General features: G+C 32.4%; 44 protein-coding genes and 1 tRNA gene (1 of these 45 running past the window's edge). 39 read left to right on the top strand and 6 right to left on the bottom strand.

Features of this window, described 5'->3' with window-relative positions:
- The 9 genes from ABJD66_RS09000 to ABJD66_RS08960 form a co-directional block, all read left to right on the top strand.
- A protein-coding gene (locus ABJD66_RS09000) for a mandelate racemase/muconate lactonizing enzyme family protein (protein WP_348130629.1) crosses the window boundary here: on the top strand, positions 1-629 show its 3' portion. The gene continues 538 nt to the left of window position 1, outside the view; only the last 629 of its 1,167 coding nucleotides appear in the window; its start codon lies beyond the left edge, outside the window; its stop codon occupies positions 627-629.
- On the top strand, positions 604-2,052 hold the full coding sequence (locus ABJD66_RS08995; protein WP_348130626.1) for an aldehyde dehydrogenase family protein: 1,449 nt from the start codon (positions 604-606) through the stop codon (positions 2,050-2,052). Before ABJD66_RS09000 ends, ABJD66_RS08995 begins: the two co-directional genes overlap by 26 nt.
- On the top strand, positions 2,052-2,999 hold the full coding sequence (locus tag ABJD66_RS08990) for a 2-dehydro-3-deoxygalactonokinase (protein WP_348130624.1): 948 nt from the start codon (positions 2,052-2,054) through the stop codon (positions 2,997-2,999). The genes ABJD66_RS08995 and ABJD66_RS08990 overlap by 1 nt, the downstream gene beginning before the upstream one ends.
- Positions 2,989-3,633 (top strand): bifunctional 4-hydroxy-2-oxoglutarate aldolase/2-dehydro-3-deoxy-phosphogluconate aldolase, encoded by a 645-nt coding sequence (locus tag ABJD66_RS08985; RefSeq protein WP_348130621.1) that lies wholly within the window; start codon positions 2,989-2,991, stop codon positions 3,631-3,633. Before ABJD66_RS08990 ends, ABJD66_RS08985 begins: the two co-directional genes overlap by 11 nt.
- 23 nt (positions 3,634-3,656) lie before the next feature.
- Positions 3,657-5,714 carry a DUF5696 domain-containing protein gene (locus tag ABJD66_RS08980; RefSeq protein WP_348130618.1) on the top strand — a complete coding sequence of 686 codons (2,058 nt, stop codon included), beginning with the start codon at positions 3,657-3,659 and terminating at the stop codon, positions 5,712-5,714.
- A 25-nt stretch (positions 5,715-5,739) separates the two neighbouring features.
- A complete protein-coding gene (locus ABJD66_RS08975) occupies positions 5,740-8,970 on the top strand; it encodes a glycoside hydrolase family 2 TIM barrel-domain containing protein (protein WP_348130615.1) in 3,231 nt (1,076 codons plus the stop codon).
- Between the two features lie 16 nt (positions 8,971-8,986).
- Positions 8,987-9,307 carry a hypothetical protein gene (locus ABJD66_RS08970; RefSeq protein WP_348130612.1) on the top strand — a complete coding sequence of 107 codons (321 nt, stop codon included), beginning with the start codon at positions 8,987-8,989 and terminating at the stop codon, positions 9,305-9,307.
- A 152-nt stretch (positions 9,308-9,459) separates the two neighbouring features.
- Positions 9,460-10,914 carry a sulfatase gene (locus tag ABJD66_RS08965; protein WP_348130609.1) on the top strand — a complete coding sequence of 485 codons (1,455 nt, stop codon included), beginning with the start codon at positions 9,460-9,462 and terminating at the stop codon, positions 10,912-10,914.
- A gap of 28 nt (positions 10,915-10,942) precedes the next feature.
- Positions 10,943-13,048, top strand: a complete 2,106-nt coding sequence (locus ABJD66_RS08960; RefSeq protein ID WP_348130607.1) for a beta-L-arabinofuranosidase domain-containing protein — start codon at positions 10,943-10,945, stop codon at positions 13,046-13,048.
- Positions 13,049-13,128: 80 nt separating this feature from the next.
- On the opposite strand, the gene ABJD66_RS08955 is transcribed toward ABJD66_RS08960, so the two are convergent.
- Positions 13,129-15,309, bottom strand: a complete 2,181-nt coding sequence (locus ABJD66_RS08955) for a molybdopterin cofactor-binding domain-containing protein (RefSeq protein WP_348130604.1) — start codon at positions 15,307-15,309, stop codon at positions 13,129-13,131.
- A 2-nt stretch (positions 15,310-15,311) separates the two neighbouring features.
- Positions 15,312-15,770 carry a (2Fe-2S)-binding protein gene (locus ABJD66_RS08950; protein WP_100893960.1) on the bottom strand — a complete coding sequence of 153 codons (459 nt, stop codon included), beginning with the start codon at positions 15,768-15,770 and terminating at the stop codon, positions 15,312-15,314.
- 294 nt (positions 15,771-16,064) lie between these two features.
- Here ABJD66_RS08950 and ABJD66_RS08945 point away from each other — a divergent pair, with 294 nt between their 5' ends.
- The 4 genes from ABJD66_RS08945 to ABJD66_RS08930 all read left to right on the top strand — a co-directional run bounded on the left by ABJD66_RS08945 (position 16,065) and on the right by ABJD66_RS08930 (position 24,561).
- Entirely contained in the window at positions 16,065-17,717 is a 1,653-nt protein-coding gene (locus ABJD66_RS08945; RefSeq protein ID WP_348130601.1) for a sulfatase, read from the top strand.
- Between the two features lie 8 nt (positions 17,718-17,725).
- Positions 17,726-19,210, top strand: coding sequence for a sulfatase-like hydrolase/transferase (locus ABJD66_RS08940; protein WP_348130598.1), 1,485 nt, complete (start codon positions 17,726-17,728; stop codon positions 19,208-19,210).
- 429 nt (positions 19,211-19,639) lie between these two features.
- Positions 19,640-22,807 carry a TonB-dependent receptor gene (locus ABJD66_RS08935; RefSeq protein WP_348130595.1) on the top strand — a complete coding sequence of 1,056 codons (3,168 nt, stop codon included), beginning with the start codon at positions 19,640-19,642 and terminating at the stop codon, positions 22,805-22,807.
- A 17-nt stretch (positions 22,808-22,824) separates the two neighbouring features.
- The gene (locus ABJD66_RS08930; RefSeq protein WP_348130592.1) at positions 22,825-24,561 is read left to right on the top strand and encodes a RagB/SusD family nutrient uptake outer membrane protein; all 1,737 of its coding nucleotides are present in this window, start codon (positions 22,825-22,827) and stop codon (positions 24,559-24,561) included.
- Positions 24,562-24,659: 98 nt separating this feature from the next.
- Here the strand turns inward: ABJD66_RS08930 and ABJD66_RS08925 are convergent, their stop codons facing one another.
- Entirely contained in the window at positions 24,660-26,237 is a 1,578-nt protein-coding gene (locus tag ABJD66_RS08925; protein ID WP_348130589.1) for a tetratricopeptide repeat protein, read from the bottom strand.
- A gap of 172 nt (positions 26,238-26,409) precedes the next feature.
- Here ABJD66_RS08925 and ABJD66_RS08920 point away from each other — a divergent pair, with 172 nt between their 5' ends.
- From ABJD66_RS08920 to ABJD66_RS08820, 21 genes are all read left to right on the top strand, one after another.
- A complete protein-coding gene (locus tag ABJD66_RS08920; RefSeq protein ID WP_348130586.1) occupies positions 26,410-28,032 on the top strand; it encodes a sulfatase in 1,623 nt (540 codons plus the stop codon).
- Between the two features lie 32 nt (positions 28,033-28,064).
- On the top strand, positions 28,065-29,990 hold the full coding sequence (locus tag ABJD66_RS08915; RefSeq protein WP_348130584.1) for an FAD-dependent oxidoreductase: 1,926 nt from the start codon (positions 28,065-28,067) through the stop codon (positions 29,988-29,990).
- Between the two features lie 2 nt (positions 29,991-29,992).
- Complete coding sequence (locus ABJD66_RS08910) at positions 29,993-31,108, top strand: hypothetical protein (RefSeq protein ID WP_348130581.1); 1,116 nt, start codon at positions 29,993-29,995, stop codon at positions 31,106-31,108.
- Positions 31,109-31,503: 395 nt separating this feature from the next.
- Positions 31,504-32,118 carry a tetratricopeptide repeat protein gene (locus tag ABJD66_RS08905; RefSeq protein ID WP_198519395.1) on the top strand — a complete coding sequence of 205 codons (615 nt, stop codon included), beginning with the start codon at positions 31,504-31,506 and terminating at the stop codon, positions 32,116-32,118.
- Positions 32,119-32,253: 135 nt separating this feature from the next.
- The gene (locus ABJD66_RS08900) at positions 32,254-33,456 is read left to right on the top strand and encodes a GAF domain-containing sensor histidine kinase (RefSeq protein WP_348130578.1); all 1,203 of its coding nucleotides are present in this window, start codon (positions 32,254-32,256) and stop codon (positions 33,454-33,456) included.
- A 265-nt stretch (positions 33,457-33,721) separates the two neighbouring features.
- Positions 33,722-34,465 carry a hypothetical protein gene (locus ABJD66_RS08895; RefSeq protein WP_348130575.1) on the top strand — a complete coding sequence of 248 codons (744 nt, stop codon included), beginning with the start codon at positions 33,722-33,724 and terminating at the stop codon, positions 34,463-34,465.
- A gap of 222 nt (positions 34,466-34,687) precedes the next feature.
- Complete coding sequence (locus ABJD66_RS08890; RefSeq protein ID WP_211018186.1) at positions 34,688-35,161, top strand: hypothetical protein; 474 nt, start codon at positions 34,688-34,690, stop codon at positions 35,159-35,161.
- 24 nt (positions 35,162-35,185) lie between these two features.
- On the top strand, positions 35,186-36,178 hold the full coding sequence (locus ABJD66_RS08885; RefSeq protein WP_348130572.1) for an alpha/beta fold hydrolase: 993 nt from the start codon (positions 35,186-35,188) through the stop codon (positions 36,176-36,178).
- 41 nt (positions 36,179-36,219) lie between these two features.
- On the top strand, positions 36,220-36,756 hold the full coding sequence (locus tag ABJD66_RS08880; RefSeq protein ID WP_157811058.1) for a hypothetical protein: 537 nt from the start codon (positions 36,220-36,222) through the stop codon (positions 36,754-36,756).
- A gap of 339 nt (positions 36,757-37,095) precedes the next feature.
- Positions 37,096-38,082, top strand: coding sequence for an alpha/beta hydrolase-fold protein (locus ABJD66_RS08875; RefSeq protein WP_348130569.1), 987 nt, complete (start codon positions 37,096-37,098; stop codon positions 38,080-38,082).
- Between the two features lie 162 nt (positions 38,083-38,244).
- Complete coding sequence (locus tag ABJD66_RS08870) at positions 38,245-38,736, top strand: hypothetical protein (protein WP_348130566.1); 492 nt, start codon at positions 38,245-38,247, stop codon at positions 38,734-38,736.
- A gap of 233 nt (positions 38,737-38,969) precedes the next feature.
- The gene (locus ABJD66_RS08865) at positions 38,970-39,395 is read left to right on the top strand and encodes a hypothetical protein (protein ID WP_348130563.1); all 426 of its coding nucleotides are present in this window, start codon (positions 38,970-38,972) and stop codon (positions 39,393-39,395) included.
- Positions 39,396-39,415: 20 nt separating this feature from the next.
- Complete coding sequence (locus ABJD66_RS08860) at positions 39,416-39,574, top strand: hypothetical protein (RefSeq protein ID WP_303540451.1); 159 nt, start codon at positions 39,416-39,418, stop codon at positions 39,572-39,574.
- A gap of 87 nt (positions 39,575-39,661) precedes the next feature.
- Entirely contained in the window at positions 39,662-40,717 is a 1,056-nt protein-coding gene (locus ABJD66_RS08855; RefSeq protein WP_348130559.1) for an ATP-grasp domain-containing protein, read from the top strand.
- 161 nt (positions 40,718-40,878) lie between these two features.
- Positions 40,879-42,543 (top strand): DNA mismatch repair protein MutS, encoded by a 1,665-nt coding sequence (locus tag ABJD66_RS08850; RefSeq protein WP_348130556.1) that lies wholly within the window; start codon positions 40,879-40,881, stop codon positions 42,541-42,543.
- A gap of 150 nt (positions 42,544-42,693) precedes the next feature.
- Positions 42,694-43,413, top strand: coding sequence for a hypothetical protein (locus ABJD66_RS08845; RefSeq protein ID WP_348130553.1), 720 nt, complete (start codon positions 42,694-42,696; stop codon positions 43,411-43,413).
- A gap of 600 nt (positions 43,414-44,013) precedes the next feature.
- Positions 44,014-45,672 carry a DUF3137 domain-containing protein gene (locus ABJD66_RS08840; protein ID WP_348130550.1) on the top strand — a complete coding sequence of 553 codons (1,659 nt, stop codon included), beginning with the start codon at positions 44,014-44,016 and terminating at the stop codon, positions 45,670-45,672.
- Between the two features lies 1 nt (position 45,673).
- Positions 45,674-46,222: a LemA family protein gene (locus ABJD66_RS08835; protein ID WP_232732584.1), complete on the top strand. Its 549-nt coding sequence runs from the start codon at positions 45,674-45,676 to the stop codon at positions 46,220-46,222.
- 68 nt (positions 46,223-46,290) lie between these two features.
- On the top strand, positions 46,291-46,665 hold the full coding sequence (locus ABJD66_RS08830; RefSeq protein ID WP_100893982.1) for a cupin domain-containing protein: 375 nt from the start codon (positions 46,291-46,293) through the stop codon (positions 46,663-46,665).
- A 113-nt stretch (positions 46,666-46,778) separates the two neighbouring features.
- The gene (locus tag ABJD66_RS08825; protein WP_348130545.1) at positions 46,779-47,714 is read left to right on the top strand and encodes a hypothetical protein; all 936 of its coding nucleotides are present in this window, start codon (positions 46,779-46,781) and stop codon (positions 47,712-47,714) included.
- A 62-nt stretch (positions 47,715-47,776) separates the two neighbouring features.
- Entirely contained in the window at positions 47,777-48,262 is a 486-nt protein-coding gene (locus ABJD66_RS08820) for a hypothetical protein (protein ID WP_348130542.1), read from the top strand.
- A 49-nt stretch (positions 48,263-48,311) separates the two neighbouring features.
- Here ABJD66_RS08820 and ABJD66_RS08815 read toward each other — a convergent pair.
- Positions 48,312-48,391 (bottom strand) — tRNA-Leu (locus tag ABJD66_RS08815).
- A 163-nt stretch (positions 48,392-48,554) separates the two neighbouring features.
- Between ABJD66_RS08815 and ABJD66_RS08810 the strand changes: the two genes are divergently transcribed.
- The 3 genes from ABJD66_RS08810 (at position 48,555) to pth (ending at position 50,875) form a co-directional block, all read left to right on the top strand.
- Positions 48,555-49,496 (top strand): ribose-phosphate pyrophosphokinase, encoded by a 942-nt coding sequence (locus ABJD66_RS08810; RefSeq protein WP_100893984.1) that lies wholly within the window; start codon positions 48,555-48,557, stop codon positions 49,494-49,496.
- A 45-nt stretch (positions 49,497-49,541) separates the two neighbouring features.
- On the top strand, positions 49,542-50,153 hold the full coding sequence (locus tag ABJD66_RS08805; protein WP_303540392.1) for a 50S ribosomal protein L25/general stress protein Ctc: 612 nt from the start codon (positions 49,542-49,544) through the stop codon (positions 50,151-50,153).
- A gap of 86 nt (positions 50,154-50,239) precedes the next feature.
- Entirely contained in the window at positions 50,240-50,875 is a 636-nt protein-coding gene (gene pth, locus ABJD66_RS08800; protein WP_348130538.1) for an aminoacyl-tRNA hydrolase, read from the top strand.
- Here pth and ABJD66_RS08795 read toward each other — a convergent pair whose 3' ends face one another.
- On the bottom strand, positions 50,876-51,553 hold the full coding sequence (locus tag ABJD66_RS08795) for a hypothetical protein (protein WP_348130535.1): 678 nt from the start codon (positions 51,551-51,553) through the stop codon (positions 50,876-50,878).
- On the bottom strand, positions 51,550-55,323 hold the full coding sequence (locus ABJD66_RS08790) for a reprolysin-like metallopeptidase (RefSeq protein WP_348130532.1): 3,774 nt from the start codon (positions 55,321-55,323) through the stop codon (positions 51,550-51,552). The genes ABJD66_RS08795 and ABJD66_RS08790 overlap by 4 nt, the downstream gene beginning before the upstream one ends.
- Positions 55,324-55,371: 48 nt before the next feature.
- Between ABJD66_RS08790 and ABJD66_RS08785 the strand changes: the two genes are divergently transcribed.
- Positions 55,372-56,301 carry a bifunctional riboflavin kinase/FAD synthetase gene (locus ABJD66_RS08785; protein WP_348130529.1) on the top strand — a complete coding sequence of 310 codons (930 nt, stop codon included), beginning with the start codon at positions 55,372-55,374 and terminating at the stop codon, positions 56,299-56,301.
- Positions 56,298-57,608: an HTTM domain-containing protein gene (locus ABJD66_RS08780; protein WP_348130526.1), complete on the top strand. Its 1,311-nt coding sequence runs from the start codon at positions 56,298-56,300 to the stop codon at positions 57,606-57,608. The genes ABJD66_RS08785 and ABJD66_RS08780 overlap by 4 nt, the downstream gene beginning before the upstream one ends.
- Positions 57,609-57,671: the final 63 nt, after the last annotated feature.

Raw genomic sequence — 57,671 nt, 5'->3', positions numbered from 1 at the left:
CCATACGCAAAGCAATTGGCAATGATGTTAGATTAATGATTGACGCAAACCACGCATATAGTTACCAAGAAGCAATAGAACTTTGCCGAAGAGTAGAAAAATACAATATCTCATGGTTTGAAGAACCAGTTTCTCCTGAAGATTATGACGGCTACAGAAGATTAAGAGAAAACACTACAATACCAATTGCTGGTGGCGAGTGTGAGTACCTAAAATTTGGATTTAAAAGGCTACTAGAAAAAGAGTGTGTAGATATTGCACAACCAGACATTTGTGCCTCTGGAGGACTAACTGAAGCAAAAAGAATTGCAACCCTAGCCCAAGCATTTAACAAAGATATTGTACCACACTCTTGGGGAACTTGGATTGCCATTAGCGCTGCTGCACATTTTGTAGGCAATCTAGATAAAAATCCGGGAAGAATGTATAACGACCTACCAACTATGGAATTAGACAGGTCTGAAAATGCATTGAGAGACATAGTTACAAAGTGTGACCTTACCGTAAATAACGGACTATTGTGCGTTCCTAACACCCCTGGTTTAGGCGTAGATGTAAATATGGATGAATTAGAAAAATACCTTGATAAAGAAATACATCAAAATGAAAAAAGACTTAAAATTCGGTAATAAAAAAGTATATATAAATGGCGAATTAAAAGATGCTTCTAACGGAGCGTCTTTTGATGTAATATGTCCTGCCGATGAAAAACCAGTAGCTAATATTGCTTGGGCAAGTAAAGAAGACACAAAACTAGCGCTACAGACTGCAGAAGAAGGATTTAAACACTGGTCTAAACTACCATTAAAAGAACGTTTAAACTGGATAGATAAGCTAAGAAATAAAATACTAGAAAAAAGCAATTTACTACGCAGTAGTATTATGCATGAAATGGGGAAAACCTGGGAAGGAAGCGAGGAAGACCTTACAAGTATCACCAATTCTCTAGAATATTACTCTAAGGAAATTACTAAACGCCATGACATTAAAATAGAAGATAAAGAAGGTTCTCACGAACATAAAATTGTTTCACAACCTCTTGGTGTTGCTGTAGCCTTTTTGGCTTATAATTTTCCTTTACTAAATTTAGGTTTTAAACTAGGTCCTGCGTTAGCTGCCGGTTGCAGCATTATACTTAAACCATCTGAATTTTCACCTTTATCTGCATATATTATAGGAGAAATTTGTCACGAGATTAATTTTCCTAAAGGTGTTGTTACTGTTATTTGTGGTGATGTATCTGATGTTGGCATTCCGCTATGCGAAAGTAAAATTCCACGTTTAATAACAATGATTGGCTCTACAGAAACTGCACAAAAATTAATAGAGCAAAGCAGTAAAACTTCTATAAAAAGATACAGTATGGAGTGCGGTGGCAATGCTCCTTTTATTGTTTTTGACGATGCAGATTTAGACCTTGCAATAAATATTGGTGCCGCATTAAAAGTTGGCAATACAGGACAAATATGTGTTGCTCCAAACAGGTTTTACATTCACACTTCTGTTATCAAAAAATTTACAGAAGGCATTGTAAACAAATTTAAAAGTACAACCATTGGTTTTGGCAAAGAAAATAAACCACAAATGGGACCCTTAACCAACAAGCAATCTGTAAACAAAGTACAAGGCATAGTTACAGAAGCTGTTAACCAAGGGGGAGAAATACATTATGGCGGCAAAGCAATAGACCAACCCGGTTATTATTTTGAGCCTACAGTAATAACATTTAAAGACTCTAACCCAGAAATTTTACAACATGAAATTTTTGGTCCAGTAGCACTAATTGTTCCATTTACAACAAAAGAAGAAGTTATAGAATTAGCAAACAATACAGATGCTGGTTTGGCATCTTACGTGTTCTCTAAAAACGATGAAACTCTTGCTTATTTTTCTAGCAAATTAGAGTTTGGAGAGGTACAACTTAACGGTGTAAAATACGATATTTATTTACCTCACGGCGGTGTAAAAAACAGCGGAATTGGTGTAGACTGCTCTACATATGCTCTAGATGATTATCTAATTAAAAAAAGAGTTTCTAAAGCATTAAACTAATGGCAACACCAGATTATTTTATTAGTTGTGATTGGGGAACATCTAACTTTAGGTTACGTGTTGTAGAAACAGCTACGCTTATTATTGTTGCTGAACATAAAACAGACTGTGGAATAAAATCTCTCTATGAAAAATTCTTAAAACAAAGAGATAAAGAACAAACACAGTTTTTTGTAGACTACCTTAAAACACAAATTTTACTTTTACCCAAAAAGTATCAAAACTATATTATAATTGCGGCAGGTATGGCCTCCTCTAACATTGGTTTATTTGAGCTTAATTATGCCGACTTTCCTTTAAATACAAATGGCAAAAATTTAATTTGGAAACACCTAGTTTTTAACAACAACTCAGAGGTATTGTTAATCTCTGGAGCCAAAACAAATTTTGGGATGATGCGTGGTGAAGAAGTACAAGCAGTAGGATTAGAACAACAACTAAACCCTTATAAAAAAGGAATTCTGTTATTACCTGGTACGCATAGCAAACACCTAACATATGATAATGGAATTTATACGCATCTAAAAAATTATATGACAGGTGAGTTATTTGAAGTGCTCTCTAAAAAAAGCATCTTAGCAAACTCAGTTAATCTAAACTATTCAACTTTAATAATAACTTCTTTTTTAGAAGGTGTACAACTTGGGCTAAAAGGACAATTAAGCGCTAGTTTATTTTCAATTAGAGCAAAAGATTTACTTCAAACATCAACCAAAGAAGAAAACTTTTATTTTTTAAGCGGACTCCTTATTGGTGATGAAATTAGCTATCTAAAAAATAATGAAGAAAACATATTTTTAGTAGCACCCGATCCTGTTTTTAGTTTATATAAAATTGCGTTACAACAAATTATAACACAAGATCAATTAATTCTTTTTAATGATAAAACATTAGAAAATGCACTTTTAATTGGCCAAAAGAAAATACTACTTCAATATGAAAACTAAACATCCTTTTAATTGGAAATCACATAGTAAAGCACCAATTGTAGGTATTGTACGAGGATTACCCTTAGATACTGTTATTAGCATTGCAAACGCATATGTTTTGGCTGGTTTATCTACTATAGAAATTACTATGAACACCATTGGAGCTTCAGAAATAATTACAGAAATAAGAAACAAGTTCCCAAATTTAAATGTTGGTGCCGGTACAGTTTGCTCTGTAGAAGATTATAATAATGCTATTGCAGCAGGTGCGCAATTTATTGTAACCCCTGTAATTAATGAAGAAGTTATAAAAAAAGCTGTAGCAGATGACGTTCCTATTTTTCCGGGAGCTTATTCTCCATCAGAAATCTACAAAGCTTGGTCTCTGGGAGCTTCTGCCGTAAAGATTTTCCCAGCAACGCAGCTAGGTCCTACTTTTGTTAAAGATATACTAGCACCTTTAAATAATATAAAAGTAATACCTACTGGTGGTGTTACTAAAGAAAATATTGCTTCGTTTTTTGCCGCAGGTGCTACTGGTGTTGGTATGGGAAGCTCTTTATTAAACAAAGAACTTATTAAGCAAAACAATTTTAATGGTTTGGCAGAACATTTTAAAAACATTAAAGCAGAGATTAAAGCATATTTATAATTGAGAACTATAAAAACCAAACTATGAAAATTATTGAAAAAATACTCTTAAGCTGTGTTATCCTATTAGTACACTCCAGTTTTTTACACGCTCAAAAAGCAATAACACTAGAAGATAGCAATGTAAAAATTACCGTAGATGGTACTACAGGTAACTTTACTGTAATTGAAAAAACTTCTGGTCAAATATGGAATCCAGATCCTTGGGAAAATGCTGCTGGTTTACTAACACTTACAGATAGTAAAAAAACTAAGCAAACAGTAAATATATCTAACAGTAAAAAAATAGAACTTACCAAAAAAGATAAAAATACGGTTGTAATAACATTTAGCAATCCTACTTTTAAAGATGGTTCTATAGCTAAAGATGTAACACTACAAACTAAATTAAGTTTAGATCCTAAAACATCTAAACTAAGAGCAGAAATTATAAGCTACAAATCTAGCAATCATAAATTAATAAATCTAAGGTATCCATCTCGCTACTTTAGCTTAAAAACAGATAAAGATATAGGTGCCGCTGTGATACCACAAAAGCAAGGCATCATCTGTCCGTCTTATATTTTCCCTATGAATGGTGGTCGTTTTTGTAAATGGGATGATACCACATACAATAATAAATCTATAGGTACTTTAGAGCTTTTTAATAACGGCACAGGCTTATCTATGCCATGGTGGGGAACCTACAATAAAAAATCTGCAGTAGTTGGTATTATTGACAAAGACGTAAGACCAAAATTATTTTTTAACATTAATAATAACGGTCAGTACTTATTTAATGCAAAGGGTAAAATGTCTACCTACCAAAGAGTACAATTTTTAGATCCTGTATGGGACATATCAACACCTAACCAAACAATTGGAGGCATAACTTACTCTTTTATTCCTAAGGGAGATTATGTAGATATGGCTAAAGAATACAGAAAAGAAGCTAAAAAACGTGGCCATTTTGTTTCTCTAAAAGATAAACTAGCAAGAAATCCAGATGTAGATAAACTGCCAGGCTCTATCTACTTTGGTATTTATGGCGGCTACCCTCATTATGTAAATATGCCAGGTATGGCTTTTACTTTTGATGATTTAAAAAATATGATTACTACAATACACGACACTCTAAAAGTAGACAATGCTTTTATACACGCCTGGGGAACTTTCTCTAACTACGTACCTAACAACTGGCCAATAAGTGAAGAACTTGGTGGTGTTAAAAAACTTAAAAAAGCGGTAGATTTAACTAACAAATATGGTTACTTATACTCTTCATACCACTCCTACTCTGCTTTATTAGAGAACGATCCAGATTTTTCTACCGAATTTATGTGGAAAGATGCTAACGGTAAATTACAAGAAACCAATAGCAGATGGGCACGTGTAGATAGTAAATACCAATTAGGTTTGGCAAAAAAACACATCACTGAAGAAATAAAAGCATTAAACTTAAAAGCAGATATTACAGATATTACGTTTGCTGCATATAGAGAAAAAGGAAAAGAAGGGCGTATTGCTCTTGCCAAATACATAGACTCTTTAAACCTTGTAAACGGAACAGAACACGGCCAAGAAGCTTGGATTCCTTATTTTGATATGTTTGAAGGCTTAACTTATCTTGGCAATCCTCCACTTTCTACTATTTCTAAAAAGGCTCCACTTTTTAATCTTGTATACCATGATGCTATTGCTGTTTTTGGAAAAATACAAGATCCAGATAACGAGGTTACTAACAATGGTGATTTTAGAATAAAGTCATTACGCAGCATACTTTTTGGTAGAGGAACAACTATTTTCTTTGCTCCGTATGAGTTTGACGGTATGTCTAGCATGATTAAAATGGCTAACAAATTAGTAGCTCCAATACACAAAGAAACATTTTATGCCGAATTAGAAAGTCACGAATACTTAAGTAAAGATTTTAAAGTGCAACGTACAAAATTTTCTAATGGAACTACTGTAATTGTTAACGTAGGTAATGTAGACCAAAAAATAGAAAACGGACAAACAATTCCTGGTTATGGCTATTATGTTACCAGAGAAAACGGAGAAATTAACAAAGGAAGCTACCAAGTTAGTTTGTTAGAAAACTAATTACTAAAGCATTTTAAGCATTTTTATGAGACACGGATTAACACTTGTGCTTTTACTTTTTGTAGTTGCGCAAAGCGTAACAGCGCAAAATGATTGGGAAAACGAGCATATTTTTGAAATAAATAAATTGGAGGCTCGTGCTGCTAGCTATTCTTATAATAATGAAAATGATGCCTTAAAAGGTAACAGAGAAACAGCCAGAGTAAAATCTCTAAATGGTATCTGGAAATTTAAATACACAGCTAAATCTACAGATAGACCAACAGATTTTGTTACTACAAATTTTAAAGGTGATGACTTTGTAGATATCCCAGTTCCATCTAACTGGGAATTACAAGGATACGGGCAACCCATTTACACAAATATTACGTACCCTTTTACACCCAACATACAAGACCCTAACTTAAAGTATGATTGGAAAGGTCCACAACCTCCAAAGCCACCTAAGATTTATAGAGACAATCCTGTTGGTAGTTATTATAGAGATTTTGAGGTTCCTAAAGAGTGGAATAATCAGTCTATAATATTACACTTTGGTGGCGTTTCATCTGCATTTTATGTTTGGGTAAATGGTAAAAAAGTAGGCTACAGCCAAGGAAGCCGTTTAGCTGCCGAATTTGACATTACCAACTACATAAAAAAGGGAGTTAAAAATAGAGTTGCCGTACAAGTTTTTAGGTGGAGTGATGGTAGCTACTTAGAAGATCAAGATATGTGGCGACTAAGCGGCATACACCGTGAGGTTTTATTATTAGCACAACCAAAAATTGCTATTAATGATTTTTATATAAAAACCAAGTTTGATGCTAATATTGAAGATGCAAAATTACAAATTAGACCTAAAGTTTGGGTTAAAGAAAACCAAGATAATTTAAAAGGCTATACTGTTACAGCTATGCTATATAATGCAGATAATAAAAAAGTACTAAACAAAGACTTATCTGTAAACGTAGACAAAATTTACAACGAACGTTGGCCACCTAGAGACATCCCTAAATTTGCTTTGTTAGAGGCTAACATTAAAAGGCCTAACAAATGGTCTGCAGAAAACCCGTACTTGTACACCGTTGTTTTAACCGTTAAAGATCCTAGTGGAAATGTAGTAGAATCTAGAAGTCAAAAAATAGGATTTAGAACTGTAGATTTTAGTGCTAAAAATGAGTTATTAATTAACGGAAAGCCTGTAAAGATTATGGGTATAAATAGACATGATCACCATCCAAAAAATGGAAAAGCACTAAGCAGAGCAGATTTACGTAAAGACGTAGAGCTACTAAAACAGTTTAATTTTAATGCAGTACGCACATCCCACTACCCAAATGATCCTTATTTTCTAGAACTTTGTAATGAGTATGGCATTTACGTAATGGCAGAAGCCAATATAGAATGTCACCATTTAGGCAGTTTTATACCGTATTCACCTTCTTGGTCAGCTCCTATTTTAAGCAGAGTGTACCGTATGGTAGAGCGCGATAAAAACAACCCTAGCATTATTTCTTGGTCATTAGGTAATGAGTCTGGTACTGGTCCGGCTTTTGCAGCAGCAGCATCTTGGGTCAGAGATTATGATTCGTCTAGGTTTATTCATTATGAAGGTGCACAAGGAGACCCAAGTAATTCTGCCTATATAGAAGACGCTGGTTACAAATCTAACAACTGGCCATCAATGGCAAACCCAACAGACCCTGCATTTGTGGATGTCATTAGTAGAATGTACCCAGATCAATCTCAACTAGAAAACCTTGCAAACAGTGCATACATAAACAGACCTATAATCATGTGCGAGTATATGCACGCTATGGGAAATTCTATGGGCGGTTTAGGTGAGTTTTGGGATATTATTAGAGCTAAACCAAACTTAATTGGCGGTTTTATTTGGGATATGGTAGACCAAGGATTAGAGAAAAAAGATCCAAATGGCAATACCTTTTACGCTTATGGCGGCGATTACGGAGAAACTCCTAATGACCATAACTTTTGTATTAACGGTGTTTTTGCCTCAGACAGAACTCCAAATCCACACGCTTGGGAAGCAAAATATGTTTTTCAACCGGTTGCTTTTGAGGCTGTAGATTTACAAAATAAGCAAGTACGAATTATAAATCGTTTTGCCTTTACAAATTTAGACAAGTACGTTATTAAATGGACGTTATCAGAAAACGGAAAAGAGCTTCAATCTGGAGAACTTCCAAAACAAGACATTCCTGCATCGTCATCAGCAATAGTCACAATACCATTCAACAATAAAAAAACTAACCCTAATTCAGATTACTGGCTACGTATATCACTTCACGAAAAAGCAGATCGTTTATGGGTTAAAAAAGGGTATGAAATAGCTAAAGAACAACTGCTATTACAGGCTAAAAAATCTATTCAAAATTACACATCAACCTCTAACAAAAGTATCAACGCTTTAGAAAGCAACGATGCTTTTACTATTACTGGTTATAATTTTTCAGCAGTAATATCCAAAGACAAAGGGTTGTTAACATCGTACAAAATTAAAGGTATAGAACAAATAATTTCTCCTTTAAAACCTAATTTTTACAGACCACCAATAGATAATGACATAAGAGGAGCTAGCAATAAAGTTTTAAAAAAAGGGCGCCAATTTTGGAAAAACATAGCAGACAATATTAAAACTACAGAAACAAAAATCAGCTCTAAAAACAAAAAACACATTACAGTTACAGCCAATCAATTTGTGAGCAATAAACTTAGTTTTAACACCAATTATACATTTTATAGTGATGCAACAATAGCCGTGAATTTTAATGTAAAAGCAGACACAACTTTACCAGAACCAGTTAGAATTGGCTTAACAATGGGCGTTAACAAACAACTGAAGAAAATCGCTTATTATGGCAATGGCCCGTTTGAAAATTATAGTGATCGAAAACGAAATTCTGAAATAGGAGAATACCAATCTAAAACAGATGCTATGTTTACAAATTATGTTTTACCACAAGAAAACGGAAACAGAACAGAAACACGCTGGCTAAAACTAACTAACAACCAAAAAACAGGCTTAGAAATTACAGGAAATCCTGAATTTAGTTTTTCAATTTGGCCGTACTCTGCAAATAATATAGAGATAGCAAAACATCCATTTGAACTAAAAAAAGAAGATTTCTACACACTTAATATAGATTATAAGCAAACAGGATTAGGTGGCACTTTATCACATTTACTACCAGAATACAGGCTTAAATCTGGTGAATACAGTTTTCAGTTTTTAATTAAATCGATTAAATAACATTTATAAAAAAAATATGGAATACAAGTTTAGTCATATTGGAATACCAACTACAGAAGAAAAAGAATGGGACGGTTTTTACGAACCAGGAAAAATACACTACACAGAGTTTGATAAAGACGAGTACAATATAGAATGGGTAAAATTTGATGCTGATAGCCCAATGCCAAAGTTAATGCGCACCATACCACACGTTGCTTATTTTGTAGATAATATGGAAGATGCCTTAAAAGGTAAAGACATTTTAGTTGATACTTTTTCTCCTGGAGAAGGTGTACGCGTTGCTTTTATAAAACACAACGGAGCTCCTGTAGAATTTATGGAGGTAAAAAAATAACTCTCTACTCGTAAATAACTCCATTTTAATAAAAACCTATTACTATAGAGTTAAAATAATGTTACAACAAGGTAATTTGCTTTAATCATTTTACCTTTTTTTTCTTTTAATTTGTTGTAATTCACTCATTACTAATAGTGAAACACATACAAATGAAGAAAAGTATTATTTATCTATTATTAACTTTTATTGCTGTACACCTACAAGCGCAAAAACAACCAAACATTGTTTTCTTATTTTCTGATGATGCTGGTTATGCAGACTTTGGTTTTCAAGGCAGTAAAATAATGAAAACTCCAAACCTTGATAAACTAGCAAAATCTGGAGCTAAATTTACCCAAGGCTATGTTACAGATGCTACCTGCGGACCATCTAGAGCCGGCTTAATTACAGGTAAATACCAACAACGTTTTGGATACGAGGAAATTAACGTTCCTGGCTATATGAGTGCCAATTCTAAATTTTTGGCAGATGACATGGGCTTACCATTAGACCAGTTAACAATTGCAGATTACCTAAAAAAATTAGGGTACAAAACTGCTATGTATGGCAAATGGCATTTAGGCGATGCAGACCGTTACCACCCAACTAAGAGAGGTTTTGATGAGTTTTATGGTTTTAGAGGTGGTGCGCGTAGTTACTTTGGCTACAATGATGTTTCTAAAGCCAATTTAGACAACAGAATGGAAAGAGGTTTTGGCAACTACCAAGAGCCAACCAAATACGTAACCGATGCTTTGGCAAACGAAGCTGTTTCGTTTATTCAGAAAAACAAAGACAATCCTTTTTTTATATACTTAGCTTTTAATGCTGTACACACACCAATGCAAGCAACAGCAGAAGATTTAAAAAAGTTTCCTAATTTATATGGCAAACGAAAAGAGCTAGCTGCTATGACATTAGCACTTGACAGAGCTTGTGGCAAAGTAATAAACAAATTAAAAGAACTTGGTTTAGATAAAAACACAATTATAGTTTTCTCTAACGACAATGGCGGACCAACAGATAAAAATGCATCTTTAAACTTACCATTAAGTGGCACAAAATCTAACCATTTAGAAGGCGGAATAAGGGTGCCTTATTTAATAAGTTGGCCAAAACAAATAAAGTCTAAAACGGTATACAATTACCCAGTTAGCACTTTAGACCTACTACCTACTTTTTACGCAGCAGGAGGTGGAAAAACCGAAGATTTAAAAGACATAGATGGCGTAAATCTTTTGCCATATATAAATGGTGAAAATAATGCTAGACCGCATAATACCTTATTTTGGAAAAAAGAAGTAAGACTTGCCTACAGAGAAGGCGACTGGAAATTAATACGTTTTGCAGACAGACCAGCAGAGTTATATGATTTATCTACAGACACTGCAGAACTAAATAATATTGCTTTTAAACATCCAGAAAAAGTAAAATCTATGTTTAAAAAAATGTTTGATTGGGAGTCTACATTACAACGACCACTTTGGATGCTAAAAAGAAGTTTTGAAAATTACGACATTGACCGTATGGATAGGTACAGAACTCCCGAAAAAGTAAAAAGAGAGATGCAACAGTACACCTCTCCAATAAAAGAGAAGCGTCAATTTGAAAAAGACAACAAATAACAAACTAACTTATACTCAATTTTAAAATATGAAACAATTTACACTTATAGCCTTTAGCGCTCTGGTTCTTTCCTCTTGCGGACAGGATAAAAAAGCAAAGATTCCGGAAGCAACTGCAAATACAGAAAGTAAAGATCTAGTTCTAAACTTAGACCCTAACGCAGGTATTATAAATAATGCCAATAGTCCGCATGTTGCTTTTAAAAGTATAGATATGGGAGATTGCCAATGGACAGAAGGTTTTTGGGCAGATAAATTTAAAATTGCCGAAACAAAAATGGTTCCCTATATGCGAAGTTTACTAACTGGTGATACTGGCCACGCATTAAACAACTTTAAAATTGCTGCCGGCTTAAAAGAAGGTGAACACAAAGGCATGCATTGGCACGATGGTGACTTTTATAAGTTTATGGAAGCCACAATGTATGTTTACGCACAAAATAAAGATGAAGCCTTATTAAAAGAAATAGATAGTTATATTGACATCATTGGAAAAGCACAAGAAAAAGATGGCTACCTACAGACTCAAATTCAGTTAAAAGATGATCGTTCTAGGTATGAAAACCGAAAGTTTCATGAAATGTACAATTCTGGTCACTTACTAACTAGTGCTTGTATTCACTACAGAATTACGGGACAGACCAATTTTTTAGAAATTGCCGTTAAACACGCAGATTTGTTATACTCGTTATTTATGACAGATGATGAGCGTTATGGTCGTTTTGGTTTTAACCAAACACAAATTATGGGCTTAGTAGAATTGTACAGAACAACAAAAGACAAACGCTATTTAGAATTAGCAGAGAAATTTATTAACAACAGAGGATCTTATAAAGTTGCAGAAACACCAGAAACAAAAGGATATCCTATTGGAGATATGGTACAAGAGCGTACACCTTTACGTAAATCTGATGAAGCAGTTGGCCACGCAGTTTTAGCCTTGTATTATTATGCCGGAGCTGTAGATGTTTATGCAGAAACAGGAGAACAAGCCTTAATTGATGCTTTAGATAAATTATGGATGAATGTTGCACTTAAAAAAATGTACGTAACCGGTGCTGTTGGTCAAACTCACTACGGAGCATCAACTAATAGAGATAAGATTGAAGAAGGTTTTATAGACGAGTACATGATGCCAAATATGACTGCATATAATGAGACTTGTGCCAATGTGTGCAACTCTATGTTTAGCTATCGTATGCTTGGCGTACACGGTGAATCTAAATATGCAGATATTATGGAAACCGTATTATACAACAGTGCATTATCTGGTATTAATTTAGAAGGAGACAGGTATTACTACGCTAATCCACTTAGAGTAATTCACGGCTCTAGAGACTATGACAAAATGAACACAGAGTTCCCAACAAGACAAGCTTATTTAGACTGTTTTTGTTGTCCTCCAAACCTAGTTCGTACAATTGCAAAAGTATCTGGCTGGGCATATAGCAAATCTAAAAATGGTATTGCTGTAAACCTTTATGGTGGTAACATATTAAAAACAACACTTACTGATGGCTCTAAGTTAGAGTTGAAACAAGAAACAGCTTACCCTTGGAATGGAGATGTAAAAATAACAATGCAAGCCTGTAAAAGCACTCCTTTTGATGTGCTTGTTAGAATTCCGGATTGGGCAGAAAACACAAAAGTACTAGTAAATGGCAAAGAGATTAACGCTACTGTAAAAGCTGGTGAGTTTACTACTATTACCCGACAATGGAAAAAAGATGATGTAATACGTGTTGCAATGCCATTAGATATAAATTTTGTAGAAGGTCATGAACGTATTGAAGAAGTACGTAACCAAGTAGCCATAAAAAGAGGTCCTCTTGTATATTGTGTAGAATCTGCAGATTTACCTAAAGACACTAGTATTTTAGATGTATTTATTAAAGGTGATGCGTCTCAACTAAAATCTGAGTACAGGCCAGACTTTTTAGGTGGAGTATCTGCAATAACAGGAAACGTTTTACTACGTAAGGATGCTAGTAAGGCAGATAAAATGTATCACAAAGTAAAAAAACCAGAGTGGAACACTTACAATACAACCTTTGTTCCTTATTATGCTTGGTCTAACAGAAACAATGAAAAAGAAAGTGAAATGACTGTGTTTTTACCAGTTGTTTGGGAATAAATAACACGTTAGTTTTTATTAAAAAAGGGGATAAGTTGTACAACTTATCCCCTTTTTATATTTTAATTAAATATAGGTAATTACACTAACTTATGATCTTTTAATGGTAAACTTCTATACCTATCTCCCGTTGCTTTAAAAATTGCATTAACAATTGCTGGCGCAATAACAGGTACTCCTGGCTCACCAACACCCGTTGGTTTTTCATTATTTTCTACTATTTCTACATGAATTTTTGGTGCTTGTGGCATACGTAACATTTGATAATCACCAAAATTGTTTTGTTCTATGGCACCATCCTTAGCCGTTATTTTACCATAGAAAGCTAAAGACATACCAAAAATAGCAGCACCTTCCATTTGTGCAATAATTGTATTTTTATTTACAGCCAAGCCACAATCTATAACAGAATGTATGTTGTGCACTTTTACTTTATTATTTATAACAGACACCTCAACTACAGAAGCCACATAAGATAAAAAACTATAATGTACAGCAAGTCCCATTGCATGACCTTCTGGTAACTCTTTACCCCAATCTGCATTTTTAGCAGCCTGTTTTAGCACGTGTTTTAAACGAGCAGTATCATATTTATATTCATTTTTTGTATCTTCAATACGGTCACTACCAATTAAATTTAACCTAAACTCTAACGGATCTACTCCTGCCTCATTAGCTAATTCATCAGCAAAAACATTTATTGCAAAACCGTGAGGAATATTTATAACAGAACGCATCCAACCTATTCTAACGTGTGCTGGCGCTTCACCGGTTTCTACTTGCATATTAGGAATTTCAAAAGGTACATTAGTTGCACTTGAAGCTTCAAACGGAGCAGGATGCAAAATACCAGGAGAAAATGTAGAACCTATAGATGGTAATGCAAAACGATGCAACCAACCTGTTACTTTTCCGTCTTTATCTAAACCACCTTTCATATATTGTGCAGCTACGGTATGGTAATATCCGTGTTTTACATCATCTTCTCTTGTCCAAATAACCTGTACAGGAGCATTAATTGCCTTAGAAATAGCTGCTGCTTCTACCACATAGTCTGGTTTAGATTTTCTACCAAAACCACCACCTAAAAATGTCACATTTACGGTAACATTCTTTTCGTCTGTATTTAAATAAGCACTAACCTCTGTCCTTGTACGTTGTGGTTCCTGTGTTGGTGCCCAAATTTCACAATTATCACCTTGCACCCAAGCAACAGCATTAGGCACCTCCATTGGCGTATGTACCAAATGTGGCAGTTGGTAGGTACTTTCTATTGTTTTGGATGCTTTTTTAAACGCATCATCTACATTACCAACAGACTTAGCAACCTTACCTTTTTTATGTACGTTAGCTGTTAACTCTTCCATATAAGCATCTGAGTTATAACCTTTGTTATCACCCAAATCCCACTCTACTTTTAAAGCCTCTTTACCTTTAAAAGCCGCCCATGTATTTGTAGCAACAACAGCCACACCACCTAATGGACCAAAAGGTTTTTCTACTCTAGGAATTTCTACAACATCTATAACACCTGCAATTTTTAAGGCTTCAGTTTTGTCAAAAGACTTTACTGTACCAAAAGTAACAGGACAACGTTTTATTGCTGCAAATTTCATATTATCTAAACGCTTGTCTAAACCAAAAACAGCGCTTCCGTTAGATAAGTTTTCTACATCCTTACTTGGTAAATACTTACCAATATATTTAAAATCTTTAGGATCTTTTAAAACAACATCTTTGGGAACCTCTATAGTTTTTGCGATTTCTACAAGTTCTCCAAATCCTATTTTTTTACCACTATTACTTATAACAAAATGGTTTTCTGCTTTTAATTCTGATGCAGGAACTTCCCATTTTTTAGCAGCAGCAGCAATTAAAACTGCTTTTGTAGCAGCACCAATTTTACGCATTTCTTCATACAAAAGACGTACACTTTTAGAGCCATCTGTATTTTGATCGCCATATTTAGCATCACCTACAGCTTGTTTAATACTTACTCTATCCCAATCTGCCTCCATCTCATCTGCAATAACAGACGTTAGAGAAGTACGTACACCTTGTCCCATTTCTGATCTTGATGCTACTAAAATTAGGTTACCATCAGAATTAAGCTGAACAAATAAATTAGGATTAAACTCTATTATTTCTTTTGGCTCACAACCTGTAAAAAGCGTTGTACCAGAAGCTATTATTAAACCTCCTGAAGCCAAACCTAGACCTTTTAAAAAACTTCTACGACTCACATTTTTAACATCCTTCATAACTAGCCTTTGTTTTTTAATTCAACAGAATGGTTTATTGCCTTTTTTATACGCGGATATGTACCACATCTACATATGTTACGCACCATTGCATTATTAATATCTTCATCAGACGGGTTGCTATTACCATTTAACAAAGCAGTTGCAGTTATTAATTGTCCAGATTGGCAAAATCCACATTGTGGTACATTATGTTCTGCCCAAGACTTTTGTAATAACTGAAGGTTTTCTGTTTGCCCCTCTACTGTAATTAATTCATTTTCTCCCACCGCAGAAACAGGTAATTGACAAGAATTTACAGCATTGCCGTCCATTAAAACCATACAAGCACCACAAAAACCTTTACCGCAACCAAATTTGGTTCCAGTAAAACCTATAATATCTCTTATTGCCCACAACAAAGGCATATCCGGATCTACATCTATAGTATGTATTTCTCCATTAATTTTTAGCTTGGTCATAAATCTTAATATTTAGTTTTGTAAAGATGTCTATGTTTTAAATTTACACAAAAATAAGTAGAACAATGCAGCGTAAAGACTGTATTAACACTTTATTTTAACACAGATAAAAGATACTAATTTATAGCAACAAAGCTTTTATTACCTCTAAAAACTAAACATACACCCTAAAGCACTTACAAAGAACATAAAAAAGGTAAAATAGTGTATGCTATAGATAAATTATAAGCATATTAAATTGCTACTTTTAAGTTCTTTTGATAGTATCAAATATTAACTTTTCTGAAGCAAATAATGAAATACGCACCAATAATACTTCTACTTTTTATTATTAGTAGTTGTCAATCTCAAAAAGAAAACAAAAAGCAAGTAAAGCAAAAGCCCAACATTTTATTTATTGCTATTGATGATTTACGCCCAGAACTTGGTACGTATGGTTCTAAAATTGCACAAAGTCCAAACATAGATGCCTTGGCAAATACAGGCTTACAATTTAACAATGCCTATTGCCAAGAAGCTATTTGTAGTCCGTCTAGAGCTAGTTTAATGACAGGAGCCAGACCAGAAAGCATTAATGTAATAGAAAACTTTACCTATTTTAGAGATGCCAATCCAGATATAGTAACACTACCCCAACAATTATGGGCTAATGGATATGAGACAGTGCATACTGGTAAAATTTTTCACGGAAAATACAATGATCCTAAGTTATCATGGAGCAGAAAACCAGTACCGCATAGCGTATTGAGCGGTGAAAAAAAGCCGAAATTTGGCTTTAAATTGCCCGAAAATATAAAAATGCAAAAAGAAAATAGCGCAGCTATGATTGCTAAATATGGCAAAAATGCATTGCGTAATGGACTAGGAAAAGGTCCTGCTTATGAATTTGCAGACTACCCTGATAATACATATGAAGACGGTTATAACACAGACTTAGCAATTGCTACATTAAAAGATATGCTGCGTAAAAACCCAGACAAACCATTTTTTTTAGGTTTAGGAATGAAAAAGCCACATTTAGATTGGCAAGCTCCAAAAAAATATTGGGATTTATACAATGAAGAAGATATAAAGTTAGCTGCACAAAAAAATGCTCCAAAAGACGGTGCAACTATGGGTTTACACGCATCATTTGAATTAAGAGCAAGAGCCGATATTCCTAAAAAAGGTGGTATTAGTGACGAGCAAGCTATAAAATTAAAGCATGCATATTTGGCTTGCGTTAGTTACATAGACGCACAAATTGGACGTATGTTAAAAGCGTTAGATGAATCTGGACAAAGAGATAATACCATTATTATTTTATGGAGTGATCACGGTTGGCACTTAGGAGATATGGGCATTTGGGGAAAAGCAACTAATTATGAAATTGCCACTAGGGTACCTTTAATTATCTCTGCTCCTAGTATGTCTAAAAATATTAGAGGTACAAAAACAGATGCCCTAGTAGAACTTGTAGATATGTACCCTACTCTTTGTGACTTGGTAGATGTTGCAGTACCTAACACTGTAGAAGGACAGAGTTTTAAACCTCTTTTAACCAACCCTAAACAAGACTGGAAAACAGCCGTTTTTAGTCAGTTTCCTACGCCTGCATTAAGAGAATGGGCTGCAAACCCGCTGTCTAAAGGTATGAAAGAAACTTCTTTTGGTCCTTTAATAGAAGAAGTAGAGGCTAAAATAAAAAAACAGCAAGGAGATAAATGGAATAGAGACCTATTTGAAAATAAATTAATGGGCTACTCTATGCGTACAAAAAACTACAGATTTATAGTATGGAAAGATTATACTAATAAAAATGCTGAGCCTATTTTTATAGAACTATACGATCATATAAAAGATCCAACAGAAACTATAAATATTGCGAAAGAAAACCCTGAACTAGTAACTAAGTTATTAGCACAATTTAATAAAGGTTGGAAAGGAAACTTAGCACAACTTAACTAATCTTAATTATGATATTACTTAAAAACTCTAAAACTATTTTTTTTGCAGCATCATTGTTGGTATTAAGCTGTACTAATAAACCAAAAAAAGTAGCGCAAATAACTCCAAAAGTTGACACAAACACAAAGCAACCCAATATTTTACTTGTGCTTTGTGATGATTTAGGCTATTCTGATGTTGGTTTTAATGGCAGTACAGATATTAAAACTCCTGAGTTAGATAAATTAGCTAGTAATGGCACAATGTTTACCTCGGCTTATGTTGCACATCCGTTTTGTGGCCCAAGTAGAGCAGCATTGTTAACAGGTAGGTATCCGCATACAATTGGCTCACAGTTTAATTTACCTGCTAACGGAGAATCTTTGGGCAAAGGTATTTCTACTAACGAGCAATTTATAGCCAAAACACTACAAGAATCTGGCTATTACACAGGAGCTATTGGAAAATGGCATTTAGGAGCAACACAAGAGTTTCACCCTAACCAAAGAGGTTTTACAGATTTTTATGGTTTTTTAGGCGGAGGGCATAACTACTTTCCTGAAGAATACCGTCCTAAATATGAAAAACAAAAGAAGGCCAACAAAAAAATAATTAGAGATTACATACTGCCTTTAGAACACAATGGCAAAGAAGTTAAAGAAACAGAATATTTAACTGATGCCTTTTCTAGAGAAGCTTCTCGTTTTGTTAAAGAGGCATCTACTAAAGAGAAACCCTTCTTTTTATATTTAGCCTACAACGCACCACACGTACCGCTTGAAGCCAAAGAAGAAGATTTAAAAATATTTTTAGACATAAAAGACAAAGACAGAAAAACCTATGCGGCAATGGTCTACGCTGTAGACAGAGGAGTTGGCGCCATTGTAAACACATTAAAAGAAACAAATCAATTAGAAAATACTTTAATTATATTTTTAAGTGATAACGGCGGAAATACAGACCATGGCGCAACCAATTTTCCATTACACGGAAGAAAAGGAGATACTTGGGAAGGTGGTTACCGCGTACCAATGTTTATGTATTGGCCAAAACACATTGCCAAAGGAGAACAAAATAATTTCCCAATTAACAGTTTAGACCTCTACCCTACCTTGGCTCATTTAGCAAAAGCGAGGATTCCTAACAATAAAATTTTAGACGGAAAAAATGCTTGGGAATCTATATTAACTAATAAAGATCTGCATAAAAAAGAAACTTTATTTGCTATGCGCCACAGAGAAGGCTACACAGATGTATCTGCAAGAAAAGACGAATGGAAAGCACTAAAAGTTAGCAAACAACCTTGGAAGCTTTTTAAAATTACAGAAGACATTGGAGAAGAGAATGACTTAAGTACAAAACACCCAGACATATTAAACTCACTTGTTAGTGATGCAGAAAAATGGAGTAAAACACATACAGAACCACTTTGGTTTGACCCTACGTATTTGCAAGAAATGTGGAAAGACAGCACAATGGCTACTTTTAATAACACATTTCTTATTCCTAAATAACTAGCTATTAAAATTACAATACACTAAACTCCTTATTAAATACAGTAAGGAGTTTTTTTACACCTCATCTTATTACCTACTAACAAGCCATTTAGACCTTAAAACAACTACAGTCAAGGGTCATTTACCCCTATTTACATCTCCTTACCTTAAAACAAGCCCTTTTTAATCAAAAAGGTTAAAATAATGTTATCGAAAGGTAAAATTGATAAATAGACACCCTGTTTTTTACGTTTCTTTTGGGATATGAAACTAATTTTTATGATGTCCGCATTTTTTTCAATAACACTTTTTCTTTGTAAAAGAATAAATGCAATTCATCTTAAAGAAAATGAACTACAAAAACCACGTATTAATGTTCAAGTATTTAATGCTTAGCATACAAAACACTATGTAACTAAAAAACTCCTAACGTAACAACTCAGAATTATGAAAAAACCAAAAAATGAACAAAGTAGAAATTACTTTTCCTTATTTAATAAGTTGTTTTTATTGCAACTTATTTTATTTAGTTCATTAGCAATACCATTACAAGCTAGCGCTAATGACAATACAACTTTAAATACACAAGAAAAAACAATTACAGGTAGCGTATCTGATGATATGGGACCAATGCTTGGTGTTAGTATTGTTGTAAAAGGAACAACTAACGGAACAACAACAGATTTTGATGGTAATTACAGTATAACAGTAGATGGCAATGATACTGTTTTAGTATTTACATATATTGGCTACAAAACACAAGAAGTAACTGTAGGCAGTAAATCTACCATTAATTTAAAAATGGAAACAGATGCTGAAAACCTAGAAGAAGTAGTTGTTTTAGGATATACAACAAGAAAAAAAGGAGAAGTTACTGGCTCTGTTAGTGCTATTAAAAGTGAAGATATAGAAAAAACGTCTAATAAAGATTTAGCCAAATCTTTAGCAGGTAAAGTGTCTGGTTTAATTGTGAATGATAGAGGTGGTTATCCTGGATCTACAGGAGACGTATCTTTATTAATTAGAGGTAAATCTACCTTAAACAATAACTCACCCTTAATATTAATAGATGGTGTAGTATCAGGATCTTTTTCTCAATTAGCTCCACAAGATGTAGCATCTATTACAATACTTAAAGATGGTGCTGCAGCAATTTATGGTGCAAGAGCAGCAAACGGTGTAATTTTAGTAACTACTAAAAGAGGTAAATCTGGAAAACCAAGAATTAACATTTCATCATCATATAACTTATCATCATTTTCTGTAAGACCAGATCTTATGTCGTCTGAACAATATGCGATTTATGAAAATGAAATTACAGATAGGTTAGGACAAGCTCCTCGTTTTACACAAGAACAAATAGACAATTACGCAGCAGGAACAGATCCTATAAATTTTCCAAGTACAGATTGGAGCGATTTAACTTTTGCTAAAACATCTCCAGAGTCTAGAAACTCAATCTCTATTTCTGGTGGTAGTGAAAATGTAAAATATTTTGTTAGTGGTGACTTTATAAAGCAAGTAGGTTTATTTAAGTCTGGCGATTTAAAATTTAGACAAAACCAAGTACGCTCTAACTTAGATATTAAAATTACAGATGATATTAAATTAGGTGTAGATATTTCTGGAAGATTTGGAAACACCCAAGAACCTGGTGTAGATGCAGGTTTTATTTACAAGCATATTTATACTAATGAGCCTACAGAAGTTGGCATTTACCCAAATGGTTTACCTGGTTGGGGTGGCGAAAACGGAGCTAACCCATATGTAATGTCTAGTAACGAGTCTGGCTTTTTAAAAAGAATAGACAATACTTTACGTGGACGTTTTTCTTTAGATTGGGACTTAAAAAAAATAACTCCAGGATTAACGTTTAAAACCTTTGTTGGTATACGCAGACAAAATAACGATCAGAAATCATGGTACACACCATGGACTGTATACACTTACCAAGGAGATACAGGAGAATATGTACCATCTACTGGTAAATCTCAAAGAGGTGGAGAAAGAATACTTAGAGAAGGTTTTTGGAAATTTGATGAAGTACAAGCAAACGCAACATTATACTATAAGAAAAAGCTAGGAGAAAACCATTCTATAAGCACCTTTGTAGGTTATGAGCAAGCACAATCTGAACAAAGACAGTTTTGGGCTCAACGTCAAGGTTTTCCAACAAAAGAGCACACAGAATTATTTGCTGGTAGTGATGATGGGCAACAATCATATGGAACATCTCAAGAATGGGGAAGAGTTAATTACTTTGGATCTTTCTCTTACGATTACAAAAAGAAATATTTTGTAGACTTTACAATTCGCCATGACGGTTCTAGTAACTTTGGACCAGGCAAAAGATATGGTACCTTCCCTGGTGTTGCAGCATCATGGGCAATTAACAAAGAATCTTTTTTAGACAATGCAGATTGGTTAACAGATTTAAGACTAAGAGGATCTTGGGCAAAAATGGGTAACGATCGTATTGGAGCTTTTCAATACTTAACACGTTTTGATTATGGAGGACCAACTAACACTGCTAACCCAAATTTTTATGTATTTGGAGCTCCTGGTGTTAGCTACAATGGTTACACACCAGACAATGTACCAAACCCTAACATTACATGGGAAACAGCTTATATGAAAAATATTGGCTTGGCTTTCTCTATGTTTGACAGTAAGCTAACAGGTGATTTTAATTATTTCTATCAAAACAGAGAAGATATATTGGTTACAAGAGCAGCTGCTATACCAGATGCAGCAGGTTTAACTTTACCTGCAGAAAATATTGGTAAAGTAGATAACTTTGGATGGGAACTAGAACTTGGTTGGAGCCAGCAAGTAACAGATAACTTTAGCTATAATATTGGTGGTAATGTTACCAAAGCAAAAAATGAAGTTGTTTACTTAGCAGAAGCTGAAGACGTACCAGAATGGAGAAAAAGAGAAGGATACTCTATAGACTCTTATATTACATACCCAACTGCTGGTATTTTTAGAGACCAAGCACAAGTAGACGCTACAGATGTTAAACTTAATGGTACTGTAGAAGGTGAGCCTATTTATTTAGATACAGATGGCAACGGAAAAATAGACGCTAATGATAGAGTAAGAGATTTTAGCTCTAACATACCACAAATACAATATGGCGTATTTGGAGGATTTAAATACAAAAATTTTGACATGAGCTTCCTTTTTCAAGGGCAAGCAGAAGCTAAAATGTTAGTGTTTTTTGATCAGGCTGGAGCAAAACCAGAATATGTATTTAACCAAAGATGGACACCAACAAACAGAGACTCTAAATACCCAAGAGCTTTTGGACAAAGTGATAGTTTTAGCGGAAACCAAAGTGGTAATTCTGCTAATTTTCAAGGAGCAGATTTATACTTAGAAGATGCATCTTTCTTAAGACTTAAAGAAATAGAAGTTGGCTACACCATACCTAAAGACAAAATTAAATTTTGTGACATTAAAATATTTGCTAAAGGCTTAAACTTATTTACAATGTTTTCTGATGTTTACAAGCTTGGCTTAGATCCAGAGGCAGCCGGTTACAACAACTTTATAGGTAGTACATACCCATCTTTAAAAACATATACGTTAGGTGTAAACTTTAGTTTCTAATATAAAAAAATACAGATATGAAAAATTTAAAATTAATATACGCGTTATTGGCAATTGCCGTATTTAGCTTATCTAGTTGTAATGATGTATTAGATGTAGAAGCTAGAGATGCTTTTGCAGAAGATCTAATATACAATGATCCAGAACAGCTAGAAAGACTAGTATACACTGTTTACAACAGTACAGAAAGCTGGGGAGTAAACAAAAGACAATGGTGGGGACGTAGATTTAATTTAGAAGTAGGTTCTTATGAGGCTATTTTTAACTTTAAACTATTAGACCAGTTTAGACTAAGAGCAGGTATGACGCCTGGTACTGTTGGTATGCTAAACGGAAAATGGGATAATTATTGGGATTATGTGCGTTTAGCTAATGAGTTTTTAGACAAAGTAGATGATAGTGCTGCTATGGAAAAAGACCCAGAAACAGTAACTCTTTTAAAAGCCGAAATGCGTTTTTTACGTGCTAATATCTACAGTAAGTTAATTCGTTTTTATGGCGGAGTACCAATTTTAGAAAATGCTTTAGGTTTAGATGATGATTTTGCATTAACACGTAACAGTTATGAGGAGTGCGTAGATTTTATTGTAAGTGAACTAAATGATGTTGCAACAGTTTTACCTGAAACAAGACCTGGTGGAGAATTTGGTAGAGCTACCAAATTAGCAGCTTTAGCTGTAAAATCTAGAACATTATTATATGCAGCTAGTAAATTACATGACCCTGCATTTGCACCTAGTAACGATCCACTTTATGTTTACACAAAACCTAACAAATGGCAAGATGCTGCAGACGCTGCAAAAGCAATAATAGATATTGTTGGCGCTAGAGATTTAATTGCCGTAGCAAATGCAAAAGAATATCAGAACTTATTTTTATCACCAAATGAAGATATTCTATTTGCTAGACCATACAGTGCACTTTATTATGATTTTGGTACCGATACCAATTCGCTTCCAGACCAGACTTTTTCTCCTAGCGGATATAGCGGCTGGGCATTAGCCGCACCAACACATAACTTTGCTTTGCAATTTAATATGGCAGATGGTACCACAACTAATGATGCTGGTTTTGACCCTAATAATCCTAATGATGGTAGAGAAATGAGATACTATGCAGACCTTAATTACAACGGTGCAGAGTTTAGAGGTCGTAAAGTACAATATTTTTTATCTGAAGATGTAACTGCAAACCCTCATGGGTTAGATTCACCTGAAGGATTAGGAAACAAACAACACTCTTCTAAAACAGGATACAATATTAGAAAGTTTCAAGATGAAAGTGTTGGTACATTAAATGAAGAAGGTATGATTGATGGCTTAACTGGTATATCTCCAGAACGCCCATACATTTTATACAGACTAGCAGAGGTGTATTTAAACTATGCAGAGGCACAATACCATTTGGGTAATGAAGGTGTTGCTACAACTTATTTAAACAAAGTTTCTAGCAGGGCATTACAGCCAGCAATAACTGCAACAGGAAATGATTTATTAGAAGCCATAAAAAGAGAAAGACGTATAGAACTTTGTTTTGAAGGTCACAACTTTTTTGATGAAAGAAGATGGATGAATGAAGACCACTTAGGTTTTGATGTAAAAGGACTACAGTGGACAAAAGCAACAGACGGCACAGAAACAAGCCAAGAAGTAACAGTAGTAGAAAGACCATGGTTAACACAACATTATTACTTGCCACTACCAGCATCTGAAGTAGAAAAGGCACCAACAATGTCACAAAACTTTGGATATTAATATAAAAGTTAGTTTAGTTCTCAATTGTTTGAGTTAGTTTATTTGTAAACTATAAAGAGTCGTACATACAGTACGACTCTTTTGTTTTATACAGTAGTTTAAATAGAGTTTATATAATTAACCAAATTTATATCCCTGTCTATCTTCATTTTTTTACGTAACCTATGCCTTGCTACGTGTACACTACCAATAGAAATGCCTAGTAAATAAGCCATTTCTTTTCCACTAAAATTTAACTTAATTAAGGCACACACTTTTAAATCTGCAGAACTTAAATCTGGAACTTTATGTTTTAAACGCTCATAAAAGCCTTCATTCTGAGCTAAAAATCTATTATTAAAAGACTCCCAAAGTGTAACAGAACGTTTTCTTATCAATTTTAAAATTGCTGGTGTTTTAGTAGTTGTGTTTTCTTTTTCTATATAATCACTTAGTTCTTTTATTACTTTTTCACGTTCTATTAATTGTAGCGTATTAATCATTAACTCACTATTTTTAATTGCAATCTGCTCATTAGAGTCCTGCTGTTTTTTCTGGTGTTTTAAAAACCGTACCCTAGACCTAATTACTAATGCTACTATTATTAATAAAAACACAATTACAAAAAACAAGATTCTAAAACGCAATATTTCTTGTGTTTGGCTAGCCAACTCTAATTTTTGTTGGTTTAGTATTTTATTTTTTTCGTTTAGTTGAACATTGTAATGATCATGAATTGTTAAAAAACCCTGATTGCTATCGTTCCTAGGATTAAGATACTCATCATTAATATCGTTAGCATTACGTAAATTAATATATGAATTTTTATAATCTTTAAGTTTATATAATATACTTGCATATTTTGCATACACATAGCTCATATAAAAAGTTAATTCCCCTTCAATGTCTTTTATAACTAGTGCTTTTTCATAATACTGTTTTGCTAACTCTAGATTGTTTTTCTTTCTGTAAATTTTTCCTAATCTTGCGTAAAGCACAATTAAAAAACTCTTGTGTATAGATGCCGGACTTTCATCAATAATTTTTTCAGAGCTTATTAATAATTTTAAGGCTTCATTTAAGTTATTATTCTTTTCTAATATAGATGCTTTTTTCTCATTTAAATAAGCCTTATAAATTGGGTTTATTTTTGTCTTAACAGCAATCTCTTCACAATTAGCAATATATTTTTCTAGCATTTTTGTGTTAGATTTTCGCTGATAATACAAGGCTAAATTATAATTAGCACTATACATATCAGAAAGCTGAATTTTCTTTTTATCAAAAGAAATTCTATAAAAAGTATTTGCTTTTTTAAAGTTGTCTCCCGCTAAATCATCTTGCTTAAAAAGGTAATTTAAGTATCCTAATTCTTCATTTGATTTAGCCATTAAAAGAGTATCTTTTATTTCTTCTGCCATTAATAAAGCATCACCTCCGTACCTAAAAGCATCACTATAATTAAGATTAACACGCTCTAAAAAACATAAATTTAGCAACCTATTAATTGCCTTAGAAGAGTCTTTATTTTTTAAAGCAGCATCATACTCTTTTTTAATATCAGTTACACTACTGTTATAATAAACAGCACGCTTTTTAACATCTACCTTAAATGCATGAAATTGTTGCGCCTGTAAGGTGCTTATAAGCGACGCATTAAGTAATACAAAAAAAATAATAACAATATTTAAGCGCAATAACCCCCTGTAAAACATAAACTTAAACACATTTTAAATAATTAATAGCCTTTTTTAAAGTTAAGTAAAAAAAGACACTAAAATAGTAATGTTAAGTTTTTGTAAGGTGCTTTTTTAGTCCTTTTATAAGAGTTTGTTCTAGATTTGAGAAGACTCACCAACTCAATTTAGAATGAAAAAATTAATTAAAATAATCTGTTTTATTTTGATAACAATTAGCTGTTATTCTCAAAAAAAAACTAATATACTTTTTATTGCAATAGATGATTTAAGACCAGAATTGGGTTGTTACGGATCTAACATTGCCATTACTCCAAATATAGACAAACTAGCAAGCGAAGGTTTATTGTTTAACAATGCATATTGCCAACAAGCAATCTGCGGACCATCTAGAGCAAGTTTGCTTACAGGCATACGGCCAGAGACAAGTGGTGTTTATCATAACTACATAAAGTTTAGAGATGTAAATCCGGATGTAGTTACCCTACCACAGCAATTTAAAAATAACGGTTATGAAACTGTGTATTGTGGTAAAATTTTTCATCATGGAGATTTAGATGATGAATTGTCATGGAGCAGACAACCTGCAATAGATAGTATGTTTGTAAAAAACATTAAAAGACCTGGCGGTTTTGCTTTAGAAGAAAATAATAAAAATAGAAAAGAACAAAGAACTAAAATGATTGCCAAATATGGTGAAGTAGCCAAATACGGATTGGCAATGGGTCCGGCTTATGAAAACGCAGATGTAGAAGACAATGAATATTTAGATGGATACAATACTGAATTAGCCATTGCAACTATGAAAGAAATGAGCGCTAAAAGCAATACCCCATTTTTTCTTGGATTAGGATTTAACAAGCCACATTTAAACTGGACATCTCCAAAAAAATACTGGGACTTATATAGCCCAGACAAAATTAAATTAGCATTAGAAAAACAAGGACCAAAACAAGGTGCAGAAATGGGCTTACACGCTTCTTTTGAGTTAAGAACTAGAAGCGGCATACCAAAAAAAGAAGAAATTAGTAGCGAGCAAGCTCTTAAATTAAAGCACGCATATTTAGCTTGTGTAAGCTATGTAGATGCTCAAATAGGAAAAATAATAACCGAGCTAGAGAAAGAAGGTTTAAGAGAAAACACCATTATTATTCTTTGGAGTGATCATGGCTACCATTTAGGAGATATGGGAATTTGGGGCAAAGCCACAAATTATGAAATTGCAACTAGAGTTCCTTTAATTATTTGGACACCAGATATGCCTAGCAAAAATAAAGGTAAAAAAACCGATGCTTTAGTAGAGTTGGTAGACATTTACCCTACCCTATGCGACTACGCAAATATACCAGTGCCAAATTATGTAGAAGGGTATAGTTTTAAACCACTAATAAATAACCCTGCACAAAAATGGAAATCTGCTGCTTTTAGTCAGTTTCCTACTCCTGCATTAAGAGAATGGGGAGCATACCCATTAAGGCCCGCAATGAAAGAAACTTTTTTTGGACCGCTAATTAAAGATGTTGAGGACAGAATAATTAACCAACAAAAAGAAAATTGGGATAGAGACTTGTTTGAAAATAAACTTATGGGATATGCAATGCGCACAAAAAAGCATCGATTTATTGTATGGAAAGACAGAGACAACCCACAGAAACAACCTCTTTTTATAGAATTATATGATCATGATAATGATCCGTTAGAAACTACAAATATTGCCAATGTTAAACCAAAACTAGTAAAAAAACTAATGACAAAGTTTAATAAAGGATGGCAAGGAAATAGACCAAAAAAATAAACCAAGCTACTTATTATACAAAATACTGAATTATGGAAAGAAGAGATTTTTTTAAAAAAGGAACTAAAGCTGCTGTTGCTGCTAGTGTTATTCCTATGATAACAACAGCACACTCTGGCCCAGAAGATATTGTTTACAATAGAGATACTGACAAGTGGTATCATTTAGGAAGTGGCAAAACAGGTATGCCAAACAGAAAAAAAACAGCAACCTATGACGTAGTTGTTATTGGTGGTGGTGCAGCTGGTATTAGCGCTGCAGTTTCATCTGCTCGTAACGGATCTAAAACCGTACTTGTACAAGACAGAGCTGTATTAGGCGGAAATGCATCAAGCGAAATGCGAGTACATTTAAATGGTGTAAACAGATTAAAAAGTGGCAAAGCAGAAAGAGAAACGGGTATTATTGAAGAAATGTTGCTTTTAAACAGGTTTTATAATGAGCAAGAATCTTTTCCTGTTTTTGACCATGTTTTATACGAGTTTGTAACCCGCGAGCCAAACTTAACACTAATGCTAAATACACAAGCAATAGAAGCTGTTATGGATGGCAACAAAATTACGGCTGCAATGTGTTGGCAATCCTCTACAGAAATGCTGTACACACTTAATGCCTCTATTTTTATAGATTGTTCTGGAGATGGCTTACTTGCAGCAACCGCAGGAGCAGAATACAGAACAGGAAGAGAAGCAGCATCAGAATTTAATGAAACCTACGCGCCAAAAGTTGCAGATGGATGGCAAATGGGTGCCACATTATTAATGTCTTCTGTAGATATGGGAAAACCTATGAAATATAGTCCACCGTCATTTGCAATAAAGTATGATTTTGAAAAAGCACATCCTAAACGCAAATTTGCTGGTTTCCAAGACGGACTTTGGTGGGTAGAGCTTGGTAGTGATAATGATATTATTGCAGATTTTGAAAAAAACAGACATCGTTTAATGGGTTATTTGCACGGAGTATGGGATTTTATTAAAAATTCCGGGAAATTTCCTGAGGCAGAAAACTTAGCTTTAGACTGGGTTGGTTCTTTGCCTTGCCGTAGAGAATCTCGTCGTTTTATAGGAGATTATATTGTGTCTGAAAAAGATTTAACAGAGCACAAACATTACCCAGATGCAGTTGCTTTTGGTGGTTGGCCAATAGACGAACACATTCCTGGAGGCATAGATAATATCTCTGAACCACCAACTCATTTTCATTATCATTTTCATAATATTTATGAATTTCCGTTTAGAAGTTTATACTCTAAAAATATTTCTAATTTAATGTTTGCTGGTCGTAATGCTAGCCAAACCCACATAGCATTATCATCTAGCCGTATAATGGCAACTTGTGCACTAATGGGACAAGCTGTTGGTACCGCAGCCAGTATTTGTACTAAAAAGAAAATATTACCCAGAGAAGTGGGTAAAAACCATATAAACGATTTGCAAGAACAATTGCTTAGAGATGATGTTTACATACCTAAAAGACCTGCAAATGACCTTAAAGACTTAGCCAAAAAAGCAAGCTTAATTTTTGCTTCTACAACTTCTTCTGGCGATGCCAAACTACTTACCAACGGAATTTCTAGAGATATAGATGGTAAAATTAACCATTGGATGTCTAAAGGCTTACCTGCAGAATTACAATTAGAGTGGGATGCACCTACAGCATTGTGTGCCGTAGAAATAAAATGCGACACAAATGTAAACCGTAATATCATGATGCGTAAAGACAGTAGAAATGATGAGTTATTTACAAATGGTGTACCAAAAGAAATGGTAAAAGCTATTAAAATTGAAGGTAGGGTAAATGGTAAATGGACAGATTTAGGAGCTATTGACAATAACCAAACTAGGCTTATTAAATTTAAGTTTAACAGTAGCAAAGTAACCGCTGTTAAAATAAAAGTAACAGAAACCTACGGAGCTAATGATGTAAAACTGTTTGAGGTTCGTTGTTATAAATAATTATGCTAAATAAACTACACATACTTATTGTGATTTTCTTCTTGATTTTTTTTCAAAAAGAGAATCACAATAATCTTAACAACATAGAGCACAAGGTTACTATTCATCATCCTGGAGAAAAAACACCTGTTAATACGGTATTAACCCAAGTTAAAGATAAAGCCGGTTTTACTACAGGGTATTTTATGGATGTAGAATCTGTAATATGTTTAGAAAATGTGTGTAAAATAATTCCTGTACGTTTACATTGGGATGACATAGGTAATTACCAACGTTACGAGCTTGAAGAATTAGCTACCCTAGAAAAATACGAAGCAGATGTGTTTACTGCTAACGACTACAAAAAACTACACCGTATTCTTTTAAATAAAAACTCGCCATTTAAAGAGGTTTTTATAGACGATATATTAACCGTAGAAAATGAACTTAGCACTAATATAGACGCAATATCTGGTGCCACAGCTTTAGAACTAGACACCAAAGATACAGTGCCCGGAGCTGCACTTACCTGTTTTACTCTATGGCATTGGGCAAACGGAGATGTAGTTACTACCATACAACACTTAACCGCTAAAACTGCTTCTGCAAAACAATTAGCAGCTTACATAAAAACCAAAAAGCCTACGTATTACGCCTTGGCCTTAAAAGAACTAACCCAAAGAAAACTATATAAAAAAACGTATTTAGAAGCTATTTTTAAACATATTAATAATACAACAGCAATTGCAAAACCAACAATTACTTATTTTGAAAGCGCTACAAAAAACATCTATTTTAAAAACATAAAAAAGTTATTTGTTAATGGAAATTCTGAGCAAAAAATAGCGGCTTTAAAATCTATTGCAACAACAAGTAAACAAGCAACTCCCACGTATTTAGAAAGCATTAGCAGTTATGCAAATACATTACAAACTTACCAAGAAGTAGATGCTTTAATACATATGCTAGAAGAAAAACAATACTTCTCTAACCAAACGGCAAACAACCTAACTCCTTTGCTAAACGGAGATTTTTTAATTGCAAGGCGTGTATACTGGTTTTTATCAAACAAAAAGCTAAGCAACACACAAAACCAAGCAGTTATTAAGTTTAAAAAATTATACAAGAACAAAATATAAACTTCTTCCCTACCGTTTAAGCTATCCATTTTTAGAAAAAAAATACATACTTAAAGTTATGTACTAATTAAACTTTAGATACATTTATTAGGTTATAAAATGTGACTATATAACCAACATACTTAAAAAACTAGAAACAACTACTAAAACGTTATATGTTAATTAATTAGAAAGTTTTTTTAGATTTGAGAGAATAACCTTATTTTTGTGACCTAAATAACTTACCTTTAAGGTGATAAACACCCAGTTATTAACTAATAAAAGATTGTAAATGATATAAAATTAAATGTTCTTTTTAACCGTTCTTCTTTTCCCCAAAAGAGGTTTTATAATATTTGAACACTATTATAGGTAAAAAAGAAAATATACAAACCTAAGAACTTTAACCTATGAAAATGAAGAACTTACTACAGATTTCTGTATTTGTGCTTCTGTTAACTAGTTGCTCCCCATCTAATGAGTCATTAGCAGACAAGTACAAACAAAACGGAGAAACCGAAAAAGCCATAGAATACTACAAATTGGCTATTGAGGACGGCAGCACTAGGTCTATGAACAAGTTAGCCCTACTCTACGTTAATAACCACAACCTTAGCGAAGCTAAAAAATACTATAAGATGAGTTTTGAGCAAGGCAATAGTTCTGCTGCTCAGATATTAGCATCTTTGTGCGCCAGTAATGAAGATTATGAAGGCACTATAAAATATAGTAAAAAATTAGCAGATAACGGAAACTTAGATGTGGTATACAATTTAGGAAATGCTTATTTAAAATTAAAAAAGTACGACCAAGCTATAAAATACCTAGAGTTAGACTCTACATCTGTTTTTACCAAAAACCTATTAGGAGAAGCATATTACAAAAAAGGAGATTTAGCAAATGCCGAAAAAGTATGGAAATCTGCTGTAGACAACCATAAAAAAGGACGCGCAAATTCTCATCAAAAATTATTAAAACTATACCTAAAACTAGGCAAAACAGAGCAATACAATAAATACAAAAACATATAGTGTAATTGTAGTTGGCAAGCTATTGACTATTGTACAATATAATGTACAAAACATCGTTTAAAGGTATGTAAAGTCCTGTGAAATACGTTTTTTTCGTTTTTTACAACCTACTGTAAGTAAAAAAAGCTACTACCTATGATAGCACCAAAAGAACATATTAAAGAACGAGAAAGGTTAGATTCTCTACAATCTTACTCTATATTAGATTCCTTACCAGAGTCTGACTACGATAACATTACAGCTATAGCTGCAGAAATCTGCAATATGCCTATGGCCATGATAACGTTTATAGATAAAGATAGGCAGTGGTTTAAGTCTAGTTATGGTATAGATGTAGATGAAATGGACAGACAAATATCGTTCTGTGGGCACGCCATACACAAAAACAATCAGGTTTTTATGGTACCAAACACTAGTGAGGACGAACGTTTTCATGATAACCCATTGGTAACCGGAGACACTAGTGTAATGTTTTACGCAGGCGTACCATTTACTACAGAAGAAGGTTTGCCACTAGGCACATTATGTGTTGTAGACCAAAAACCAAACATACTTACAGAGCATCAGCAAAAATCTTTACAAGCACTATCTAAACAAGTAATGAACTTGCTTAGCCTTAGAAAAAGTAAAAGAAGATTAGAAGAAGAACTACAAAAGCAAGAAGAAAAAAATGTAGACCTAGAACGCTTTGCCTTTATTGCTGCACACGATTTAAAGTCTCCTTTAAACAACGTATCTAGTTTAACAAGTATGTTTTTAGACATATATGAAGCTAAAATAGATGATGAGGGCAAACAAATTTTAAAGATGATTATAGACTCATCAGACAAGTTAAAAGGCTTAATAGAAGGTTTGTTAGATTACAGCAGAAGCGAAAGTATTTTAGGCAAAAACAAAGTAGACGTAAAAGTAGAAACTGTTAAAAATACCATTTTTGGACTCTTTTCTTTTGAACAAAATATAGATTTTACCCTAAAAAATACAATTACAGACTTGTACCTTAATGAAACTGCATTAGACCAAATATTAATAAACTTGGTAACCAATGCCATTAAATATAATGATAAAGAACAAATAAAAATAGAGCTAGGTGTATCTGACTCTGATACTCATTACCATTTTTATGTATTAGATAATGGCCCAGGAATACCTACAGAAAAGCAAGAACAGATATTTAAAATATTTGAAGTTAATGCCAACCAAGACAAATACGGCGTACGTGGTAATGGTATAGGTTTGGCTACAGTAAAAAAAATAGTAGAAAAATCTGGTGGCAGCATTTATGTAACCTCTAAAGTTGGCGAAGGAGCAAAATTTAGTTTTAGCATAAAAAAATAAAAACTTTAATTATAAGTAAAGTTGTAGCCATACAACAAAGGCCTTGGTATTTTACCAAGGCTTTTTTTTACATACAAACTATACACGTATTAACACCAAAAAAGTAATAAAATGGCACAACCATACATTTTATTTTTTGCTATAAAAAAACATTTATAAATTGTAAGAAAAATAAACTAAAAACCAAAATGTGCGTTTACACAGCCATATTGAAGGAATAAACGCAATTAATTGCGTTTATTTATAGTTGTGTGGCATTTAAAAAATGAAATATCTATTAATTTTAATTATTCTATTATCCAACTTTTCGTGTAACGACGATAGCAAAAAAATACGCGCATCCGATTTAGCAGAGTTTTCTAATTTAAAAGTTGAATTTATTACTGGAGATGAGAGTATTATTAGTCATAGAATAGACATATTTAAAGAGTCAGGTAAGATTATAGCCATAAAGAAAAGACCTCTTTATTATTACGGGAGCAAAACTGACTCAATATGGACAACTGAAATAAATAAATCCGATTTAGATTTTATCAAAACATTCATTGCAAGAGCTAAAAAACAGAAAGACAGTTGCTCTTTACTATCATCTTCGATTGACTACTATGACATAGAAATTGGTGGCAATAAAAAAATAAAGATAATTGGAAACTGTGAATGGAACGGAATTGACTACGACAGTTTGGAACAAAGATTATTTTATAGAAAATTTAATGAGCTGAAAAATAAAAGGACACTGTTGACGGACTCCTTAGCAAATAGTTTTATTGGTATTTGGCGCGTTTCTGGATGGGAAAATGGTGCTTTGATAAATAAAAATGTAAATCTTACCCGACTTGCTAAAAACGAGCCAAAAAATAAAGAAAAGACTTATTGGACGATTGAGAATCCAACTGAATTAAAAAAACATATTTATATAATTAATGGACGATTTATCGAAATAAGAGGTTCCAATTATGAAATAAAAAAAATAAAATCTGACAGAATTGAACTAAGGTTTAGGTGGTAAAAAACGCCACACAATAAAACCTAAACGTAATGCGGACTTTAGGGCAAAACCGAAAGGTCTGTGTATATTTATGAAGTCGCTAAATCTTATGGATTTAGCTTTGGAACAAAAAAAGAAAAAGCAAAACAATAAGCTTTAGCTACGTCGGCAGACGGAAACGAAAAGTTTCCTTGCCTCCGCACTAAGCTTAGCCCAACCGTTGCCATTAATTTTAACCAACGAATGAATAAAACAATAATTTTTCTACTGCTGACTATTCTGACTTCTAGTTGCACGGACATAAATCAAACTGAAAATACGATTGCACGTATTGAAAGTCTGCAAGCGGAAAATGACAGCCTGAAAACAATTTTAGCGGACATAAATAACAAATACGTATTTGATAGTATCTCTTTAAGAGACATTCCGAATTATAAAAATACTTACAAGATGAATACGGATGTTCAAGGCGAAATTGTTTTTGTTGGTTATAATCGAAATAAAAAAACCAATGTGATTATAGTTGACAGTATTTCATACAATCCAAAAGTTCTATATAATCCAGACACTCTGAAAATGAAAAAAGGTGGATTTCAATACAAGAAGAAAATCGATGCCGACAGAGTTTATATGAAAATGCTAGTCGAAACTAAAAATGATTATGGAAAAGAATACGAAGGAATATCAAGTAGCGCAATTCAAGCGAAAAAAAACTAATGGCAACAATGTATAACCGCAATTATGAAAAAAACTTTTTTGCTTATTTTATTATTTTGTTTTTCAATCGTTAGTTCTCAGAATATTTATGATTATGAAAAAGAAATTAGTAATAAAGAATACTATGATTTTAAAGAAATTGACTTTGAAAATACAAATGATAATTTAAAACTTTCTGGAACCTTAATAACACCAAAAACTGTTTTTGAAAAAATAGTAATTATAGTACCTGGAAGTGGACGAGACACAAGACACTCTCATTTTGTGTTAGCAGAAGAATTTTTAAAAAACAATATTGCCGTGTACAGATTTGACGAGCGTGGAATTGGAAAATCTGAAGGAGATTATTCTGAGTTAGCGGGAGATTTGTCAACTGATTTAAGCTACGCATTAAAGGAATTACAAAAACAATTTCTCGATAAAAAAATTGGGATAATAGGACACAGCCTTGGTGGAATTGCAACTCTTAATGTTATTAACAATGATTTAGATTTCGTCATTTTAATTGAAACACCAATTATAAAAAATGGAGCTTTTCTAGTTAACCAATTTGAAAGGAATTATGAAAATAGTATTCCAGAAGTAATGCGCAAGGAAAAAAACAAAACAGAAATTACGTCATTTTTGAAAGGATATATAGACTTAATAAGTAAAAGCACACCTAATTCTTGTAAAAAGGAAATAAAGAAGTATATCAGAGAAAAAGGATTTAATAAAAGGTTTATAGTATTGTTAAAAGACACTTTTTTAGTAGAAATGGCTAGAACTAATTTAGAAGATACAGTTAAGGATCTTTCTATAAAAACTTTATATCTTACAGGAACAAAGGATAAAATTATTAATCACAAGCAAGAAGTTGATTTAGTAAAATCTTTTAGAAATCCTAATATTGAAATAAGAGAATTTGATAGTCTGAATCATTATTTAACCAATAGAAATGGTAAAGTTGGCTCATCACTTTACGAAATGGATAAAGAACCGCTAAATATGATTATTAATTGGATAATAGAAAAATAACTGTCTACAACATTTTACTAAAAATCAAAAACCCTCTTAAATTGACCATTAGAAAAAGAAATATTGGATTAAAAAAACAGAACGCAGATGGACTTTTCATTCAAACACAACTGTTACGCAGATGGACTTTTGCCTTAATACTTTTCATTTCACTAATTTCTTGTAAAAATGTAAAAACAGAATCGAGTTGCGGATTTGAGTTCTTTGAAAAAACAAGCGGATTTAAGTTTCCAAAAAATATTTTAATAATTGACTGTTACGATAGTTTAGAAGGAATGATATGGGTGCATCTAGAATTTGACCCGAAAACCGCATCAGAGTTCATTATACAAAACGAAATGCATCAATATTCTGATAAGATAGAAAACGAACTCTTTAAACTACATGGCTCAGAGGATGACCAAATGATTAAAAGTTTAACAACTTTTATGAATGACAGTATTCAACCGATTACTAAAAATCAACATACATACTTAAAGACAATTAAAAGAGAGCATCAGTATGTAATTTATATTATTAATAAAAATAGCGGATATTTTTGGGGACTAATACAATATCCTGATTGGGGCGGAGAATAAAAACGTTGGAAAAAAAAGTCTACACGTAATGCAGGTTTTAGTACTTAACTCAAAGTTTAGTGTATTTTTATAAAGTCTACCAAATCTTTTGTTTTGGCTTTTAATAATGAAAAGATAAAAACAAACAAAAACATTTGGCTAATCACTTAAACGGAAACAAAAGTGCCTTTTTATTCCCTTACTAATCATAGCCAAAGCCGTTAGGGGCAATTCCACTCATTTCCAAAAAGAATCGGTTATTTTGAGGAAACGTTTTACAAGAATTAAAAAATTTACAATAATCAAATTAACAAAAAGTTACTCAAGATTTGAAAAACCAATTAAAAAATTAAACACAAAATGAAATTAATAGTATCAATTTTTTTATTATTCTTAACAACAAATTCTTTTTGTCAATCTCACTCATTTTATTCTAAGCCAGATACCTTAATCATAAAATCTAAAATATTTGATACAGAACGAAAAATAACGGTTAGTTTACCATTAGATTATGAAAAAATAAAAGAACCAAAAAACCTTATTGTTTATGTAGATGGCGATAATGAGGAAATTACTGGAACAATTTTACAAGCAACGAATAATTTATATCTATACGATGATATTCCTCAAAGTATTTTAGTAGGTATTTTTCACCAAGACAGAAATGAAGAATTGGTAGAAAAAAAGAAACTTTTTAAGTTTTTAGATAGTGATGTCATTCCAATGATAGCCAATAAGTACAATATCAAAAAGAAAATTACTATTGTGGGACATTCCTTTGGTGGTTATTTTTCAACTTACTGTTTCTTGAAAAATAATACAGTTTTTAATAATTGCATATCTATAAGTCCAGCGTATTGGCCAAATGATTCCGACATTTATGACATTGTAAAAAAAGAACTTGAAAAAGAATCAAAACTAACTGGTAATCTCTATCTAGCAATTGGCGACAAAAGATGGGATGACATTTCATTACGTGAAGATTTTTTCAAATTCACAACCATTTTAGAGAAAGGAGACAATAATATCAACTTTCAATACAATGATTTGGTTGGTTTTAATCATAATTCTTCACCGACTGTTGGCTTTGGTTTAGGTTTAAATTTTTGTTTTGATCAACTAGAATGGAATAGCGTTATTATTGACCAAAATAATCGAATAAAGTCATTTCCCGATTTCTGGCAACATTACGAACTAAAAGCTGACGCACTAAAACACCTCGAAAAATATAAAGAAGCAAACGAAACCTATAAAGTAGCTTTAAACAAACTAAAATTAGATAAAGAAGTTTCAGTTTCCGACAAAGAAAAAATTGAAAATAGATTACAAAAGAAAATGAAAAAATAGCAGAAAACTACCTCTAACACCGAATATAATTTATTGCTAGTTCTAGCCTACTTACGAAAATCCTCACAGATTTTCTATTCGGTTTCTATTTGCTAAATTAGGTGCTCAAACCACGCAACTAATCTTATATAAACACATTGGCATTCATTTAAAAACAACTATATGGAAAAAATATTTATTACTCAAGACGGAATATGTCAGATTTATCCCGACAAGATAGTATTGTCTAAAAAAGGTATTTTCGGGAATATGAATAAAGCAAGTCTAACCTTAAATAGAGTTAAGACCCTATTAGTTTATGGAATATTTAGCATAATAGCTTTAAATATAACCATTAAAACCTATACTACTGGAAGCACATCTTATGCTATAGGTTTAGGATTATTAGGTTTAGTACTTATATATATTATGATAAGCAAACTGCGAAACTCAGACAAAACCGTAATAGAAAGAAAGTACGTGAAAGGCATCACTTTCAAGGAAGAAAAAAAAGGAATAACTCTACCTCAATTTAAGATTAAATTTGAAAATAAAAATGGAAATCTTGATTTAATTTCTATTCCCTTGACAAGTTCATTTTTATCTTCAGATGGACAAGACAATATTGAAAAAGCCATTAAAATAATGACCGAAGCAGAATTATTGAGCAGTTAAAAAAACAAATACCAACAATGGCTATACTCAATGCGGGTTTTAGTACTTAACTCAAAGTTTAGTGTATTTTTATAAAGTCTACCAAATCTTTTAATTTGGCTTTAAAATAACAAAAAATTAAAACAAAATAAAAAGTTTTACTAAATGTTTAACAGGAAATTCATTACTTTTAATTTCCGTACTAACCATAGCCGAGACGTTGTGTGTAATTTAACAAAACCTATAGAAAACTAATGAGCGAAATAACTTTACCATATCACTTAATAATTCCAAGCCTGATTTCAATAATAGCTTTGGGAGTAATATTTCTTAAAAGAAAAAAGTTATTCGCGAATGGGAAATGGAAATGGTTTTGGATAAGCACAACTGTATTTTTAGGAATTTATCTTCTGATTGTTGGAGGAGCGACTTATTCTGACTTTACATCTGAACTGACTCTACAAAAATTTGACTTAAATAAAGACGGATTTTTTAGCGGAAATGAAATTACGCCTGAACAGCAAGAAGCAATGAGAAATATGACAAGTGATACTGGAAGAAATTTTTCATTTATAACTGGATTAATTTTTTCTGGAATTATTGCGCTCTTTGTTTTTGGAATTGGAAAAATAACTGAATTAGTAAAAAAGAAAAAAATGATGGAATCTGAATTCAACTAAATAATGATAGCGGTAAAGAATTGAATCTACTTTTTATAAAAACGGATAATAAATTAGTATACAAACTTAAAGTAATTGGTGAATTTCCGCATAACTATATTGGTGCTAGAGTAACTGATTATTTCACTTTTAAAGAAGACAAATTTGAATTTGAAGATTGTGGTTACTTTGAAGGGTAAAACGTTTTATAAAAATGATTATAAAACATAAAGCGGTTTAAATTTAATTGCCTAAAACCTATACAAACAACCGCTAAACAAAAATAAATGAACAGAATAGCAATACTATACCAAGCTCAAATTACGCCTGTAAAAGATGGAATTCAAAAACCTATGAAACCAGGAGGTTATTCTGATAGCGGAGCTGATATTGCCTTTGAATTAATAAAAAACAATATTAATGTAATTACACCTGTGGAAAATCCAAATCAAAACAATGATAAAGATTGGGTTTTTCCTGATACAAAAATTGGGATTAAAGCGGCATTACAAAAGGGTGCAAAAATCTTTTGGCTAAATACCGTTTTATATAAACACCATAACATAGAAAATTACTTTAACAAAGGGTTAGAATTTGTAGGACAAACAACTAAATTAGTTGATGTTTATGATGATAAAATGTTTACTAATAGTTTATTAAAATCCAATAATATTCCTATTCCTAAAAATGAATTAATAACTATAGAAAACTACAATAATTTATTACTAGAATTGGAGTTTCCGGTTGTTCTTAAACCTATTAGAGGAAGAGGTAGCCAAGGCGTTACTAAGATTGAAAACAGTAAAGAACTCACAAACAATCTTAACAAGATATTTAAAAAAAGTAGTTACGGAAATGCTGCCTATGTAGAACAATATTTAAATGGACAAGAAATTACAATTACTGTAATGCCTAAGGGGAATTATGTAATCAACAACAAAAAAGAATATTTTAATAGGCCTTGGTGTTTGCCTGCTGTTAAACGATTTAATCACAATAATGGAATTGCACCTTACAACGGAACCGTAGCTGTGATGGAAAACAGTGAAGTTTTGAGCGATAAGGAGTTGCAAACAACTGAAATCCAAGAAGTATATGAGCATTGTATTAAGTCGGCCCAACTAATTGAAATAAAGGCACCAATTAGAATAGATTGTAGAGCTAACGATGAAGGAAAATATTTTTTATTTGACCTAAATATGAAACCGAATATGACTGGACCATCTAGACCTCATAGAAAAAAACAAGACAGCCTAACTCTACTTTCTGCAAGAAAAATAGGATGGAATTACTTTGATTTATTAAGTAATATCTTGAATCAAAAATGGAAATTCAACAGCTAACAAAGTTCAAATATAATAGCTAGTTGTAGGCTTCTTACAAATCCCGAAACGTAGGGATTAGCAGATTTTTTATTTGGTTTGTATTTGCTAAATTGGTTTCTGAAACACGCAATAAACCATATACAAACACGTAAACAATTAAAAAACTAACCTTACAGAATATGAATTGGATTTTAGGAGTTATTATCATTTTAATTTTACTCTATCTTTTAAGTAATTACCGAAAGAAAAAAAGAAGAAAAAAAACTCTAAATAATTTAGTAAACAATTGGAGTAAACAAAAAAGCAAAGATGAATTTCATTTTGTATCAATAGAAAAATATTTTAATAATAACAACGAAAAAAAAGATACCTTTCATACCATATCTGATAGATGCGCAACTGATTTAGACATTAATGAAACTTTTAAAATAATTGACAGAACTTCTTCAAAAATTGGACAACAATATCTGTATTACAAATTAAGGTCAATTAAAAACAAAGATAAATTAAAGGGTTTTAGTAATTTAACACTTCTATTTGAAGAAAATGAAGATTTAAGATTAAAAGCTCAATTAAATTTAACGAGTTTAAACTCTAATGATTCCTACTCACTTGAAAGTTTAGTTACATCACAACCAATTGAAAAACCAAAAATTATTTGGTTAATTTATACATTATCTATTTTATCAATATCTTTTATTTTTTTAGGTTTTTTCTTTCCTATATTTTTCATTTTCCTTATTCCTATACTTGCAACAAATATGGTATTTCATTATAAGAATAAGTGGGAAGTTTCAAATTATATTGATGGTGTAAGCCAACTTTCTAAAGCACTTGTTGTTTCGAAAAACCTTGTCAGTTATCCAAAAATTAAAAATCACTTTAACAACACTTCATTTATAAAAGAAATTGAAGCAATTAGTTTAAAAACAGCTTTTATAAGTTTTGAGAAAAAAGTTGATAATGAATTTGCAATTGCTTTTTGGATAGTAACAGAATTTATAAAAGTTCTTTTAAATTTTGAGTATATTATTTTTTATAGTTTTATTGATTCAATTACAAAAAGGAAAGAAGACCTTAAAAATATGTTTCATTTTATAGGCGAAATTGATTCTGCTATATCGACAGCTTCATTAAAAGCAAGTGAATATGAATTGTGTGAACCGAAATTTATAGAAGAAAAGGAATTAGTTGTAAAAGATATTTATCATCCATTGATTAAAAACTGTATAGTCAACAGTTTAGATTTATTAAATAAAAGCTTATTACTAACTGGTTCAAATATGTCTGGGAAAACAACATTTATTAGAAGTGTATCAATAAACAGTGTTTTAGCACAAACAATCAATATTTGTTTTGCAAAAGAATATGTTGCTCCATTTTTTAAATTGTATTCTTCAATAAGAATTACTGATGACATATTAGAAAACACAAGTTATTACCTTGAGGAAGTTTTAACTATTAAAGAATTAATAGATGCCTCTAACAGTAAAAATCCTTGTCTTTTTGTATTAGATGAAATTTTTAAAGGAACTAATACAATAGAGAGAATTTCGGGAGGAAAAGCTATATTATCATATCTTAATAAAGGAAATAACGTTGTTTTAGTTTCGACACACGACATTGAATTAACCAATATTTTAAATAAAGAGAATTTTGAATTATTTCATTTTAGTGAGTTAATAGAAAACAATGAGCTCACTTTTGACCATAAACTAAAAGAAGGAAAATTAAAAACTAGAAACGCAATTAAGATATTAGAATTATACAATTTTCCGAAGGAAATAATAGGAGACGCAAGAGAAACTGAAAAAATAACATTTGCCAATACCATATGTAATTAATTGCCTGTCTAGTGGCTACTTACAAATCCCGAAGCCTTGGCACTCTCGGAATATTCTATTCGGTTTTTATTTGCTAAATTAGGTACTTAAACTAGTAACTACCCAAAGCCTAACTGTTAGTAAATATTAAAATAAAACAATCTTATCCAAATGAAATATAGAAGTATAATTACATTCTGTTTGCTAATACTTTTGCTCCTGTTTGCATCAATGACTAACTCAACAGGCCCTTCCTATGTTCATGCAGAAATTAAACCTATTTCAATTAATAAAAAAGGTGAGATACTTTGCAAAACTCGTTTTACAAAAAACGAAATGGGCGCTTATAGTCCTATGAAAATAGAATATGGATTTTGCGTTATTACTAAAGATACAATTATAGAATTTAAAACAAAAACAATTAACCCTAGTCCTGAGGCTTCTTATTATGACCAAACAAAGTATTGGTATGATAAATTTGAATCTGAAACAAACCAAAAACAATTAGACGAAATAAAAAAAAGTATTCTTAAAAACGAATATGATTTCTCTTTAAATCAAATTGACTCTTTTAAAATAGATAAAGTAATGTCAATTTCAGATTTTGAAAAAACTAAAAAAATATCTCTAAAAAATAATAAACAAAAAGCATTACATAACGCTTACAGCAAAGAATATTATAGTGATAAAAAGGTTCATTTAATGTATGATTTTGGAGATATTCTAATTTTTAACAATAATAATGATATTGATAATAATAAATTAGAACTAGAACTGGGAGCTGAATTTAACTACTATAATTCTTCTAATAGTTTAATTAATGATAAGGGTGAAAATATAAACTTAGGGTTTGAAATTAATAAAGTGACAGGTATATTAATAGTCAAATAAAGAGTATAAAAAAACATCATATATAGCAATGGCTAACCTTTAAATGTTGCTTTAAACAACAATCTATATTGCTCTAATAATTAAAGTAGCAATTATAACATTATCTTTAGTTCTGTGTATTTCTTCTTGTAAAAAGAAACATAAAAACACAGAAAAAAGTGTTACATCTGCTGCCAGTCTGGAGATAGAAAAAAAGAATTTAAGGCTATTATTGATTCTTTTAATGTTAAAGGAGCAATATTAATTTATGACTTAAAACAAGACACCTACTTTTTTGCAACCAATTTAGAGCCAAATAAAGATTTTGAATTAAATACTTTTATAAAAAAAAGAATGAATTTAACTCTTATGGCTTTAAAAAAGTTAAACGTTCTAAAATAAATATATCTATAGCTTAAGCCATTTTTTATGGTTTTTTTTAAGCCTTATAATACATATAATTTACTCTTAGTAAAAAATTTAAGAATTAAATTCGGTATTCTATTTTCTCATTAATAAAAACAATACTAAATTGCCCTACATAAATATCACCCAAAAATAAAGTATTTACGCACTAAGTATTTAATAAAAACCAACGTTTATTAGGCCAATTAAAGAATTATGACAACTACACAATTAAAACAACAACTGTTAAGCGCACACCAAAGAGATAAAAAACTTTCATTATTAGGTTTCATATTAATAATAGTTGCCATAGCAATTGTTGCAAGTTTAGTATACGTATATGCTTATGACGCTGTTGCCAGCTATATACAAAATATGCTAAAAGGAATTACAGACACTGCAAATAGTGACGAAACCCCTTTTTACTACAAATTAATTGTGCCTGCTATACTAGTTTCTATGTTAGCTGCACCAGTATTAAAGCTTATTGCCTTAACAAAAAGGCCTAAATTAATAGATGAACTTATTCTTAAAATTGATAATGGTACTATAGCATCTAACATAGACCAAAGAACTGTATATAAAATTATAATACCGCTTTTAAAAATTAACATAAGGCTAGCTCCTGTAGAATATGTTACCATAGTACTAGACCAAGATACCAAATACAAACCTTACGACTTACCTATTGAACCCTATGACATTCCAGATTTAAAGCTAATATTAAGTGGTGTAAACACAGAACAAATAAATAAAGCTTGGGATGAATTATACAGTACCAGTGAAAATAAAAACGAAGAAATAGAGTATCCACTAAAGCCTAAGGATGAATTTAAAAAATTTATAGATACTACATTATTTAATGAGATTAACCAGTTAGAGCAAGATAGAAACAAAGACAAAAAGAAGTACATAAAATACCTTATATTTTCTGTCATAATTGTTCTTATTTTCGGGGGCGGATATGCTTATCTACAGTTATCAAACACTCCATTTAAATCAGAATATATCATTTATGCTTTCTTTATAGCATTTGGACTTTCATACGCCTATATAATTGCTCTTAGCACTAGTAAAGTTAAACCAGGTACAGTTACAGTTGCTAATTCTAGTAATAGTTTTAAAACTAAAATTTTAAAACCGATGATTGACTTTATTAACCCCAATTTTCATTTTGTATTACACGGACATATTACCTTACCAGAGTTACTAGAAACGGGCCTATTGCAAAACAAACAATATATTATAGATGGTAATGATCAAATATTGGGAGCGCATAAAGGAGTACCTTTTCAAATGAGTGATCTTGATGTAGCATACCAAGAAAACTTTTCTAGTGAAAAAAGTGGTCCAGACCAAGTTTTTTATGGTCAGGCTTTTATTGCTAAATTCAACAAAAAATTTAGCTCAGAGTTGTATTTAGTTCCAAAGAAAACTTCTAAAAAGAAGGTTATAGATTCTGTTTCTGAAACCTTAACACTAGGAATGGCAGGTACAAGAACCACAGATATAGATATGTATACTAGTTATGATTTTGGCTCTAAAGTAATGCTAGAAGACCCAGAGTTTTCTAAATTATTTAATGTGTATTGTAATGACCAAACTGAAGCTAGGTACATTTTAACTCCGGCTTTAATGGACAAAATAAAATCAATAGCCAATAGAACCAAAGGAGATTTATTTATCTCTTTTAAAAATAATAGAATATCAATCTTAAATAATAGCGGTTTAAATAATTTTGAACCTGGAAGATTTAAATCTTTAAGTAAAAATGACAATGAACTCTTACTAGAGTTTTATTCTAATTTACACAACCAATTATCAATTATAGACGATTTAAAATTAAACATTAACATCTGGAATAAAAACAATTAAAATGGGAGCAGGAATAATAGTAACATTAGTAGTACTTGCAGTTATAGTCATTACAATCATTTCAATTTTTAATAAAATGACAAGGGCCAAAAACCAAATTGAAAACTCAATTTCATCATTAGACGCATCCTATATAAAACGAAGCGACCTTATACCCAATTTGGTTGAAACAGTAAAGCAATATATGACTTATGAAAAAGGTACATTAGAAAAAATTACTGCGCTAAGATCATCAAAATCTAACTCAGACCCAGCAATAGAGAAAGAAGGAAGTCAGGCTTTAAAAAATTTAATGATACAAGTAGAAAATTATCCAGAACTTAAAGCAAACTCACAATTTACCAACTTACAGTATAGTTGGAACGAGTCTGAAGAGCAAATTGCAGCTGGCAGAAGATACATTAGTTCCTCTATTACACATTATAACAATTCTATTAGCACATTTCCAGCAAATACTGTTGCTAAGCTATTTGGATTTAAAAGCTACCAATGGCAATACGCAACTAAAGAGCAACAAGAAAATATAAATGCTAATGAATTGTTTAATTAAACAAAGTATTACCAATATTTATACTTAAAAATAAATTATATTGCTACAATCATTAAAAAGTATAAAAAATGGAACGATTTAGTAAAAAATTTATTACCACAAAGGATTTAGAATGGGAAGAACTTGGCGGAGGAGTGTCAAGAAAATTCTTAGGTTATGACAACCAAATTATGATGGTAAAAGTAAAGTTTAACAAAGGTGCACTAGGTGCTCCACACCAACACTTTCATACACAAGCTACCTACTGTGTATCTGGTAAGTTTGAATTTGAAATTAATGGTGAAAAGAAAATTGTTGAAGCAGGAGATGGTGTTTACATAGAACCTAATCTACTGCACAGCGCTGTTTGCCTAGAAGAAGGTATGCTTATAGACACGTTTAGTCCTGTTAGAGAAGATTTCTTAAGCGGTGACGGTGTTTCTTATTTTGGAGATAAGAAATAACACTTAAAAAATGCTGTTATAAAAACAAACAGTACCTTATTATTAAAATTTCCGAAGCTTTGTTGCACGCGTTCCTGAGCTTCGGATTTTTTTTGGCTTATATTTAAAAAACTATGAAACAAATTATACTGTTATTAGCTTTAATTTTATTTTCAAACTTATTAAGTGGCCAATCTGAAAATGACATTACTACGTTTAGCAAAAAACTAGATCAATTTTATAATGTGCGCGATTTTTGCATTTCTAAAAACGGTAATGAAGCTTATTTTACAATACAGAGTCCTTCTGCAGAAATTTCTAAAATAGTAACACTAAAAAAAGAAGGCAATCAATGGTTAGAACCCAAACTACTACCCTTTTGTGATGAGTTTATGTATCTAGAACCTTTTTTATATCCAGATCAAAATAGGCTATTTTTTGTATCAGACAGGCCTTTGGATGATACTACCAAACAAAAAAAAGATTTTGATATTTGGTATGTAGATAAAGATACCAAAAACAATAGTTGGTCTAAACCAAAAAACTTAGGCAAGCCTGTAAATTCTAGTTTAGATGAGTTTTACCCTACAGTAAGTAGCAACAACAATTTGTACTTTACAATGGCATCACCAGATGGCTTAGGTAAAGACGATATTTATTTTTGTGAGTGGAAATTAGGCGCATACCAACCTCCTGTTATATTAAATGAAAATATAAATAGTGATGGTTATGAGTTTAATGCCTTTGTATCTAAAAATGAAGACTTTTTGTTATTTACAAAATATAACACTGCAGACGGTCAAGGAAGTGGCGATTTATACATTTCTAAAAAAGACAAAAATAACAATTGGGCTAAAGCCACAAACTTAGGTCTTCCTATAAACACAAAATATATGGAGTATTGTCCGTTTTATGATGAAGAAAACCAAAAACTATACTTCACCAGTAAAAGAAAAAATTTAAAACCACAAGAGTTTAAAACAGTTTTAGATTTTACAAACTATGTAAAAGAGAGTAAAAACGGTTTAAGTAAAATATACGTTACCACTTTAAAAATATTAAAAAATTAAACTAAAAAAACATAAGTGGTACAATAATTGGTTAAGACACACAGAACCAAAAATCTTATTTTATGAATAACTCTAAACTATTACTATTATCATTATTTATTTTAATAACTACAGCCTCTTGTAGTAGTGATGACGACGCCAGTCAAGAACTATACACACAAGAAGACTTAAGCATTATGCACAACAATAGCTCTAAAACCTGGCAATTAGAAGCATATTACAGTGATTATAATTACAAGCAAAAAAGTAAACAAAATGATTGTCTTGTAGATGATATTTACACTTTTAAACCAGACGGAATTATAGAAGTAGTAGCGGGATTAGAAAATTGTTACTATGGAGATAACGAAATTGCTGAAGCGGAATATCGTTTTTATGAAGATGAAGGGCTCTTATACATAACTATAATAAGAGGCGAAGTAACTGAAGATCTTGTCAAAACTACTTCTTTTTCCTTACATCTTATAGAGCTAACAGAAAACAGAATGGTGTTTGCTAGTGGAGACAAAGACAACTATAAAATATCTTTAATTTTTATAACAGAATAAGTCTAAAAACTTAAAAAGCCTTGATATCACTATCAAGGCTTTTTTATTGTACTCGAGGTGGGAATCGAACCCACACTCCGAAGAACTGGATTTTGAATCCAGCGCGTCTACCAGTTCCGCCACTCGAGCAATTGTAACGGACTGCAAAAATAAAAATAATTTCTTGTTTTTTTGCAAAAAATAAGAACAATTATCCTTTAGCTTAACAAATAAATTTTTAAATTTGCACCTCGTTAAAAAAAGGGCATTTAAGCCCTTGATTACGACCAACATAGAAATCAACAACACAACAATGTCATACTCGGTCCCAGAACCTAAAATTTTTGCTTGTACACAAAGCACAGCTTTAGCTGAAAAAATAGCCAAATCATTTGGATCAGACTTAGGAAAAGTAAAATTTTCAAGATATAGCGACGGCGAATTTCAGCCTTCTTTTGAAGAGTCTGTTCGTGGCGCAAGAGTCTTTATTATTGGATCTACAAATCCAAGTTCAGAAAACTTAATGGAAATGTTACTTATGTTAGATGCTGCTAAAAGAGCATCTGCTAGGCATATTACTGCTGTTTTACCATATTTTGGTTGGGCAAGACAAGACCGTAAAGACAAACCTAGAGTGCCAATTGCAGCAAAACTAGTAGCAAAAATGCTAGAATCTGCAGGTGCAACAAGGATTATTACAATGGACTTGCACGCAGATCAAATTCAAGGTTTCTTTGAAAAACCAGTAGATCATTTATTTGCTTCTACTTTATTTTTACCATACTTAAAAAGTTTAAAGTTAGATAACCTTACAATTGCTTCTCCAGATATGGGTGGTTCTAAAAGAGCGTACGCATACTCTAAAGCATTAGAGAGTGATGTTGTTATCTGCTACAAACAAAGAGAAAAAGCCAATATTATTTCTCATATGGAACTTATTGGTAATGTAGAAGGTAAAAATGTTGTTCTTGTAGACGACATGGTAGATACCGCAGGTACATTAACAAAAGCAGCAGACCTTATGATGGAAAGAGGTGCGCTTAGCGTAAGAGCTATTACAACGCACGCCTTACTTTCTGGTGACGCTTACGAAAAAATTGAAAAATCTAAACTTTCAGAACTTATAGTAACAGATTCAATTCCGTTAAAAAAGCAAAGTCCTAAAGTTAAAGTTGTAGAATCTGCTGAGTTATTTGCAGATGTTATGACTAGAGTTCACAACAATACATCTATTAGTTCAAAATTTTTAATGTAAAACCGAACTAATACACTAATTTTGCACATTAATTAAATATATATAATGAAGTCAATTACAATTACAGGATCAAAAAGAGAAAGCGTAGGCAAAAAAGCAACAAAAGCCTTACGTAATGCTGGAATGGTTCCTTGCGTAGTATACGGAGGAAAACAACCACTACATTTTTCAGCACCAGAATTAGCTTTTAAAAATTTAGTGTACACTCCAAACGCGCACACAGTTGTAGTAGAGATGGAAAACGGAGAAAAAGTGAACGCTGTTGTTCAGGATATCCAATTTCACCCAGTATCTGACAGAATTATCCACGTAGATTTTTACCAATTATTTGATGATAAAGCGGTAACTATGGATATTCCTGTTCGTTTAGTAGGTAACTCTCCAGGTGTTAAAAACGGTGGTAGATTATTATTTAGAAAAAGAAAGCTTACTATTAAAGCTTTACCTGGTAAATTACCAGATTTCTTTGATATCGATATAAACAAATTAAAAATTGGCGGTAACATAGCAGTTGCTTCATTATTAAATGATGATTTTGCTATTTTACACCCAGATAATACAGTTGTAGTACAAGTTAAATCATCTCGTAACGTTGTTGCTTCTGATGATGATGAAGAAGAAGGTGAAGCTGCGGCTGAAGCTCCTGCTGCTGAATAAATTACTGCACAAACAAAATAAAGCATCCTGCCTTGGAATTTACCAAGTTTCAGGATGCTTTTGTATTTTTAATACTTTTATATAGTATGATAGTACAATTTTTTAAATCAATTTTTAGAACAAAACCCTTGTTCCAATTAGAAGAAAAAGATCCTATGAAAAAGTTTTTAGTTGTTGGCCTTGGTAATATTGGCTCAGAATACACAGAAACAAGACATAATATTGGCTTTAAAATACTTGATGCTTTTGCAAAAAAAGAATCATTAACATTTGAGTCTCAAAAATTAGGAGCCGTTACCACATATAAAATAAAAGGGCGTACTATTCTTTTTTTAAAACCATCTACCTATATGAATCTAAGCGGTAAAGCCATTAGATATTGGTTAGAAAAAGAAAAAATACCACAAGAAAATCTATTAGTTATTACAGACGACATTAATTTATCTTTTGGAACTATTAGAGTTAAAACAAAGGGTAGCGACGGTGGTCATAACGGACTAAAAGACACACAAAACGTGTTACAGACAACAACCTATAACAGGTATAGGTTTGGTGTTGGCGCAGATTTTGGCAAAGGCAGACAAGTAGACTACGTTTTAGGCGAATGGAACCAAGAAGAGCAAGATAAAATGCCAGAACGTTTAGAGCGTTCTATAGAGCTTATTAAATCTTTTGTATTGGCTGGTGTTAAAACTACCATGAACCATTTTAACAACTCTTAATTAACGTGCTTTAAACTGGTAAACTCCAGAGTCAGACGCATTGCCTTCTGCATCTGTAGTAACTACTTTCCAATAATACACTGTATTTATTACCACACCTACTTTAACAGTAGTATTATTAGGCGCATTTGTTGCTAGCAAACCACTTGGCGGTGTAGTTGTTCCAAAGTAAACTTTATAATTTGCTATGTCATTATCTACATCTTCAGCAAGCCACTCTAAAGTAACATCATTATTTGTATCTTTAAATACAGTTTGCCCAGATTTAGGAGAAATTATTTCTGCTGCAAAAGGCGGATATGTAGTTTGTGATCCTGCGTTGTAAAACTTCCAAATTTCACTAGCAGTAGTCTCAGAAACCTCATCGTTTTTAGCAGTTACAAACCAAGAATAAGCAACACCTTTATCTAATACTACTTTTTGCTTTGTAGTTGTGGTACTTAGTGTCTGCGTTAAATTAGTATTTAAGTTAGTTATTTTAACCTCATACAAATCTGTTCTTGCAGAAGCATTCCACGCCAACTCTACTTCACTTGTATTTGTTGTACCTAAAGTAACACCTGTAGTACACTCGGAGCTCTTTAACGGAAAAAGTAGCTCTGGCGTAGTTGGTGGTTTGGGTGAACTTTTAGAACATGACAGTGCCAATAAACACACAAGTATTAATATTTTTCTCATTTCTTAATTAATTTTGTTTCTCCATTAACCTCAGCTCCATTAAACTTTACCACATACACACCTTTTGCTAAACCAGATACGTCTAATGTAACCGTACCATTATTTATAGTATGCTTCTTTTGCTGTAATACCTGTCCGCCTAACGTATAAATAGCAACTGTAACCTTTCCAGTCAAAGTTTCTAAATAAGCTATTGCTTCCCCTGCGGTAGGGTTTGGAGAAATTACCGGATTAGCTGCAATATAAATTTGCTTTTTATACACCCCTTGACACTCTAAACCTGTAGATACTTTTATTGTATTTAAACCGTTTTTAAGTGCTAGACTTTTTGTTTTATCTGTAGTTTGCACTACTACACCATTTAACTCTACATTGTACAATTTTGCTCCACTGAGCTCTAATTTAAGTGTTCGGTTTGTTACGGCAGATAGTACAGAAAGTACATCTGGTTCTTTAATTACAACAGTAACACAATAATCTTCGTATACTTTTACACCATCTGTTCCTGTAAAGCACAACACATAAATACCTGCATTTAAATTATCTAACGTAAGTGTGTTGGTAAATTCCTGTGTAATATTAACTCCCGCACCTGTTATTGTAACACTATAATTTATTTCCTCTATTGCATCAATAAAAATTTCTCCATCATTACTAGTAGTACATGCTTCACTAGCTACAGAAATAGCAAAATTATCTGGCATAAACCTGTAAACAGCACAACCATTAACATCTACCTCTACCCCATTTGGTGTTCCCAAACACGCATCATCACCATCATCAAAAACTCCATCATTATCTGCATCTGGACGCAACATTCCCTCTACACAAATCTCTAAATTAAAATCTTTTATTTCTCCTCCGTCAGATGATGCTCCGTCTTTTACTTCTAAAATCCACTCCCCTAAAATAGACTCTCCATTTAAAGATGCCAATGAACCCAAAGGCCTAACCGTACCACCAATTGCCGCTCCTGCTCCACTACCACATACAAAACTGGCACTGTCATCATCAAAAACGGCATTTATATCTTGAAAATCGCCACAAGAGTTAGATGTTAAAACTACTCTTGTACCTTGCGGAGATATTAGACTTACTGTTAAATCACTTAAAAAGCTATGGGTAATATCTACAGTTACATTTACATCTGTAATTGGTAAATCATCTAAAAAAGTAATTTTAGATTGTAGTACAGATGTACCTACTGTTGGTATTGTTTTAGGTAAATCATCTGCTTCTTTTATTGCACAACTAACCAAGGCTGTTGTAAAACTGTAAGCGGGCCCAAAAGTACCTTCCGCACACAAACTTTTTGGTTTAACACGCCAGTAATAAGTTGTTTCTGCCTGTAAACTAGTAGGCTTGTAATATGTAAACGGAGTAGATTTTGTTTCTATAATATTAGTAAAAGCAGCATCTGTTGCAATTTCTAAGTCATAAGATGAGTAAGCAACATTATCCTCCCAAGAAAGTGTCTGATTCATATTTACACTCATAGCTCCGTTTCCTGGAGAAATTAAACCTACATCTGCAAAAGTGGTATTTCCAATAACCAGAGTTAAAACAACCCCAGTTGAATTGGATGTTGAGTTAGACAATACTGTTACCTCATAAGTGCCCGGAGCAACATTTGCAGTATTGGAAAAAGTTAAGTCTACATTGGTATTATTTGTATCTGCAGTAGGTACAGAAAAGTTAACTGCTAAATTTGCTGGAGCACCAAAAACGCTAAACATAGAGGTTTCATCAAAACCATTATTTACAGTATATTTAAAAGGAACTAATACATCGTTAGGCTGGCAAACATTATAGGTTAACGCCTCAAACTCTAGGTTAACATCTGACGTATTTATAGTAAAGTTTGTTGTATTTATAGCATAATACACATTGTTAGTAGGCATCACTTTTATCCTTGCTGTTGTGGTAACTACGTTTGGTATTTGCACAATGTGCGACCCGTCATTAACCACATTCTCTGCTAATAAAGTAGGAAAAGACAAACCTGAATCTATAGACAAATATATATTTACAGTTTCTGTATTTATAGGCGCAGCGCTAGTACCTGCCACATCCCAAGTTACTTGCTGTACAGAACCAGACTGGTACACCTGGTTAGTTGATTGAGATGTTACCGCAAAAGGACCGGCTGAATTTATAACACGCACATTCATAGTTTCAGACACAACTTGTCCGCCTCCAACAACATTATCTCTTACTGTTAATGCAAAATTTAAATCTCTCTCTACATCAGAAATAGTTTCCCAAGAAGCTCCTTCAGACGGGTTAGTTTGTGTTAAGTTACCCTGAATTACACGTTCTATTTTTGGAAAATAACGTTCTTTTTTTGTTGTTGGTTTTAATGACCTAAAATTTGCTCCACTTGGGTTCTCTGGTCCAAAGTTACTACGTGTTACAACACCATTATCTATTTGTTCCCAGGTATAAGTTAACACATCTGCTGTATCAGGATCTGTAGCATCACCCGTTAACACAAAAGGGGTTGATTTAGGAATTATATAGTTTGATAAAGGACTTATTACTGGCGGATTGTTAGTTATTGAAGTACTGACACCACAACTTAAACTACTAACATATTCTGCTATCTGAAAAATACTGTAATAATGAAAATAATCGTCACCATTGGCTTGCACATTATTGCCATCTGCAATACCTGCATACCCCATAATTGTAGATCCGCTAGCTGGTTCTGCTTGCACTAAAGTACCTTCAGAATCAAAAGACCACGTATGGTTAGCCCCAAACTGATGCCCTATTTCATGTGCAACAAAATCAACATCAAACAAATCTCCTTCTGGTGTACTACGAGAAGAGTATGCTCTACCTTTCCAGTTGTCATCACATACAGAACCTACAGTACCAGCATTACCTCCGTTTGGTCCTTGATGAAAAAGATGTCCCACATCATAATTAGCAGAACCAATTACGGTAGAAAATGTATTTTGAGCTTGTGTATTTAAACTACCAGAGTACGGATCTGTAGATGCATCTGTGTAAATTACTTGATCTGTATTGGCAATTAACTCTAAATGTATTCCTAAATCAGTTTCAAAAACCTCATTAACTCTTGTTAACGTAGCATTTATTGCTGCCAAGGCGTCTACTACCGTACCTCCGTGGTATGTTGTATACTCTCCTGAAGCCGAAATTGCTATTCTATACGTTCTAAGCGTTTGGTCATTTATTTGCTTAGCTGCAGAAGCTTTTTTGTTGGCTGCAAGTACTGCTTTTGTATCACAAACAAATTCATCTTTATGCTGGTGCGCATCTGCTCCGTAAACAATATATTGTCCATCTTTTATTTTAGATGGTTGCATATAAATAGCCTCTTCTCTATCTCCATGTACAATCATACTCTGCACACCTTTGTGAGACACACTAAAACGCACACGCTCTTTAGAGTTTTTTACACCGTAACCAACGTAAGACTTTATATTTGGATATTTTAAAGCTAATTCTGGAGCAAAAACAGCGTGCTCTTCTACATAAAAAGCTTCTAACTCTCCATCATTATGAGGAAAGTAAACTACATTTTTTCCTTTAGCACTAGAATTTGACTCTTCTAGTTTAGATAAAAAAGCAGATTCATCTAAATAAAACGTTTTTGCTTTATTTGCATCTATATTTTGCATAGATTTAGCCACTGAATTTTGTTCCAAAACACCAGTTTTCCAGTAATTCTGTTGCGCAATACCGTAAAAGCTACCAAATAATATGGTTATTGAAAAAACAAGGCGTAGTTTTGTAATCATTCAAAGCAGTTTAATATTCAAAAATAGTCTTTTTATTATTTTAGTCTCGTGATAACAATTAAAAGCATTTCAAAATTCGACAAAGCACACGCTACAGTTATTACTATTGGTACTTTTGATGGTGTGCACATTGGTCATAAAAAGATACTAGAAAGACTCATAAATAGTGCCAAACTATTAGAAATAGAAAGTACAGTACTTACTTTTTTTCCGCACCCTAGAATGGTTTTGCAACAAGATAGCAATATTAAACTACTTAACACTATTGAAGAGAAAGAAATGATACTAAGCAACTTAGGCTTAGATTTTTTAATTATTCATCCTTTTTCTAAAGAGTTTTCTAGATTAAGCGCCATAGAATTTGTTCGCGACCTCCTAGTTAATAAACTCAATACTAAAAAAATTATTATAGGTTATGACCATAGATTTGGACGTAACCGTAATGCAGACATTAACGATTTAAGAAACTACGGCACTACGTTTGATTTTAATGTTGAGGAAATTACCGCACAAGAAATTGACGATGTCTCTGTTAGCTCTACTAAAATAAGAAAAGCACTTGCAGAAGGTGATGTAAGTAAAGCAAATAGTTATTTGGGCTACAATTATATGCTAACAGGTATAGTTACTAAAGGCAAAGGCTTAGGCAGACAATTAAATTACCCCACAGCAAATATTTATATTAAAGAAGAATACAAACTAATTCCTAAAAACGGAGTATATGCTGTTAAAGCAAAACTAAACAACTCTACAGTTTTTGGAATGATGAATATAGGGTACAACCCAACTGTAAACGGCACAGAAAAAACCATAGAAGTTAATTTCTTTAATTTTGATGATGATCTTTACGGCAAAAAAATACAAGTAGATATCTTAGACCGTATTAGAGATGAAGTAAAATTTAACTCTCTAGACGATTTAAAAAAGCAACTTGCAAAAGACCAAGAAACTGCCACTAGTTTAATTGCTAAACTATGAACTCCTTTCTTTTTAAAAAAATAGACAACGCGGGCCTAATTCTCTTTAGGACTTTTTTTGGTATTTTAATTAGTTTAGAGTCTTTTGGCGCTATACTTACTGGCTGGGTAAGAACAAATCTTGTAGAACCTACTTTTAATTTTAGTTTTATAGGTTTTGAGTGGCTAACAGTGTTTACAGGTCCAGGTATGTACGCCTACTTTGTTTTAATGGGTGTTACTGGTATTTTTATTTCTATAGGGTACAAGTATAAATATAGTATGCTTGCCTTTGCAGTACTATGGAGTGGCGTGTATTTAATGCAAAAAACATCGTACAACAACCATTACTACCTTTTAATGCTAATTTCGTGGATAATGGTATTTTTTCCGGCAAACGCAGACAATTCTGTAGATGCTAGAAAAAATCCCGAATTGCGCACTAATAAAATGTATGCTTACTACAAGTACATTATTGTGCTACAATTAATTATAGTTTACACGTATGCCTCTGTAGCAAAATTATATGCAGACTGGCTAGATTTTGGTTTTATAAAAGTATTGATGCAAAATAAAGCAGATTACTTTTTAATTGGAGACTTTTTACAACTTGCTTGGGTACACAAAATTGTAGCTGTTTTTGGTATTTTGTTTGATTTACTAATTATTCCGGCACTGTTGTGGAAACCAAGTAGAAAAATTGCATTTATACTCGCTATATTTTTTCATTTGTTTAACTCTATTGTTTTTCAAATTGGTATTTTCCCTTACTTAGCTTTAGCTTTTACTGTTTTCTTTTTTGAATCACAAAAGCTTAGAAATATCTTTTTCTTAAAAGAAAAAAAACATAAAGAATACTCATTAGCAATTCCAAAACACAAAACTATTATTATTGGTGTTTGGGTAATTTATTTTTTGTTTCAATTAGGTTTACCAATTAGACATCACTTTTTTAAAGATGATGTACTTTGGAATGAAGAAGGCCACAGGCTTAGTTGGCGTATGATGTTGCGCTCGCGTAGCGGAAGTGTTAGTTTTACTACTATAGACAAAATCACAAATAAAAAAACACGCATTAATCTAAACAATTATCTTACAAAAAAACAACGTAGAAAAATTGGCGCCTACCCAGATTTTATTTGGCAATTTGCACAACACTTAAAACAAGAAGCCAAGGAAGACGGTAAGGATATTGCTGTTTACGTAAAATCTAGAGTAAGCATTAACGGTAAACCATACCAACCATTTATAGACCCAACTGTAGATTTAGCACAAGAGAAATGGCATCATTTTAAACACAATAATTTTATTTTACCAAGTCCTAAGTAAAGTATACAGCCACAAAGTCTTCAACTTTTACGCATTCTCTTTTGCGCAATCCCTTTTTACCAT

Source organism: Cellulophaga sp., from assembly GCF_039943695.1.
Lineage (GTDB): Bacteria > Bacteroidota > Bacteroidia > Flavobacteriales > Flavobacteriaceae > Cellulophaga.
This window is presented reverse-complemented; position numbering and strand designations above follow the sequence as displayed.

Excerpts from the sequence above, each read along its gene's own strand:
- ABJD66_RS08995 (WP_348130626.1), top strand. The coding sequence starts at position 604 with ATGAAAAAAGACTTAAAATTCGGTAATAAAAAAGTATATATAAATGGC.
- ABJD66_RS08990 (WP_348130624.1), top strand. The coding sequence starts at position 2,052 with ATGGCAACACCAGATTATTTTATTAGTTGTGATTGGGGAACATCTAAC.
- ABJD66_RS08985 (WP_348130621.1), top strand. The coding sequence starts at position 2,989 with ATGAAAACTAAACATCCTTTTAATTGGAAATCACATAGTAAAGCACCA.
- ABJD66_RS08980 (WP_348130618.1), top strand. The coding sequence starts at position 3,657 with ATGAAAATTATTGAAAAAATACTCTTAAGCTGTGTTATCCTATTAGTA.
- ABJD66_RS08975 (WP_348130615.1), top strand. The coding sequence starts at position 5,740 with ATGAGACACGGATTAACACTTGTGCTTTTACTTTTTGTAGTTGCGCAA.
- ABJD66_RS08970 (WP_348130612.1), top strand. The coding sequence starts at position 8,987 with ATGGAATACAAGTTTAGTCATATTGGAATACCAACTACAGAAGAAAAA.
- ABJD66_RS08965 (WP_348130609.1), top strand. The coding sequence starts at position 9,460 with ATGAAGAAAAGTATTATTTATCTATTATTAACTTTTATTGCTGTACAC.
- ABJD66_RS08960 (WP_348130607.1), top strand. The coding sequence starts at position 10,943 with ATGAAACAATTTACACTTATAGCCTTTAGCGCTCTGGTTCTTTCCTCT.
- ABJD66_RS08955 (WP_348130604.1), bottom strand. The coding sequence starts at position 15,309 with ATGAAGGATGTTAAAAATGTGAGTCGTAGAAGTTTTTTAAAAGGTCTA.
- ABJD66_RS08950 (WP_100893960.1), bottom strand. The coding sequence starts at position 15,770 with ATGACCAAGCTAAAAATTAATGGAGAAATACATACTATAGATGTAGAT.
- ABJD66_RS08945 (WP_348130601.1), top strand. The coding sequence starts at position 16,065 with ATGAAATACGCACCAATAATACTTCTACTTTTTATTATTAGTAGTTGT.
- ABJD66_RS08940 (WP_348130598.1), top strand. The coding sequence starts at position 17,726 with ATGATATTACTTAAAAACTCTAAAACTATTTTTTTTGCAGCATCATTG.
- ABJD66_RS08935 (WP_348130595.1), top strand. The coding sequence starts at position 19,640 with ATGAAAAAACCAAAAAATGAACAAAGTAGAAATTACTTTTCCTTATTT.
- ABJD66_RS08930 (WP_348130592.1), top strand. The coding sequence starts at position 22,825 with ATGAAAAATTTAAAATTAATATACGCGTTATTGGCAATTGCCGTATTT.
- ABJD66_RS08920 (WP_348130586.1), top strand. The coding sequence starts at position 26,410 with ATGAAAAAATTAATTAAAATAATCTGTTTTATTTTGATAACAATTAGC.
- ABJD66_RS08915 (WP_348130584.1), top strand. The coding sequence starts at position 28,065 with ATGGAAAGAAGAGATTTTTTTAAAAAAGGAACTAAAGCTGCTGTTGCT.
- ABJD66_RS08910 (WP_348130581.1), top strand. The coding sequence starts at position 29,993 with ATGCTAAATAAACTACACATACTTATTGTGATTTTCTTCTTGATTTTT.
- ABJD66_RS08905 (WP_198519395.1), top strand. The coding sequence starts at position 31,504 with ATGAAGAACTTACTACAGATTTCTGTATTTGTGCTTCTGTTAACTAGT.
- ABJD66_RS08900 (WP_348130578.1), top strand. The coding sequence starts at position 32,254 with ATGATAGCACCAAAAGAACATATTAAAGAACGAGAAAGGTTAGATTCT.
- ABJD66_RS08895 (WP_348130575.1), top strand. The coding sequence starts at position 33,722 with ATGAAATATCTATTAATTTTAATTATTCTATTATCCAACTTTTCGTGT.
- ABJD66_RS08890 (WP_211018186.1), top strand. The coding sequence starts at position 34,688 with ATGAATAAAACAATAATTTTTCTACTGCTGACTATTCTGACTTCTAGT.
- ABJD66_RS08885 (WP_348130572.1), top strand. The coding sequence starts at position 35,186 with ATGAAAAAAACTTTTTTGCTTATTTTATTATTTTGTTTTTCAATCGTT.
- ABJD66_RS08875 (WP_348130569.1), top strand. The coding sequence starts at position 37,096 with ATGAAATTAATAGTATCAATTTTTTTATTATTCTTAACAACAAATTCT.
- ABJD66_RS08870 (WP_348130566.1), top strand. The coding sequence starts at position 38,245 with ATGGAAAAAATATTTATTACTCAAGACGGAATATGTCAGATTTATCCC.
- ABJD66_RS08865 (WP_348130563.1), top strand. The coding sequence starts at position 38,970 with ATGAGCGAAATAACTTTACCATATCACTTAATAATTCCAAGCCTGATT.
- ABJD66_RS08855 (WP_348130559.1), top strand. The coding sequence starts at position 39,662 with ATGAACAGAATAGCAATACTATACCAAGCTCAAATTACGCCTGTAAAA.
- ABJD66_RS08850 (WP_348130556.1), top strand. The coding sequence starts at position 40,879 with ATGAATTGGATTTTAGGAGTTATTATCATTTTAATTTTACTCTATCTT.
- ABJD66_RS08845 (WP_348130553.1), top strand. The coding sequence starts at position 42,694 with ATGAAATATAGAAGTATAATTACATTCTGTTTGCTAATACTTTTGCTC.
- ABJD66_RS08840 (WP_348130550.1), top strand. The coding sequence starts at position 44,014 with ATGACAACTACACAATTAAAACAACAACTGTTAAGCGCACACCAAAGA.
- ABJD66_RS08835 (WP_232732584.1), top strand. The coding sequence starts at position 45,674 with ATGGGAGCAGGAATAATAGTAACATTAGTAGTACTTGCAGTTATAGTC.
- ABJD66_RS08830 (WP_100893982.1), top strand. The coding sequence starts at position 46,291 with ATGGAACGATTTAGTAAAAAATTTATTACCACAAAGGATTTAGAATGG.
- ABJD66_RS08825 (WP_348130545.1), top strand. The coding sequence starts at position 46,779 with ATGAAACAAATTATACTGTTATTAGCTTTAATTTTATTTTCAAACTTA.
- ABJD66_RS08820 (WP_348130542.1), top strand. The coding sequence starts at position 47,777 with ATGAATAACTCTAAACTATTACTATTATCATTATTTATTTTAATAACT.
- ABJD66_RS08810 (WP_100893984.1), top strand. The coding sequence starts at position 48,555 with ATGTCATACTCGGTCCCAGAACCTAAAATTTTTGCTTGTACACAAAGC.
- ABJD66_RS08805 (WP_303540392.1), top strand. The coding sequence starts at position 49,542 with ATGAAGTCAATTACAATTACAGGATCAAAAAGAGAAAGCGTAGGCAAA.
- pth (WP_348130538.1), top strand. The coding sequence starts at position 50,240 with ATGATAGTACAATTTTTTAAATCAATTTTTAGAACAAAACCCTTGTTC.
- ABJD66_RS08795 (WP_348130535.1), bottom strand. The coding sequence starts at position 51,553 with ATGAGAAAAATATTAATACTTGTGTGTTTATTGGCACTGTCATGTTCT.
- ABJD66_RS08790 (WP_348130532.1), bottom strand. The coding sequence starts at position 55,323 with ATGATTACAAAACTACGCCTTGTTTTTTCAATAACCATATTATTTGGT.
- ABJD66_RS08780 (WP_348130526.1), top strand. The coding sequence starts at position 56,298 with ATGAACTCCTTTCTTTTTAAAAAAATAGACAACGCGGGCCTAATTCTC.